A 57,671-nucleotide genomic window follows, 5' to 3' on the forward strand; every position below is an offset into this window, starting at 1 on the left:
AGACGGAAGTGAAGTAGGTAAAATCCAACTTCATGACATGTGGGCCTACGTTGCAGTTAAAAAAGAAGTTGCGAAAAAAGCCGTAAAGAAAATTGAAACTGGTAAGCTCAAGGGGCGTAAATTTAGAGCTTGGACAATTAGGTAGTTAGCTCCTTTGTTCTGGACACTTTCTTAGTTCTGAAATTAGATTTTCTATAGTATGAACCGGCGAGCTCATGCTATAGAAAATATTAATGAAATAAATTGGTTACACTGCATGTTTTATGTCCAAACATTTTGTTGACCAATTTATATACACCATTTATTGTGTGAATTCGTCAAAGATAAATGGACTTACTTATGAACTATAAAGTTAATTACTTTACCCTTTTATTAGCTGCTAGTATTTCATCCTCGGTACTGGCCCAAACATCTTTACCAGCTAAGACGGCCTCTTTTCAACTGACTAAAGACGATTGGCAATATTTACCATTCGCTGAAAACTTAACGGATTTATCGTTACTACTGCCAGGCACAATCCTCGCGGATACTAGGCTCGGTTACTTAACGTCTATTCAAGGTAAAGCGGCCACTGACAATCAATATTTTTTAGATGGTGTAGAAATTGGTAATAGCATTACAAGCTTACAGCCTTCTCTTATTCCAGTTAGCCTGCTTAACACTGTTAGTTTAAATAACTCTGCTTTACATAGCTCGTTTAGTGATAGTTCTGGCCCACGTATCGATATAACATCACGTGACTTTAGCGAAGGTATCACTTTATCTCTGAATGCGAGATATTCCGATAAATCAAACCACAAATATTTAAGAGTGTATGATCCTTATTTTACTGATTCGGCGAACAGTGTTGCATTTGATGTGTTTAATTCAGGTTCATTTTTTAACAATCAGCTTTCTTATAAGTTACATTATTCAGGCCAAAGCCAAAAAAACAACCAATCTGTTTATCGAAATGATACACAAGCTAGAATCGACACACTGGCAAATACCGAATTGAATTCTGACCCAGAGACTTTTTATGGCAGTGTTCGCGGAATACTATTTGATGATCATACAATCACGCTGACTGGCTTTAAGGACAAAAATAAATCTGAACTTTCTAGCAACGCGTTAGATGTTATTACTAATAAAGATATCAATAATATAGTTTCAAATCGTGGCGGGCATTGGGTTAACTTCGCTTATGAATGGCAAATTTCAGAGTCAATACAGTTGAGCGCCACTCACAAGACTCAGGAATTATCTCATGAAGACATAGACCCATCGGGTTGCGATTCTATCTTTGATTATACAGTTAGCCCATATCGTCAAATTGGTTGCGCATCCTTATATGAGTCCCCTTTGTACCAATCAAAAGAGAAAAGTAATACTATTCAAGCCGACATTAATTTAGGGCAACACCAAGTCACTATCGGTTTTAAAAGCTCTGAGCTCACCCATTCAAATTTTCAAAATAAAGAAAGTTATTTTAAAATTATTGACGCAGATGGCTTAAATGCTCGCTACCCTTTTGACGGACCGTTTGATCAAGACCTTAAGTTCGCCTCTCGCTTTCTTCTGGGTGGTAGTGTAATAAGAGAATACGCGAACGATAAAAAAACACTCTTTATTAATGACAACTGGCAAATTTCGAAAGCAATACAGGTTAATTTAGGCCTGAATGCGACACAAGAAACGTTTACTAACGAACGTTACACCGACGATGTCATACCGTTATTCACAGAATATGGTAACGCTGATAATGATTATAATATTAGTCCAACGCTTAGCGTCGATTGGCATTTAATGGATGACAAAAACACCTCTTTTAACGTCTCTGCATCCCGGCAGTATGATTCAATACCTACTTCATTGATTCAAGGAACCGCTAACCGTTATTTTAGTGATCTGAATATTAGCTCTCCTTATTGGAGAGTCACTAATGGCGTAGATAGCGATGGTAATCTTGATCTAGGTGACGTTGCCGCTTTTTCAATCGTGGATTATAACGGCAATTACCCGGTCGCTTTACACGCCTTCATGGATAAAATAGAGTCGCCATATTCAAACCAGCTTTCTGCAAGTATGAATCGAGTCGTTTTCTCCGATTGGAATTTAAATCTAACGTACACCTTCGATGACATTCAAAACCCTTTAGCTCTATTTAATATTGAAAATCAAGTGGAAGCAGGCACTGGGTGGTATAACAATATAATTGGCAATGCAGGGAACAGCGGATATCGGACGACGAGAGAGTTCGGTATTACAAAGATTAGTCTCCCAGAGCTTACTCGAACAAACCACGCGATAGTAGCGCAACTCACGAAGCGAACACCAACCTATTACATAAATGCCAGCTATCAATGGCTTCGTTCAAACGGTAATTACGAGGGCTTAACGGCTTCTCGTTCTAGTTTATCCGAGTATGGTCATCGCCTTGCCCCAAACTACTACACGAGTGAACCTTATGCTGAAGGATTGTTACCTAATAACCGAAGCCACGTTATAAAGTTCAATGGCTATTATCATTTGCAAGAAAACTTAACATTAGGCGCAAGTGCCAGATTCTACTCAGGTGTACCAACCACATCATCAAACATGGCTGATCCAATAGACCCGAGTGTAGTTTATGATGAAACTACAGATGCTTTTGGAGAGATAGACCTTAAAGTGACATACAAAATGCAATTTGATTTAGTAGATATAAATATCGACTTCAGTATTCTAAATGTACTAGATAGTAGTACAGCATTGCGAGATGATTTGCGATTTAGACCTGATAGACTTAACGGCTCTACCAGGTTTGGTTCCCCTAATGAAGCGTCGCAATTCCAATCTGAACGATCTGGACAGATCAAGGTCACCATTGATTTTTAATTATGTCTAATAAGCTTGTATCTAATTAAACATAAACTAATCAGATATAAAAAAGGCTCAACTAAAGTTGAGCCTTTTTTATCACTACATTAAAGCAAAACGATTAAATATCGTTAGGCTTTGAACGTGAAGCACGCTTACGTTCGTTTTCAGATAAGAATTTCTTACGAATACGAATGCTCTCTGGCGTTACTTCTACTAGTTCATCATCATCAATAAACTCAAGAGCTTGCTCTAGTGTCATTTGAATGTGAGGCGTTAGCGTTTGCGCTTCGTCTGTACCAGATGAACGTACGTTAGTTAATTGCTTACCTTTAAGTACGTTAACTGTTAAGTCATTGTCACGGCTATGAATACCAACAACCTGACCTTCATAGATGTCAGTTGCGTGTCCAATCATCATACGGCCACGAGACTGAAGGTTGAAGATTGCGTTTGTTAACGCTTTACCTGTCGCGTTTGCAATTAATACACCGTTCATACGCTGACCGATTTCGCCACCTTTATAAGGTCCGTACTCGTAGAATGTATGGTAAATAAGACCAGAACCTGACGTTAACGTCATGAACTCAGTTTGGAAACCAATTAAACCACGGCTTGGCATGATGAAGTCCATACGGATACGGCCTTTACCATCTGGTGCCATGTCAGTTAGTTCAGCTTTACGAAGACCCATTTTCTCCATGATTGCGCCTTGGTGCTGTTCTTCAACATCAATCGTAACCGTTTCGTATGGTTCTTGTTTTTCGCCATCAACTTCACGCATGATAACTTCTGGACGAGATACAGCTAATTCAAAGCCTTCACGACGCATGTTTTCAATTAAGATACCTAAGTGTAATTCACCACGGCCAGATACTTTGAATTTATCAGCATCGTCAAGTTGTTGAACACGTAGCGCTACGTTGTGAACTAACTCTTTGTCCAAACGCTCTTTGATGTTACGTGAAGTAACAAACTTACCTTCTTTACCAGCAAACGGAGACGTATTTACTTGGAACGTCATTGTTACTGTAGGCTCGTCAACTGAAAGTAAAGGAAGACCTTCAACTTCAGATGGACAACAAATAGTGTCAGAGATTTTTAATTCGCCAAGACCTGTAATTGCGATGATATCACCAGCACTTGCAGATTCTGCTTCATAACGGTCTAGACCTAAGTAACCGAATACCTTGCCTACTTTACCGTTATGAATTGGACCAGCAGCAGTTTGAACTGTTACTTGTTGGTTAGGCTTAACCGTACCACGAGTAATACGACCGATACCGATAACACCAAGGTATGAGCTGTAATCTAACTGAGAAATCTGCATTTGGAACGGACCATCAACGTCGGCTGCCGGAGGTGGCACTTGGTCAATGATAGTTTCGAATAATGGAGTCATGTCTGTACCAGTTTCGCCTTCTTCATGAGAAGCCCAACCGTTAAGTGCAGAAGCATAAACTACTTGGAAATCCAACTGTTCGTCAGTTGCACCAAGGTTATCGAATAGGTCAAATACTTGATCCATAACCCAATCAGGACGAGCGCCTGGCTTATCAATTTTGTTGATAACTAGGATTGGCTTAAGGCCTTGAGCAAACGCTTTTTGTGTTACGAAACGCGTTTGAGGCATAGGACCTTCTTGCGCATCAACAATAAGTAATACAGAGTCAACCATTGACATAACACGTTCAACTTCACCACCGAAGTCCGCGTGTCCTGGAGTATCAACGATATTTACACGATAATCGTTCCAGTTGATTGCCGTATTTTTTGCAAGAATGGTAATACCACGTTCTTTTTCGATGTCATTCGAGTCCATAACGCGTTCGTCATGGTCAGTACGCGCATCTAACGTACCTGATTGTGCTAGTAGTTTATCTACAAGCGTAGTTTTACCGTGGTCAACGTGGGCAATGATTGCAACGTTTCTCAGACCTTTACGGACATTTGAGCTCATCAATTCTTCCTCAAAAAGGGTATTTAGTCGACAACAAAATCAACTGGATTCTATCTGGCGCGGGATTATACACGAAAGATTAGCAGAATGAGTGTATTTAATAAAAATAGCTCATTTTTTTTACAGCTCAATATAGCAATTTGTTGAAATGTATTTAGAATAGAAATTCAACAACGGAGTGATAAATGAATACGGATTCGTTCAATTTTATGCAGGAAATATTCAGTACTGTTCTTCGGAATAGTCTTGATTTATTTGCATACGTAGACAAAAACTACAACTATCAATATGTTAGCGATAGCTACCTGCAGTTTTATGGGCAAGGTGGTGACTCATTAATCGGAAAAACACCGCTTGATGTTTTTGATTCTGAAACCTACCACGACTCAATACTACCCAACCTAGTTCAATGTTTTGACGATGGTAAACCGATAAATTATAAATCATGGTTAAAACCAAAAGGCCAAAACGAAGAGCACTTTTTATACGTTACTTACCTACCGCATTTCAGTGAAGAAAAGCAGCAAGTTGTTGGCGTTATTATTATTGCCAAAGACGTATCTGAATTTAAACGTGCAGAAACTCTGCTTGCTAAAACGGCAAATACAGATGCGTTAACAAATATCCCAAATCGTTTATTTTTAACCAATAAGCTAACTGCGCTAAGCCAACAGTCAAATCGTCATACCGACCGATATGCATTATTATTTTGCGACCTAGACGGCTTTAAACTAGTAAATGATAAATATGGTCATGCCGTGGGTGATCGAATACTTCATCAAGTAGCTCAACGCCTACAACAACAAATAAGACAAGAGGACGTTATCGCGCGATATGGAGGTGATGAGTTTGTGATATTAATCACTGACCGTGCTACCTCCGCAGCTTTAAATGCGGTCAGAAATAAGATTTTTAATTCTATTTCTCAACCATTTAATTTCTCTGGAGAGAAAATAAAAATTGGCATCAGCATAGGCGTTTCAATCTACCCGGATCACGGTTTAGAACCGGATGCTTTGCTTGAAAGGGCCGATGCAGAAATGTACTCTAGTAAAAATTCATACCGATAACAGTGGCTTTTTCTGCGTTGAAAGGCTAACTTTACAAGTGTGAATATCACCTAGCCTTTAATCAACCAAAAGAAATTTGATCACTATGAATGTAGAGTTTATTAATCCTTTTCTTAGCTCATTAATGAATGTACTAGAAACGATGGCAATGACAAAACTTGAGCCAGGCAAGCCTTCGTTAAAAAGAGAAGAAGTATCTAAAGGTGACGTCTCCGGTATCATAGGTATGGCTGGGCCACAGACTAAAGGCTCTTTGTCAGTTACATTTGAAGAGTCATTAGCCTTATCTATTATGGAAAAGATGCTAGGTGAAAGACCTGACTCAATTAACGAAGAAGTTACTGATATGGTTGGTGAAATAACTAATATGGTGACTGGTGGTGCGAAAAATATCCTAGGTGACAAAGGTTATGATTTTAACATGGCAACACCAACTGTCGTTTCTGGTAAAGCTCATACGATTAGCCATCAGTGTGAAAGCTCAACGTTAATTATTCCTTTCACTTCTGAGAGCGGTAAAGCTTACATAGAAGTTTCATTTGATGTTTTAGCGAAATGATCTTCCACCGTTAAATCATTGACATTTGGTGTAAAAAGGTGGAGCTCAGAGTTCTCACCTTTACCAAATGTAGAGTCGTAACTATTAAATACTTCTCGTACTGTCATAACCAAACGATTTCCAACCACATCAAACTTTTGTAATCGAGAACCTGCGGCTTTGACCGAAAAAACAACATAAGCTCTGCCACTTCCATTATAACTGCTACTCAATTGCAAAGGCGTTCCATCTTCATCTATTGTGATTACCATAGTGCCGTCAAAATCGTCGACATATTCGCGTGTTCTTTTATTAGTAATAATAGCTTCCATTGGTAATTTAAAGTGCAGTTTCTGCTGGCCTTCGCCATTATGAGCTACTTGCTCCACTCGAGTTAATTGTGCAAATTTTAATAAACGGTTTATTGAATCAACAGGTGACAAAAGGTTGTTTATATTTGTCATACTAAAATCGTTAATGGCATCTATTGTTGGCGTTGGTGCTTCTTCGTCTTCGAGTAGTAACGCTGATTCTTGTTTCATATTCTCAACTATATCTTTTGAATACGAAGTAGTTAAACCGTTTACACTCTCCTGAACAGTTAGATTAACTTGTCCGGACTTTTCTTTTAACTTTTTCCCCTCGCCTTGTTTGTCGTTAAAAGATACTACAATGTGGCCTCCAACGGGACGTTCGCCATTTAGTCGACTTAATGCGCCTGACAGTTTTTCCATCGCTAAGCTCGATGTATCACTTGAAGGATTTGCATTAACTTCAAAACTGCTAATGCTCAAAGCACTAAACATAATGGATGCGATAAAAAGTTTTGGTTGTGCAAATATCTTCATTTCGTAATTCCCGTTTACAAAAAATAACCTATTACTAACGACCAATTAATTTGTTATTCGTTCAATTAAATTTAAATCTAAGTCTAACAATATAAAGTTAGCTCGACTTCCTACCTTAATACCACCAATAGTAGCATTTTGATCAATGTACTCTGTTGGATAAGAAGTAGCCATTTTTAATGACTCTTTAATCGATATATCAAGATGTTGATGTGCGTTTTGCACTGCTGTTAACAAATTCAAATGAGCACCAGCTAGTGTGCCGGCTTCATTAGTCAAACGACCGCCTTGCACTACCACCGTTTGGTCAAAAAGTTGAAAACTTTCTATTTGAGATCCAATTGATGACATAGCGTCTGACACTAAATAAAGGCGACCTAACTTGCTTGATTTTGAGGATGGTATTGAATTATTTTTGATTTTCCACGCTAGCTTAGCGCTCGCGTAGTCGACATGAAAGCCATCAAGTATTAAACCTGCATAAGCACCTTCATTATTGAGTGCAGCACCTACAGCACCGGGTTCACGTCCTGTAAGCGGTGACATTGCGTTATATAGGTGAGTAAAACCTGATGCACCTAGCTTCAGTGCGGAACAGTGCTCTGCATATGTGGCATTGGTATGGCCGATTGACACAATACAGTCATTTTGAATTAGAAACTCTAAATCTTTATCAGACAATACTTCAGGGGCAATTGTAACGAGTTTTACTCCAAGATCTGAACGCGCATAAAGCGCTTTTTCTTGGTTAGATAAGGGTCTTATAAACTTATCTGGGTGAACGCCTTTTTTAGGTCCACTAATATGCGGCCCCTCGAAGTGAATACCAATAATACCGTTTAATTTTTGTCGGTGAGCCTCTGCGACAGAATTAGCGGCACGAGTCATGACATCAATATTGTCAGTTATTATGGTCGGTAATATATACTCGGTGCCAAATTGCTGGTGTGCCATTAATATTTTTTTCAAGCCCAGTAAATTTGGCTCATCGTTAAATAACACTCCACCGCCACCGTTCACTTGTAAATCGACAAAACCGGGGCTTAGAATACCGTCCAATTTCATAGCCTGAATATTTTCAGCCAGATCGTTGACCACCAAAATATCTGTTACTTTTCCGTCATCAACTCTAACTACTCTATTTTCTAATAGTTCATGGCCATCGAATAAAAAGCGTGGAGTGTAATAAAGTGTCATAAGTATTAATTAGTTGCCGAAAAAGAATAGAATATACGATTGTGCGTTTTTTAATAGTGGGAATATACAGAGACTTGATTGCGGCCATTAATTTTAGATTGATACAACGCTTTGTCTGCAAGTTTTATAAGTTCGTTCATTGAACGATCTGTTAAATCGCTCAGTACTAGACCAAAACTACAAGTCAACTTAAAGTCCATTTCTAAATTTAAAGAAAATGCACTTTCTTCAATAACTTGCCGTAGGTATTCTATTTTCTTAACCAAAATAGGCGGGGGTTCACCTTCTAATATAATGACAAACTCTTCACCTCCGATACGAGCAATAATGTCTCTCGCCCTTAAATTTTCTTTGAGTAAGTCTGCAAGTCGCTTTAATACTGTATCGCCCACATCATGACCAAAACTATCATTTATCGACTTAAAATGATCAATGTCCATCATAGCAACAATAAAGGATCGGTTAGTTTGATAGGATGAATTTATAGCTGATGTACCGTGCTCTAGCAGCCCTCTTCGATTGTAAACCTCTGTGAGAGTATCGGTTTTAGCGAGTTTTTCTAAATTAAGCGTTTTATCTTTTATTGCCGTGATGTCTCTTTCAATTGAAGCAAAATGTGTAACCACACCTTTATTATTTTTTAGTGGAACGATGTTTAAATCCACCCAATAGGGTGTACCGTCCTTTCGATAATTGATAACTTCTGCACGCACGGGTAAAGACTGAGTTAGATGGTCCATTATCCGCTTTGTTGTAATTGGGCTTGTTTTTTCACCACTGAGTATGGCGGGCGTTTTTCCAATGACTTCTTTGCATGTATAACCTGTTAACCGGCTAAAAGCTTGGTTTACATATACAATTTCTGGACCTTGTCCCTTTGTATCAATCGCTTGACTGACAATAACGGCGTCATCGGCATTAGACACAATGTCCTTAAAAGGTATCACTTCTTTTTCTGTGGAAATATCGGTAAAGGTAACAACATAACTAGCACCTTTATTGTGAGTGTTACTCTCGATAAAAGCATTACATAAAAACCAGGAGTACACTTGGGTGCTTAAATTTAGTACGCCGATCTCGTAGTTATATAGGGGCTTTTGTGTCCGAGCGACAATGACCGCGGGAAACTCTTCAACTGGTAACTGAGCACCATGTTTATCAACAATAGTCCAAAAAGGGTCGGTAATTAAGTTGTTTGTCTCAGAGTCGACATTAAGACCTAGCCATTCAATGCCAGTTTTATTTGCATAATCGATTTTAAATTCGTCATTAAAAACAATGATGCCTATAGTTAATGAGTCTAGAAGTTGCTCATGATTGATTAATAAATTCATTAGAACCGCGAGCGAAACGTTTCTCTACTCGCCCAGTCACTCCACATAACAATTCATAAGGTACAGTTTCAGCATAGTCCGCGATTGATTCGATTGGCAAGCTTTCACCCCAAAGAATCGCCTCGTCTCCTACCGAAACCGAGTCAGAATTGTTTATATCAATGGAAATCATATCCATTGATACTCTGCCTGCTAAAGGGTATTGCTGCCCATTCACTAGCACTGGAGTGCCATTGCGTGCATTTCTTGGATAACCATCACCGTAGCCAATTGCAATTACAGCTAACATAGTATCCTTAGTAGCAATCCACGTCGCACCATAACCAACGCTTTGTCCTTTTTTTACTTCTCTAATAGCAATAACACTTGATTTTAACGTCATTACTGGTCGAAGGTTATAATCAGCGGCTAGTGTGTTTAATACGGGTGATACTCCATAAAGCATAATCCCTGGGCGAACCCAATGGTGATGGCTTTGTGGAAACGACAAAATTGCCGCGGAATTGGCAAAAGAGAGCTCACCCAAATGCTGCTTTTTTAACTCATTAAAAACGCCAAATTGATAGTCGTTTAATGAATGTTCAACATCGTCGGCACAGCCAAAATGGCTCATTAAAATAGGTTGACCTAACACGTTTGGATGCTGGTCGAGCTTGTCTAAAGCAACCTTAAATAATGATGGAGGTAGACCCAATCGGTGCATACCTGTATCAACTTTTAGCCACACTGTGACCGAACGAGGCAACTTAGCCTCAATGAACTGTTGAAGCTGCTGCTCGGTATGTAAAACAGTATCTAGCCCTAAGTTTGAAATGATTTGTAATTCGTCAGCCTCAAAAAAGCCTTCCAATAATACAATAGGTTTTGTGATTCCAGCGGCTCTTAACGCAACGGCTTCACTCAACCTAGCAACCCCAAAAGCGTCAGCTCCACTTAAGCTTTTTGCAATTTGAGTTGTGCCATGGCCATAGGCATTTGCCTTTAACATGGCCAAAACTTTACTGTTTGGCGCACGTTTTCTAACGATCGTTAGATTGTGTTGTAGTGCACTTAAATCAATTTCTGCCACGGCAATTTTCATAACTAGCTATTAATCCTCAATGATGGCGTTGCCAGCGTAATTGTCAAAACGAGAGTAATGCAGCTGTGTTGTAAGTCGGATACGCCCAATTGGACCATTACGATGCTTACCTATTATTATTTCTGCCGTTCCTTTATCAGCCGAGTCTTCGTGATAAACCTCATCACGATATATGAACATAATTAAATCTGCATCTTGCTCTATTGAACCCGACTCCCTTAAGTCCGAGTTTACTGGTCGTTTGTCAGCGCGCTGCTCTAGTCCACGGTTAAGCTGAGCTAAGGCAATAATAGGAATATTCAGTTCTTTTGCTAACGCCTTTAACGAAGCTGATATATCGGCAATTTCAAGGGTACGGTTGTCTTTAAACTCTGGCGAGCGCATTAACTGAAGGTAGTCGATCATTATCATGGACAATCCGCCGTGTTCACGAGCAATACGCCTTGCACGCGAACGAACTTCCGTTGGTGTTAATCCAGACGAATCATCTATATAAAGCTTTCCGCTCTCTTGCATAATGCCAAGGGTACTTGCTAAGCGCGCCCAATCATCATCGTCTAGATTACCGGTTCTCACTTTAGTTTGATCAATTCTACCTAGCGACGCTAACATCCTCATCATAATTGAATCGGCCGGCATCTCTAAACTAAATACTAACGCTGGGTATTCTGATGTTAGTGCTGCCGTTTCTACTAGGTTCATCGCGAAGGTGGTTTTACCCATAGATGGACGTGCGGCAACAATAATTAGATCTGAGTTTTGAAAACCACTGGTCATTTTATCCAAGTCGGTAAATCCGCTTGTTAAACCTGTTATACCGTCGTTATCGCTGCGCATTAATTCTTCAATACGATCAACAGTCGAGCTTAGGATTGAGTTTAGATCTTTTGGACCATCGTTGGCATTTTCTCGCTGTTCGGCAATTTTGAAAACTTTTGATTCTGCGAAGTCGAGGAGCTCTTCGCTGCTTCTGCCTTCTGGGTTGTAACATGCGTCTGCAACTTCATTGGCAGTACCAATCAGCTCTCGAACGACAGCGCGTTCTCGGACGATTTCTGCATAAGCGACAATATTGGCAGCACTTGGTGTATTTTTAGCAATTTCACCTAAGTAAGCAAAACCACCAACCCCTTCTAGCAACTTCTCTTTTTCGAGGGCTTCAGAGACGGTAATTAAGTCTATCGGATTGTTTTGCAATACTAGGCCAGCCATCGCATTGAATATAGCTTTGTGCTGACGAAGATAAAAGTCGCCTTTTACTACTTTCTCAGCAACTCTATCCCAAGCGTTGTTGTCCAACATCAAACCACCAAGTACAGATTGTTCCGCCTCAATTGAATGGGGAGGTAACTTTAAGGAGTCAACTTGAGCTTGTTGTTCTCTACTTGGTTTGTATGAAGATTTTGCCATGTAATGCTAGACCTAATGATAAAAATGTAATGCACTTCAAGTGCTAGGATTCATCATTTTATGGTGAATAATGCCTTACCGCAATAACTATAAGCCACAAGATTTTTAATCCCGTGGCTTATTAGGTTTTCGACTATTTTTGTGGCTTGTATGAACAATTACCTTCTATTTCTTTAAAATACTTATGTCGCCATTAACCGTATTCATTTCAAATTTAACAAGGCCGCTTCCTGTTTCAAACTCCAATGATTCTCCAGGCCCGTATCGATTTTTAGTTGACTGCTGGTTTGTTAGCTTGTTGTTAATATCACCACCGGTATGAGTTTCAATACTAAACCTTGCAGAAATATCTGCTGGTACATACAAATCAATTTCGCCACTGACCGTTGAGACAACAACTTTACCTTTTTTATCGTAATCATAATCAAGTTTGATGTCGCCATTAACCGTACTAATTTCTAACTCTTCAACGCCACGTAGTGCAAGGTTGATGCTACCGTTTACATTTGTTATCGCTAAATCGCTAGAAACTATATTAGTATTAATCTCGCCATTTACTGTCGTAATTTCCGCTTCACCTTGGCTACCTTTGTCGTCTATTTCACCATTTACTGTAGTTATAGTTATTCGCCCTGATAACTCTCGACTGGTAATTTTGCCGTTAACGGTTTCTAGTTCAACTCGCTTTTCTAATTTAGTCGCCGTTATGTCGCCATTAACCGTATTGATTTTTGCGCCACCAACGATTTCTTGCGCATCAACGGAGACATTTACGCCTTCAAACCTCAAGTCACTCTGCTTAGGAACGTAAAACGTTAGCTCACCGCTTGTGTCTTTCCAGCTACCCCAAGTTTCTTTCGGCATCTTAACTTTAAATATAATTCGATTGCCATTACGCTCAAATATATACCCTTCAGCTTTGTCGTCTAATTCACCAACGACTTTTACTTCTGGTTTATCCCAACTTTTTATGGAAACAAGACCTGTCATGACCTCTAAAGAGACACGACCGTTTTGCTCTGTTGCTAACGTCTCATCTATTTTTTCGCCAGCGAATATAGTCGCAGAAAACGCGATACAGGCAGCAACCAAGCTAAACTTTAATAACGCTTTTTTTACATTTATCATTTTAATTTCCTACTATTTTAAATTTGCATATATTTAGGTTGATGACTTTTCGCAATAATTTCTAATTGTTGCTGGTAAATATTTGTAAGCATTTTCATCAACGCGGGATCTTCTGGCTGTGTTTTTAACGCTTTAATCAATGACTTCTCGGCAAGCTCTAAGTCCTTTAATGAATCTTGCCATTTCTGATTAACTAACGATTGGCCATCAACTCGTTTTATCAGTTGTTGCTTTTGCAGCTCAAAACTAGATGAAATTGGTTTTAGCCAAGGTAGATCGTGTTCCATTGGAGTCATGTTATTCACATAAACACCCGCTAAAAAGGCGATTGGCACGAAAGCAGCTGCAATGCTTTTCCAATTAAAATATGAAGTGTATTGCACTTTCTGACTATCTTGTTGCGTTTTTGCTACGGCTTGTTCTATACCTGCCCATAAGTCACGTTTGGGGGCTAGTTCTTTTGGCAAAGCTTGCAACGCGTCGTCCAGCGATTGGTTATTGTCTGTTTGGTTCATTAGGCAACAACTCCTTGGGTTTGATCTTCTAACAACAACGCTTGTTGTAATAATTTTTTGGCTCTGTGGTACTGTGCTTTGCTAGAGCCTACTGCGATGGCAAGTTCCTTAGATATTTCTTCATGGCGCCAACCTTCGATAGCAAATAGTACAAACACAACTCGAGCTTGTTCCGGTAAGTTGGTAATGTGTTTATCCAAGCCACTTCTAGATAAACAAAAGTCATGCTGCTCATCCGTAATGGGGATCGCATCAATCATGGCGTCACCAGACACACTATCTTTGTCTACAAACCAACTTTGCCACCAGCGCTTTTGTTTACGCATGTAATTAATTGCTTGAAAGCTTGTAACGGAATAAAGCCATGTACTAAATTGACTATCGCCATGAAAGTTGTTTATTTTTTTCCAAACCTGAACAAATACTTCTTGGCATATGTCTTCGGCAATTTCACTGTCACCAGAGAGCCTATAGCAAAGGGCATAAACTCGCTTCCCATACTTGTCATATATAGGCTTAAGTGCAGTTTGTTTACCCTGCTTTAATTGTTCAATCCAACTTTGCTCATCATCAACATTATTAACGTGTTGCTTAAAAGCTTCTGGCTGGATGACGTTCCCAGTCACAATATAGTGCTCACTGTTGTTCTTGTGTTTGTTATGTCTTTAGTAACCATAAAAACAAAAAAGGTTTAAACAGGCAAAAAAAAACACCGCACTAGGCGGTGTTTTTATTAAAAAGATAAATCTTTCTAATTATGCTTCAGCAATAACAACAACAGTTACGTTGGCCATTACTTCTGCGTGCAATTGAACTGCTAGTTCAAACTGACCGATTTCACGGATTGCACCTTCAGGCATTTTAACTTCAGCTTTAGCAACTTCAACACCAGCTTCAGTGATCGCAAGAGCGATATCACGTGTGCCGATTGAACCAAATAGCTTACCTTCGTCACCAGCTTTAGATGCGATAGTTACCGCTTCTAATGCATTTAGTTTCTCAGCGCGAGCTTGTGCTGCAGCTAGTTCTTCAGCAACTTTCGCTTCTAATTCAGCGCGACGTGCTTCGAACATTTCTAAGTTTGCTTTGTTTGCTGGAACTGCTTTACCTTGTGGGAAAAGGAAGTTACGAGCAAAACCCGCTTTAACGTTAACATTGTCACCAAGTGAACCTAAGTTGGCAACTTTGTCTAAAAGGATTACGTTCATAAGTATTAAACCTCTTAATTACCAATCTTATTGATGTAAGTCTGTGTATGGTAGCAATGCTAAGAAACGCGCGCGTTTGATTGCACGTGCTAATTGACGTTGATACTTTGCACTTGTGCCTGTAATACGGCTAGGTACGATTTTACCGCTCTCTGTAACATAGTTACGTAGAGTTGATAGATCTTTATAATCGATCTCTTTTACGCCATCTGCTTTGAAACGGCATACTTTACGACGTCTGAAATAACGTGCCATTAGTAGTCTCCTAATTGAGTCTTTCTATATGTTGGGCGTGAATTGCAATAATGGCTTGGCCGTTTTTGCTTTCATGTCGGTTCAAAAAACCAGACACTTGAACTTCATCACCTACAATAAAATTTTTGATTAACTGCTGCTGTTGCTCACCACAAGTTACTACATGAAGTCGGACATACGCATTGCGATTAAAACCGTCTTCCTGTTGTATTGATTTATGTTCAATTGAAAACTGACCATGAATCACACCTGCAGGGCTGGTTGTAAACTTGGGTGACTTGCAAACTTGGCCGGTTAAAACCAACTGATTAAACACCTAAGCTAACTCCCTAAATTAAGCAGCTTGTTCTTTTTTCTCTTCTTTTACTAAAGGAGAAGCTTCAGTAACAGCAGCGTCTTTACGGATAGTCAAGCTACGTAAAACAGCATCGTTGTAACGGAAAGTCTCTTCTAATTCAGCAATAACTTCGCTAGTTGCTTCAACGTTCATAAGAACATAGTGCGCTTTGTGAAGTTTCTCAATTGGATAAGCTAGTTGGCGACGACCCCAGTCTTCAAGACGGTGGATAGTACCATTTGCTTCAGTGATAGAACCAGTATAACGCTCGATCATACCAGTAACTTGTTCACTCTGGTCAGGGTGAACCATAAAAACGATTTCGTAATGACGCATCGTTAGATTCCTTATGGATTAGTAGCCTCATCGACAAGCTCAGCCAAACTTGAACAAAGGCAAGGAACAAAATTAGTAATAGCTGATTTGGGCGCGCAATTATAAGGATTTTTGCGCGTTACACAAGTTAATTGAAGGAAATTTGAACGGTTTTATTCATCAAGGTGACAAACGCTTATTTATCGCTATCTTCGCTGTCTGATTCAGCAGGTTTAGGTGGCGCTTCCATTTCTGTTTTAAGTTGCTCGTAAGCGACTCTAAGCTGCGGATCGTTTGGGTCAAAACCAGTATGGCGATAGTTAATTCCGCCCTCATGGTTTACGAACACAGTCGTTGGAGTTCCTATTACACCAAATGCTTTGGCCACTTGATCGCCATCAACTAACACCGGAAACATCAATCCTCTTTTTTCCATTTCCTTTACTGGCTTTGCACCTGGATTTTCCCACCAACTAACCGCGTAAGTGGGTATTCCTTTTTCGACGTAATCGACGGCAATATAATCTAAACCTGGTTGAAAACGCTTACAGTATGGGCACCATGTTGCCCAAAAATGCAACACATAAGGTTTTCCCGCCAGCATTGCAGACGATACCGTTTCTCCTTGGCCGTTCACCAACACCCATTCCGGCGCAGTTTCAAGCTTTACGATTGGATTTCCATCCTCGTCGAGCTCAACTTCGGGGTCATCTGCAAGCACACTTATACTAAAAAATAAGCAAAATATTGATAAATAAAGGACAACTTTACACAACTTCAAAAGACAACCTTTTACTTTGTTTGAATTAATAGTAATTATAGACCAGTCTATTTTTTTAATTAACTAGACTGTTAACTTCTTTGACGAACCGCTTCATATAAAATCACACCTGTTGCCACAGAAACATTTAAGCTTGATACGGAACCAGCCATTGGTATTTTAACTAACTCATCACAGTGTTCACGAGTCAATCGTCTCATGCCTGTACCTTCAGCACCCATTACGATAGCTAGTGGACCAGAGAACTTCATTTCAAACACATCGGCAGTAGCCTCCCCAGCCGTGCCGATAATCCAAACATTGTTGTCTTGCAAAGTTTTTAAACTTCGAGCTAGGTTGGTAACAACGTACAATGGCATCACTTCGGCGGCACCACAGGCAACCTTTCTCGCTGTACCGTTTAACTTAGCCGAACGGTCTTTAGGTACGATAACACCATCAATACCGGCAGCATCAGCTGTTCGTAACACAGCCCCTAAGTTATGAGGGTCGGTGATGCCGTCTAATACAAGCAAAAATGGTGGCTTGTCTCTGCCTTCTACACTTTGCAACCATTGCTTAAGATCACCTTCATCTCGTTGCTTCGCCGGTCTTACACGAGCGACTACGCCTTGATGTTGTTCACCATCACATTTATCATCTAACGTTTTTCTAGATGCGTATTGTACCGAGAAGCCCAATGCATAGGCTTGTTCTAAGATTGGTTTAACACGGTCATCTTCACGCCCTTTTAGGACGAATAACTCAATAACTCTTTCTGGCTCATGTTGAATAATGGCTGTTAAAGAGTGGATGCCATAGGCTATTTCAGAACTCATATTTATCTCTACTAATCACTTTTCTTTTTAGCAATGCGCTTGGCCGCTCTTGATTTTGGCTTTTTCTTAGGCTTTGTTTTGCCTTTTGTTGCGCTACTTTTCGACTTTCTTTTAGATTCACTTTTAGGCTTATCTTTAGCGTCCCGTTTTGGTCCACTTTTTGATTTAGGCTTTCTTTTTGAATCTTTGTTATCTTGCTGTCCAGGAATTTTACCTGTTTTCAGTTGCTCTCTAACACTTGGTTTTTTTGAACGATTCGAATCCGAGTTCGTTGAACGGCGACGTCCACCACTTACTCCTACCAATTCAAAATCAATTTGCTTGTCTTCAAGATTAACTGACACTACTTTGACTTCGAGCGTATCGCCTAAGCGGAACACTTGTCGACTATTCTCGCCAATAAGCGCATTACGTTCTGGGCTGTAGTTAAAGTAGTCTTTACCTAAGGCTGTGATATGAACTAAACCTTCAATATGCAAATCCACCAGTCGAACAAACAAGCCAAATGAAGTTACCGATGCGATAACACCTTCATACTCCATATCGATATGGTCTTGCATAAACTCGCACTTAAGCCAAGATTCAACATCACGAGTCGCGTCGTCTGCTCTTCGTTCTGTCATTGAACACTGTTCACCTAACTGCTCTAGTTCTTCTTCGTTATAGGCATGTTGCCCAGACGTCGTTTGCCCTTGTTTCTTGATAATCGCTTTGATAGCTCTATGAACGATTAAGTCCGGATAACGACGAATTGGTGATGTGAAGTGCGCATAACCCTCTAACGCAAGTCCAAAGTGACCAATATTGTCAGGCTGATAAACAGCTTGACGCATACTTCTGATCATCATTGTTTGAATTAATTCGCCGTCCGGTCTGTTTAAATATTTATTTACTTGGCTACTTAACTCTTTCGGGCTTGGTTCATCACTAAATTTAAGCTCGCCACCTAACTCCGCTAAAAACGCGCGAAACGTAGCTAGTTTGCTTGGATCTGGTTTGTCATGAACCCTAAATAAGGCATGACCATTATTACCTTCAATAAACTTAGCGGCGGCAACATTGGCCATTATCATGCATTCTTCAATGATTTTATGCGCATCGTTACGTTCAACAACTTCAACGTGATCTATTTTTTGTTGTGCATTAAAAATAAATTTAGGCTCAATCGTTTCAAATTCAAACGCGCCACGATCGGCTCGTATCAGCTTTAACGCTTTATACAATGCATTTAGGTCTTGAATGTGAGGCCAAACATGTTTGTATCTCTGCTGTAACTCCACGTCACCTTTTAGCATCGATGCCACTTTGGTGTAGGTTAAGCGAGCGTGTGAATACATAACCGCTTCATAAAACGTGTAGTCATTCAAACGACCAGTAGCGTCAATGTCCATTTCCGCCACCATACACAAACGATCTGTTTGTGGATTCAAAGAACACAATCCATTTGATAGTGCTTCTGGAAGCATGGGAATAACTTTAGAGGGGAAATATACCGAGTTACCGCGTTCTACCGCTTCTTTATCTAAATCAGAGTTATGTTTTACATAATGAGACACATCGGCAATAGCTACGTAAAGCGTCCAACCACCATCATCTTTCGGCTTACAATAAACGGCGTCATCAAAATCTCTAGAGTCTTCACCATCGATAGTAACAAGTGGCATTTGACGTAAATCTACACGGCCGTTTTTATCTTTTTCTAAAACTTCTGACGATAACGTGGAGACATATTTATCTATACTTGGCGACCACTCAAACGGAATATCGTGGTTTCGTAAAGCAATATCAACTTCCATGCCCGGAGCCATATGCTCACCAAGCACTTCAGAGACCTTCGCTACCGCACTACTACGTTTAGTGGGGCGTTGGAGCAACTCAACAATAACCATTTGGCCATGTCGGGCACCATTTTCTTGACCTTTTTCTATAAGGATTTCTTGCTTTATACGACTGTCGTCAGGTACCACAACAGCGACACCCATCTCTACAAAATAACGCCCAATAATTGGTGCTTCTCGACCTTGAATTACGCTAATAACTCTTGCTTCGGTTTTACCTTTAAACTCACCAATTGGTTGCGCTAGTACATAATCGCCTGGCAATAAACCACGCATTTGGCTGTGGCTAATATACCAATCGTTTTTACCCGTTATTTTGCCGTCTGGCTGAAGAAAGCCGAATCCGTCTTTATGACCTAACACTTTACCTTTGATTAATTCTTTTTCGTCAGGAATACCGTACTTCTTAAATTTATTGAAGATAAGCTGACCAGCATTTTCCATTGCTCGTAGTCTGCGTTTCAGCGCGACAATCAGTTCTTCGTCGGTAATATTACAAAGTTTTGTTAGTTCTTTAAATGTTAGGGGCTTATCGGCCTGCTTGATCGCATCGAGGATAAATTCGCGGCTGGCAATAGGGGTAGAATACTTTTCTTTTTCCCGAGCATAATTCGGGTCTTTTTTTGGCATTAATGTTCACTTTTTCAATTAATAAAATAAGCAACGCTGTTGCGCTACTTACTTTAGTATACCAACTGAACGAATTAATGTTCGATAGTTTTATTAAATATAATGCTTTTTATCGACTTTTCTTTAATAAGCCGACTGTTTTGCCGCTTGTAGCGTTTTGGGATGCATCAATTTTTCTAGTTTTTTCAATTGCTTTGACGCTTCATTATGCTGATTTTGGTCGGCAATAATGGCGTGGTGTAACCAACGATAGGCACTTTCATAATCGTATGGACTGCCAAGCCCAGCCAACTGCATATCGATGAGGCGAATCTGCGCTTGAACATTTCCTAATTCCGCAGCTCGGTAGATATAGGTATAAGCTTTTTCGTGATCCTTTTGAACAAAACGACCTACGTGATAATAACGACCTAATTGCTCTATGGCGGCAACTAGGCCTTGTTTTGCCGACTCTCTAATATAAAACATACCTAGTTCGGCGTTTTGGTCGACACAAACTCCCCACGCCAACATATCACCATACAAAAATTCATAAGCCGGAAGATGCAGCTTTACGGCCCTGTCTTCAATATCTCTTGTGAGTTGACAACGGTCCAGTTTAACTCGCTCTAAGTGCTTGTTTTGTTTTATTAAATCCAATAACTCATCTTGGGTATATATTTGCACAGCTTGTAATGGTTCACCATCGTCAGCAATGCTTTTCCCCGTTACTAGCGATAAAGCTGCGAGCATAATAATAATTAAAGAGTGCACTTTCATATTAAACCTTTCAGAAAAACCTTGGAACCGAATACTGTTACTCAATTCCAAAGCAAGTAATAGGCCATTATAAAAGCTTTTGTGCTTTTAAAGGACCCTTTGTCCAATCGATTTTTTTCGACGCTTTTGGTGTTTTAGCACCAAAGACATCGCTAAGATTTTGAGCCACAGAACTACAAGCACCTGTTTGTAGATAATTCAATCCTTCCGCTAACAAAGGATCTGAGTCAACTCCCCAATCACCGGTGACTACCTCATCAACTCGACAATCAACAGGTAGGCCATCAAAATATTCACCTTCACCTTCTGAGTTCACAGAGTCAAAGTTAATAGCAAAAATAACGTCATCACATATTTGGGTCGGACTCATTCCAACAGGCTTGCCACATGTTTTATTGCCAATGGTGACAACTTCAATATGAGGTTTTAACGAGTTAATCACTAATTCGCTTGATGAACAGCTACCTTCCGATGTTAAGACAACAACTCGGTCTAAGTTCATCTTCTCAATGCCTTCACCAAGATTAAATAGCAAAGTTTGATTACTATCACTTTGCTTGGAGTTATAGCGATATTGAACAAAGGTTTCACCATCGACGTTATCACCAGCAATTTGTGTACTTAGTTGATTTGCTACTCGAATTAAACCACCGCCGTTGTATCTAAGGTCTAATACAAGTTCATCAATAGAGTCGATTTTGAACATGTCAAAAGCATCATTTAGTTCTTGCTCTGAAACATTGTCAAATGAGTTAAAAACCAAGTAACCAACATTTTTGTCAACGTTATCAACTTCTAATTGTTTCACTTCTTTAGCTAATACAGTGTTTGCGGTAATGCTACCTTTTGTAATCTTAGCCGACTCTATTCTGCCATTTGGCTTTTCAAATTTGATGTCGATAGAATAACCACTGACATTTGGTCCAAAGTAATCGGCAAAACTCTTAGTACCCGCTTTAACTTCGGAGATTATCTGCGACATTGACGTACCGTCAATTTCTATAATTGTATCGCCACGGCGAAGACCGTTTTGGGCTGGTGTGCCGTCTTCATAAACATATCTAATTACGAGGCCATCTTCCCCAGCATTAACTTCATGAGAGAAGCCATACCCAAAGAATACCGATGCTTGATAGTCTTCATATTGTGCTGTTGTCATCGAAAAACTAAACCGATCTTGCACATCTCTTAAGGCATCTATTGCTGCAGGTATATTTGGGTATGCGCCTGGATTAAAAGTGCTAGGTAAATTTTCTTCCCAAAAATACCAATCTTGCATGTAACTATATAATTTTTCATTTGCATCGATCGCAGAACAATAACCGTTATCGGCTAGGCCATCGGAGTCGGATCCACCACAGGCTAACAACAAGCTTGATGTTAGAATAGCTATAGCGAGTTTGGTCGTTTTAAACATGAGTCATTCCGCTTTTGTAAAATTGGATAGGCCTCAGAATACAAAAAAAGCTGTCGAATGACAGCTTTTTGAAGGGTTTTTTACAGTTTATTCGTAAATATCTATTATGAGAAAGGGTTTCTCAGAATAAATGTTTCACTGCGATCAGGACCGGTAGAAATGATATCCATTGGTATACCAGTGATTTCTTCTAAACGCTTGATATAAGACTGTGCAGCTTGTGGTAATTTATCAAACTCAGTTACACCAAATGAGTTTTCAGACCAACCAGGAACAGTTTCATAAATAGGTTTTGCACTTGCATAACCTTCTGCTGCCATTGGTGGTACGTCAACGATTGAACCGTCTGCTAATTCGTAACCAGTACAAATCTTGATTTCTTCAAGACCGTCTAATACGTCTAGCTTCGTTAAGCAAAAACCAGTAATTGAGTTCAATTGTACAGCGCGTTTCATTGCTACTGCATCAAACCAACCACAACGACGCTCACGTCCAGTCGTCGCACCAAATTCGTGACCTTTAGTACCTAAGTGATTACCAACTTCATCTTTTAATTCAGTTGGGAACGGACCTGAACCAACACGAGTTGTGTAAGCTTTTACGATACCTAAAACATAATCAATATGACAAGGACCAAAACCAGCACCTGTCGCAACACCACCAGCAGTGGTATTAGAAGAAGTTACATAAGGGTAAGTACCGTGATCGATATCTAGTAACGTGCCCTGTGCGCCTTCAAATAAGATTGATTCACCAGCTAGACGTGTTTTGTCTAGTAAGTCAGTTACATCAACAACCATGGCTTTTAGCATATCTGCTACAGCCATTGCATCGTTATATGTCTTATCGAAATCTACCGCTTCAACACCATAGTAATTTACTAGTGCAAAGTTATGGAACTCTAGAACTTCTTTTAATTTTTCTGCGAATAATTCAGGATTGAATAAGTCACCTACACGTAAACCGCGACGAGCCACTTTATCTTCATACGCAGGACCTATACCACGTCCGGTAGTACCAATCGCTTTATTACCACGCTTGATTTCACGAGCCTGGTCTAATGCGATGTGGTAAGGAAGAATTAATGGACATGCTTCAGAAATTAATAAACGTTCTTTTACTGGAACGCCACGCTCTTCTAGCATTTTCATTTCTTTTAATAGTGCTTCTGGAGATAGAACAACACCATTACCAATAATGCATTTAACGCCATCGCGTAATACGCCAGACGGTATTAAGTGAAGAACGGTTTTTTCACCGTTGATAACTAGAGTATGGCCAGCATTGTGACCACCTTGATAACGGACTACATAAGAAGCCTTATCTGTCAGCAGGTCTACAACCTTACCTTTACCTTCGTCACCCCATTGGGTGCCTAAAACAACAACGTTTTTGCCCATATTTAATTCACTCAGAAAAAATTAGGCGGGGATTCTACCAAAAATCTGGTACAAAGATCACCCGCTTTTTAGAAAAATTAGAATAAAAACTACTAGACGACTGTTTTAACGATTAAAAAACCGTTATCGAAACCACAGCAAAAGAATACCAATAGTAAATAAAACTAGACCAACTTGCCGAATTACCCCAACCGGTTCTTGAGATAATTTTTTAATATAGTTACGCCAGGTTTTCGGAAATAATAATGGCATCATGCCTTCAATGATTAAAACCATCGCTATTACAACAAACCAATCTATGTCCATAACGCACCTTTAAAATAATAAAGGGCTCCGAAGAGCCCTTTTAATGATATCAATCAAAATATAGCTATTTGCCTGATGTGCTCTTCATGTAACGGAAGAAGTCACTATCCGGTTGGATAACTAAGATATCGCTTTTGCTGTCAAAGCTATTTTTGTATGCTTCTAAACTACGCACAAATGCGAAGAACTCTGGGTCCTTGTTAAACGCATCGGCATAAAATTTTGCAGCTAGCGCGTCACCTTCACCACGTAGTGTCTGAGCTTCACGTTCTGCTTCTGCTAGCATAACGGTAATACGAGCATCAACATCTGCACGAATGATTTCCGCCTTCTCACGACCTTCTGAGCGGTGAGCTTTCGCTACTTCTTGACGTTCAGTACGCATACGTTCGAAGATTGAATTACTTACCCTTACTGGTAAGTTAATTTGCTTCACTCGAACATCTAGTACTTCAATACCTAAGTCACTTGAGCTTTTCGCTGCTTGAATCGCCTGTTGCATTAGCTCTTGACGTTCACCAGAAACAATCTCTTTGATGGTTCTAGAACCAAAAGCAGTACGAAGACCGTTATTTACTTTTTGTTCTAAAAGCGTTTCTGCATTTAGCTTGTTGCCACCTGTTGAAAGATAAAATTTCGCAAAATCAGAGATGCGCCATTTAACAAAAGAATCAACTATTAAGTCTTTCTTCTCTACCGTTACAAAACGATCCGGCTCGCCGTCAAGCGTTTGAATACGTGCATCAAGTGTTTTTACTTTTTCTACAAATGGTAGTTTAAAGTGCAAACCTGGTTCGTTAACAACTGGCGCTCCAGCGTCATCACGCTTAACTTTACCAAATTGGATAACAATACTGCGTTGTCCTTCATTTACTACAAACAATGAAGAGAACGTCATGACCACAAATACTGCTACTAAAATTAGACTAAATGTTTTCATGATTAGTTTCTCCCATCATTAAAGCGGTCACCGCGGCTTGGGCGATTGCTTTGTGTAGGCTGCGTGGTTTTACCAGAACCTGTGTTGTAATCAGTTGCAGTACGGTTGTCTACTGAAGGCACTACACCTTGATGTTGCATGATTTTGTCCAATGGTAAGTACATCATATTACCATTACCTTTGGTATCAACAAGCACCTTAGAAGTATTTGATAATACTTGCTCCATTGTCTCTAAATACAGACGTTGGCGCGTAACTTCCGGTGCAGCATTGTATTCAGGTAATAACTGATCAAACTTCGCAACTTGACCTTGTGACGCTAAGATCTTGCCTTGTTTATAGGCTGTCGCTTCTTGAACCATACGGTTAACTTGACCACGAGCACGAGGCTCAACTTCACTTGCGTAGGCTTTGGCTTCGTTTACATAACGAACTTCATCTTCTCGAGCAGCAATAGCATCATCAAATGCGTCTTTAACTTGCTCAGGAGGACGTGCATCTTTGAAGTTAACGTCGACAATTGCTAAACCTAATTTGTAAGGTTCGATAATTGCTTCTAACTCTTCACGGGTACTTTGACGAACTATCTCACGACCAGATGTCAAAATGTCATCCATTTTTGAGTTACCGATCACAGAACGTAATGCACTATCAGTTGCCTGACGTAAGCTGTTTGTTGGATCTGGTACCGAGAATAAGAAGTTTTTAGGATCTAATACTCTGTACTGTACTTCCATTTCAACTTGAACAACGTTCTCATCTTGAGTAAGCATGAAACCTGATGCCGGTATCGTACGAACCGTTTGAATATCGACCGGTATAACTTTATCGATAAATGTTGGGTTAAAACGAAGACCTGGTTCTTTTAATTCAGTGTATTCACCAAATCTTAGCACTACGCCACTTTCTGCTTCGCGTAACGTATACCAACCAGATAAGAACCAAATAATAAAGGCAACAACTAGTACTATTGTAATACCAAAGCCGCCGGCCCCTTTATTTCCATCTTTGTTTGGTTTACCACCAAACAAACCATTAAATCGATTGCCTAAATCTTTAAATAACTCGTCTAAGTCAGGTGGTCCCTGATCTTTGCCGCCGCGATTTTTCCACGGATCGTTATTATTATTTCCCGGCTCATTCCAGGCCATAAGTTACTCCAGTTTCATTCAGAAAAGTTACTGTTTAATTTAGCAAAGTCGCTCACATAACTCTATGAAATTGAGTTAATAGTGTGAACAAACTGCACTGTCTGTATATTTAGTGACTGATTAGCCATTTTTCAATGTCGTAGCCCAACTGTTTGTTTAACTTTTGTTGGTCTATTTTAGTAATACGGACAGATAAAACGAAGTGACCATTTTCATCCACTCGCTCATCTAGAATACCGTTAAGTTGGTAAAGGTCAGCTCGTAATTTTCCTTCACTCGGTGGTAATACTAACTCCACATCCCACATTGCTAAACCTAATCGCTCAGACATAGCTTGCAACAATAGCTCTAATCCTTGGGCTTTTTGTGCAGTAAGCCATACAGAAACAGGCTTGCCTTCATCGTCTCGCTCAATGTGCGGTTCAGCATCTTTTAGCAAATCTATTTTATTAAATACTAAAAGTTGAGGAATATCATCTGCATCAATTTCTCTTAGTACTTCTTCAACCTGAAAAATATTATCACTTCGACGAGGGTCTGCAACATCAATAACATGAAGTTGCAAGTCAGCCTCGCGGGTCTCGGTCAATGTCGCTTTAAATGCTGCGACTAAGTCATGAGGCAGGTGTCTTATAAAACCAACGGTATCAGCTAGTATTGTCTCACCGACGTCTGCTAATTCGATTTTTCTTAACGTTGGGTCTAGAGTTGCGAAAAGTTGATCTGCCGCATACACATCTGAATCAGTTAACGCATTAAATAACGTTGATTTACCAGCGTTAGTGTAACCGACTAATGATACGGTTGGCACTTCTGCTTTTTTACGAGAACGACGCCCTTGTTCACGTTGTTTAGAGACTTTTTCTAACCTGGACAATATATGTGAAATTCTAGCTCGGAGTAATCGTCGATCGGTTTCTAGCTGAGTTTCACCTGGACCACGCAGGCCAATACCACCTTTTTGTCTTTCTAAATGCGTCCAGCCCCGAATAAGACGTGTGGATATGTGTCTCAGCTGAGCTAACTCAACTTGAAGTTTACCTTCATGGGTACGTGCTCGTTGTGCAAATATATCAAGTATCAAGCCGGTTCTATCTAATACACGGCATTGAAATAATGCTTCTAAATTGCGCTCTTGAGAGGGTGATAACGAGTGGTTGAAAATAACGATGTCTGCGCCTTCTGCACGCACTGTATCAGCAATTTCTTGGGCTTTACCCGTACCAACGTAATATTTAGCATCTGGAGAATGACGACTCGTCGTTACTACTGCAGAGGTAGACACACCTGCAGATGACACTAACAGGCCTAATTCTTCTAAGTCTTCTCGGTCGTTTTCCGCCGAAAAGTTTACATGGACTAAAACGGCTTGTTCGCCGCCTTCATATCTATCGAACAAATGAACTTCCTAATAGGTTGTGTTGCGTAAAATGCAAAAAAGGAAATACGTTAATACGTATTCCCTTTTAAAATCGGATTAATAATTATGTAAAATTATAAATATTATTCTGAATCGTCGTTGCCAGCATAATGAGGATTAGTCTGGAAAGGTCTGGCAGGCACGATTGTTGATATAGCATGCTTGTAAACCATTTGGCTTAACGTATTTTTTAGCAAAATGACAAACTGATCAAACGATTCAACCTGGCCTTGTAATTTTATACCGTTTACTAAATAGATCGAAACCGGAATTCGCTCACGACGTAATGCATTTAAAAACGGGTCTTGTAAGGACTGCCCCTTAGCCATTGTCAATGTTCCTTCTTATTAGTTTTATTATTTATTGTTGTTAGGTAAACCTTGCACATCAGCGATAATACAACTTTGCTTAAGCTTAGCTTAGCGAGTTTATTATGCGTTGCAAGTTTTCTTTTTGTTTTCCTACTTCTAGGTACATAACGTCAGGCCAACTACGTAACCAAGTGAGTTGCCTTTTGGCTAATTGCCTCGTCGCTACGACTCCACGGAAAACCATTTCATTCCAGTCAAGTTCACCTTTCAAATGTTGCCACATTTGACGATAACCAACGGCTCTTATCGCTGGTAAATCTAAGTGCAAGTCTGACCTTTTCATTAACGCTTCCACTTCTGCCTGAAAACCTTGCTCCAGCATAATATTGAAACGTTGTTCAATACGTTGATGAAGTTCAGTTTTGTCCTCACACATAAAAGCAAATTGCTTTATATTGTATGGTATCGGCTGTTTTTCCTTTGCCATTAGCTCAGTCATTGTTTTTCCACTTATCAAGTACACTTCGTATGCCCGATTAATTCTTTGTGGATCGTTTGGATGAATTCGCTTTGCGGCTACCGGATCAACCTCGGCCAACTGAGCATGAACATATTCCCAGCCATATTCCTGTGCCATTGCTTCAATCTTACTGCGAACTTCAGCGTTCGCTTCCGGCAAATCTGAGATCCCGTCGATTAAAGCCTTAAAATACATCATCGTACCGCCGACGAGTATAGGGGTTTTCCCGTTATTAAAGCTCTCTTCTATTGCTTTTAGGACGTCAGACCTAAAGTCAGCAGCAGAGTAAACTTGTGCAGGATCCAAAAAACTAATCAACTTGTGCGGATACTTTTCTAACTCTGCCTGCGTTGGTTTTGCCGTACCTATATCCATACCTCGATATATGAGTGCAGAGTCGACACTTATCAAGTCACCATTAATTATATCGGCTAACTGCATCGCTAAATCCGTCTTCCCCGATGCGGTTGGACCCATAATTGATATTACGGTGTTGTTAGAATTTTCGGTCATTAATATTTTAATCTCTGGTATTTATTTCTAGATAAGGCGATAGATATTAGATAAATCAATTGCCTTTGCCATTTTATTCCATTGCTTGTCAAAATCAGCCATTGCCTTAAGTATATGCAATTGTTTCAATATTTTCTGATTATCAGAAGGAATGTCGTTTGATTCACTAATGAGTTTGATTATTGAGTTTTTAGTCCAACCACCACAACTAAATAAAGCATTAAAGAAGTCTGGCAAAAAGCGACTGCAATCACGGCTGCGAATAATACTCGGTACTTGTTTAATAATAAGGAATGATTGATGTAACTTTATATCAAAGCCGCACATCGTGAGGAGTTCTTCGCCTGCCTGGATCTGTTTGACCTCTTCCGCATCAATTTTTATACGAATTGGCACTAACAGTGGCGTAGGTTGCAGTTGCATATCGGATATTTGCGCGATGTCGTTAACATCAAATAATTCCGCTAAACTTATTAACCAAGTTTTTGAATGATACTCCACCATCGCAATATTCGACTGAACTTTAATAATAGAGAATGCGTTATTTGTAACGCTTGATGCATTGTTGAATTCTGCGTTCACTGTTGGTGAACTAACTGGTGTCAATCCTGAAAATGATTTTGCAGGTTCGGTTCGGTTTTGCGGCTTTAATTCTGTTCGTTTAAAAGATGGATTGTCATTTGATGTTGGGACACTAGTACTATTCTGCGCTAACCACGCAGGTGGCGCTTGCTCAGCCAGTTGTGGTGTTTCTATCGATAAAGGTTTATTAAAGTCTGCAAGGCATTCCTGTATTGTGCCCACAATTAAATCATGTAGCAGTCGGGCATGATGAAACCTGACTTCATGTTTTGCAGGGTGAACATTAACATCAACATCCGTTGCTGGTAAGTCTACAAATAAAACGTACTCAGGCTGCTGCTCTGGGTGTAATGTGTCTGCATAGGCTTGACGAATGGCATGTTGAATGAGTTTGTCTCGCATCATTCGACCATTTACAAAAGAATATTGGGCCGGATTAACCGACTTGCATTCGTGAGGAGACTTAGCCCAGATAGAAACAGAAATATTGTCGTATTTTGCTGTTCTTACACTTGAATACTCGACAAATTGGCTATTAATTACTTCGGCTATTCTTGCTGACTGCTGCTCAATAACGTCAGTAACTGCGCTTTGTGAGCGAAAACGTTTAACCACTTTATTATTGTGCTGTAATACAAAGGTCACATCTGGTCGACTCATAGCAATACGACGAATCAAGCCTTCAATATGATTAAATTCGGTTTTTTCCGCACGTAAAAACTTTCTTCGTGCCGGCGTGTTAAAAAATAAATCTAATACTTCAACGCTCGTACCATTCGGGTGCGCAGCAGGTTTAACTTCTACCTGCATATCTAAGCCTTCAGCCATCGCAGACCAAGCTTCTGATTGTGAAGCAGGTTTAGAAGTCATAGTTAGTCGTGCAACCGAACTTATTGATGCAAGAGCTTCACCACGAAAACCTAAACTTACAATCGCTTCTAAGTCATCTATGTTGGTGATTTTACTCGTTGCATGTCGAGACAAGGCCAGCGCAAGTTCCTGTTTTGGAATTCCCTTACCGTTATCTTTGATGAGGATTTTTTTGTGGCCGCCTCGCTCAATGTCAATTTCAACTTTATCCGCGCCAGCATCTAGCGCATTTTCAACAAGCTCTTTAACAACCGATGCGGGTCTTTCAACTACTTCCCCGGCAGCTATTTGGTTAGCCAGCTGCGGTGGTAAAATTTTTATTGTCATAAACGTAATTACGACTGAGGTATCGAGAGAACTTGGCCAACTCTTATCACGTCGTTCTTTAAACTATTCGCTGACTTTAGAGAAGATACGGACACTTTATAATTTTGCGCTACCAAAGATAACGACTCGCCAGGCCTTACTTTGTGTTGCACAGACCTATGAAGTTTTGCATACAAGGTGCCTTCAGGCGGGCGCTTTTTAAAGTGCTTTTTAACTGCGTTAACAATAGCATTGGCTAAACGGTTTTGTTGCCACGCATTTGTTAACATCTTTTCTTCTTTGGGATTCGAAATGAAACCACCTTCTACTAAGATTGACGGTATATCCGGCGACTTTAATACCCCTAAGCTGGCTGATTGTGGTTTGCGCTGATGGAGTGATGTGACTTTTTTTAATTCATCTAATACCGCATAAGCGACAGTAAAACCTTGGTCTCGCGAGTGATCCATAGACAAATCGATAAAGGTTCTCATGAGATACTCTTCTGTAGTGGTATCTTTAATTGCTTCGGCAACACCGCCGAGTAATTGAGAGTGCTCTTCTTTTCTCTCTAACGAGCGACCCACTTCAGTTGTCGCTCGCTTGTTACTTTGTACCCAAACGGAGGCGCCGTGAGGACCAGGTGTAGTAAAGGCATCTGCATGTACGGAAATTAATAATTCAGCGCCAGATTCACGGGCTTTTTTTGTGCGCTTGTTTAGATCTAAATAATAATCACCTGTTCTGGTCAGAACCGCCTTTAGCCCTTTTTCTTTATTAATTAATGCTTCTATTTTTTTAGCTAGAGTTAATGTTACGTGTTTTTCAAAGGTTCCAGCTCGACCAATTGAACCAGGATCTTCACCGCCATGTCCAGCATCAATTGCAATAACTATATCTCTGTCTGTTTCAATAACACGTTTAGCCTTTTCAACCTTTTCTTCTTTGTCTAATAAATCGATAACCAAGCGATTTCCGTAAGGACCCGCAGGTGGGAGCGCAAACAACATAGGCTCTATTTTTTTAGCCAGATCCAACACTAGCCTTGTGGAGCCCTTTCTTTTTGGAGAGCTTTTTCTAATCTTAGTAATAATTTGAGCGTCTTTTGCCAATCCGTCTAGAGAGGTAGCTAGTTTTGTATTATTTAAATCAATAACTAATCGCTGTGGGTTACTTAATTCAAAGTAACTAAAATCAGCAGGACCCGATAAGTCCAAAACGACTCGAGTAGAATCTGGAGCGGGCCATATCCTTACTCCGTTAATTTTATCTGAAGCATACGATGTAGTGGCCGCTACTATCAGGCAGATTGTGATAATAGTTTTTATAAATCTAGACACTGCAGTATTAAACCTCATAAACACTATTAATAATTAGACTCTATTTTTATAACTGTTTCGTTACCTATATTAGATAACGGTTTAAAGCTTATTTCACGTTGTTCGCCAACATATGTCAAATATAACTCTAAATCGGCTTGAGGTAAAAAGTCCTGACCCTTTTCTGGCCACTCAATTAAACAAACAGCCTTGTCATTAAAATAATCTCGAAAGCCCATAAACTCAAGCTCTTCTGGGTCGGCTAAGCGGTATAAATCAAAGTGATAAGCAGTAATATCAGCTAACTCGTATGGCTCAACTAATGTGTATGTTGGACTTTTTACTCTGCCGTCATGACCTAAACCTTGAATAATGCCGCGACTAATCGTCGTTTTTCCGGCACCAAGATCACCATGCAAAAATATTGTCATACCGGGCGATAACGACTGAGCAATGAGCTTACCCATAGATACCGTTGCATCTTCATTTTCTAGTAGCGTGGTGAAAGTGTTCATTTTCTTAAATTACCTATTTACATCATAACAACGTCAAACTGGTCCTGATTATACATAGGTTCTGTTTTAACTTTAATTTGTTTGCCAATAAATACTTCAAGTTCAGCCAAGTTATGGTACTCATCATTTATCAGTGATTCAGCAACGGCTGGTGATGCATAAACAACAAATTGGTCCGCTTTATATGCTCGGTTGACTCTTACAATTTCTCTTAACAGTTCGGCACAGATTGTTTCTACTGTTTTAACATAACCTCGGCCTTTACACGCTGGACAAGCTCCACACAATACATGTTCTAAGCTTTCTCTGGTGCGTTTTCGAGTCATCTCAACTAAGCCTAGATTTGAAAAACCATTTATTTTGGTTTTCGCTTTATCTTTTCCTAATGCTAAATCTAAGCTGTGAAGCACTCTACGCTGATGGTCAACACTATCCATATCAATGAAATCGATGATGATAATACCACCTAAATTTCGTAACCTAAGTTGACGAGCAATAGCCTGGGTTGCTTCACTATTAGTATTAAAAATAGTGTCTTCTAAACTACGATGACCTACAAATGCACCCGTATTCACGTCAATTGTTGTCATTGCCTCAGTTTGATCGATAACGAGATAACCGCCTGACTTTAACTCAACCTTTTTATCTAAGGCCCGTTTAATCTCTGATTCAACATCAAATAAATCGAAAATTGGTCGCTCACCTGGGTAGTACTCAAGCTTGGCGGACATCTCTGGCATGAACTCTTCTGTAAAAGCTAATAGTTCACCGTACATCAATTTGGAATCTATTCGAACACGCTCTAACTCATCGGTAATAAAGTCTCTAATCACTCTAAATGCGAGACTTAAATCTTCATACAGAACCGCCTGATTACGAGTTTTTTTCTTTTTCTTTATTATCTTTTGCCACAATCTTTTCAAAAAAACAGCATCTTGCGCTAGCTCTTCGGTGCCAGCACCTTCGGCGGCTGTACGGACGATAAACCCGCCTTCACCTTCTTCATAATAAGCTTCAACAGCAGACTTTAAACGATAACGCTCTTTTTCATTTTCAATGCGCTGAGAGATGCCTACGTGTTTTGAGTCGGGCATAAAAACCAAATATCGCGACGGCAATGTAATGTCTGTGGTTAGACGAGCACCTTTAGTACCTAGTGGATCTTTGACGACTTGGACTATGATTTTTTGACCTTCACGCACGAGCTCTTTTATATCTCGCGCAGTATTACTATTTTGTGTGATTTGGTCTTTTTCGTCATCGTAAGTAATGATATCTGAGGCATGCAAAAACGCTGCTTTTTCCATACCAATATCGACAAACGCAGCTTGCATACCCGGAAGAACTCGGCTTACTTTGCCTAGATATATGTTGCCAACTATTCCGTGTGTACTTTGTCGCTCAACGTGGAGTTCTTGTAACATGCCATTTTCAACTGCGGCTACGCGAGTTTCGCTTGGCGTAATATTAATTAATAATTCGACACTCATACTACTAAGAACTCCTTTAACGTCGAGTCTAACTCAGCTAATGGCAAACCAACAACCGCACTCACACTACCGTTAATAGATTTTACGAACTTGCCACCAATACCCTGAATAGCGTAAGCACCAGCCTTATCTTGTGGTTCACCGGTATTCCAATACTCTACAACTTGTTGCTCTGAAATATTAGTAAATTGTACTTGCGTGGTTACTGTTTTAGTTACCGTTTTAGCTTTAGTGACAATACTGAATGCAGTTAAAACTTGATGCTCTTTTCCTGATAGGCCTAACAACATTGCCTTACAATCTTCGAGAGAATCTGGTTTACCTAATATCTCACCATCATTAACAACCGTAGTATCCGAACCAATGACTAAATAATTTTCCGGCCCAATAATCTTGTTAAAAATAACCATGGCTTTTTGATTTGCCAAACGCTCAACGTAATCTCTTGGCGATTCTTGCCCCAAAACTGACTCATCGATATCAGCGCTTCTCTGTTCAAAGTTTGAAACTAAGTAACCTAACAGTTGTTTTCGTCGTGGCGACTGACTTGCAAGTATTATATTCATAAGGCCTTATCGAATTTTAAAGCGACGACGGTAACCGCGAAGCACGGGGAACAGCCATAACCAAAAAAGACTGCTCGTTAAAGCTGGGTATAGATATTCTATGGAAAAGCTAACTTGTATTAAAAAGCGATTACTCCAAAAAATTACGAAGTGATACAAAATTAAAAATACAAAAATAATAGCCGCTTGTTGCCAGATAGAAAAGTTGCGTAATTTCTGAAAATTATTCGCAGATATATAAACCACTAACGACATAGCTAAGGCATGAACACCTAAGACCGTGCCTAACAGAATATCTAAAATAAATCCGAGTATCCAGGCAACCCCAACGTTGACTCTATGCGGTAAAGCCATTGTCCAGTAGATTAACACTAACGCCAGCCAGTCGGGACGAAATGCTTTTAACTCTAGTGGTAAAGGCATGATACTCAATATGAGCGCAACAAAAATAGTAATGCCAATAAACCACCAAGGTGAACCACCAACCTTCGCCATTATTCACTTTCCTTTTTTTCAGGCCATAACAACAATACATGTCTTAAGCGATTAACTTGCGCAATTGGCACAGCAGTAATCTTTAAAAAAGGCTGACTTAAATCAACTTTCACTTCGGTAACTTTTGCAACTGGGTAGCCATCTGGAAAAACCCCACCTAACCCCGAAGTAATTAGTTTATCGCCAACTTTAATATCGGTATCATGAGGGATATTATTTAAAACCATGCGATTGATAACGCCAGTCCCACTCACAATACCGCGTATATCATTTCTTAAATTTCGAATAGGTATAGCATGCGTTTGATCGGTTAATAGAATGACTCGTGCGGTGTTGTTGCCTGCTGATATCACCTGTCCAACCACACCTAATTCGTCAATGACGGGTTGTGATTGAAAAACCTCGTCACTTAAACCCTTATCAATTAATACATTATGAGAATATGGATGACTCGCTACGGCCATAATTTCTGCGACAACTTTACGAGCTTCAATGCGGGCGTTGGTATCAAGTAAAGCACGTAATTTGTTATTTTCATTTAACAACATTTGATAACGCTGAAGCTTTTCATTCTGAATAAGTTGTAGGTTTTTTAAGCGGGTATTTTCATCCAATATAAACTGTTTACGGGCAGCGTATTTTGAAACCGTATCAAAACTTTCCTGAGGCAAATCGGCAATGTACTGAATAGGCGCAACTAAGCTATTTAGGGTGCTACGAATTTGTTTAGAGCTTTCGGTATAAACGTCAACGGTCATGGCTACAATGCTAAGTACAAAGACAATAGCAAATCTTAATGAAAGTGCTGGCCCTGCGCCAAAAATGGGGTTCATACGTTACCTAAATTATATCGTTTGTTAGCAAAACGGCAGTCGAAACTGCCGTAATGGTTCATGGTATGACTAGCCTAACAAGACGTATTAGTCGTAACTAAATACATCTCCACCATGAACATCAATCATTTCTAATGCTTTACCACCACCACGGGCAACACAAGTTAGTGGATCGTCAGCAATGATCACTGGAATGCCAGTTTCTTCCATTAACAAGCGATCAAGGTCTTTAAGTAAAGCACCACCACCTGTTAATACCATACCGCGCTCTGAAATATCAGAAGCTAGTTCTGGTGGTGACTGTTCCAATGCAACCATAACCGCACTGACAATCCCTGATAACGGTTCTTGTAAGGCTTCTAGAATTTCATTGGAGTTTAATGTGAATGAACGTGGCACACCTTCCGCTAGATTTCGACCACGTACTTCTAATTCTTTTACATCTTGAGATGGATAAGCAAAACCAATCTCTTGTTTTATACGTTCGGCTGTAGCTTCACCAATTAAGCTACCAAAATTACGACGAACATAGTTAATGATTGCTTCGTCGAAACGGTCGCCACCTATACGTACAGAAGACGAATAAACAACACCGTTTAGAGAGATGATAGCAACTTCTGTTGTACCACCACCGATATCAACCACCATTGAACCAGTTGCTTCAGAAACAGGCAGACCTGCACCGATTGCTGCTGCCATAGGCTCTTCAATCAAAAACACTTCTCGTGCACCAGCACCCAATGCTGACTCACGAATTGCTCGTTGCTCAACTTGAGTGGCACCACAAGGAACACAAACCAGTACTCGTGGGCTTGGGCGCAAGAAGTTATTGCTATGAACTTGTTTTATAAAGTGTTGTAACATTTTTTCAGTAACATAAAAGTCGGCGATTACACCATCTTTCATCGGTCGAATTGCTTTTATGTTGCCTGGCGTTCTACCCAACATTCTTTTCGCTTCGCCACCTACTGAGGCTACACTTTTAGGGCCACCAGCTCGTTCTTGACGAATAGCAACTACTGAAGGTTCATTAAGAACAATTCCTTGGTCTTTAACATAAATAAGAGTGTTTGCCGTACCTAAGTCGATAGACAAATCGTTTGAAAACATGCCGCGCAGATTTTTGAACATGGCGCTTTAACTTCCTTTGGAAAACTTCATCAAGATAATAACCACTAACTTTACCTAACGGTTATTGACTGAGCAAGAGTGTATTGTAAACAAATGCACTTTTCAGTGATTTAATTACAAAAAGTGGCTTTAATTTACCCTTATCTAAAACCTAGCGCTCTCTTTTGTAAATAATTCGCTCATTCCCTCGGAATCGCCCGAAGGTAACTTTCGTTGTTGGTAAGTTTAAATCGAGTGCATCATCAATACCATCACCATCAGCATCGGTAAATGTGCCTGTACCGCTCGCGTCCCAATCCCATCTCAAGAATGAGTTATCTAAACTTAAGTCAACGTCTATATTTACACTACCTATGTTTAAATTACCCGGCGCAGCAAATGGTAATGATACAAAGCCGGCTACCGCCGTTACGCTTGTTTGATTTTCAAAGTTTACCAACTGCGTTTGTGCATTAGTCGTGTCCAATGTGTATTTCGGTGGGTTATTCACAACATCAAACTGATTTAAACCATCAATTGTTATTGCGTCTTGCGAGAAAACGGTACAACTATCATTTTCTTGTCGCTGCCATAATCGACTTGAGTTGAAAATTTGTAACTCCCCTCGCCATGGCAAATTTTGCAGCTCTGAGCCAAAGGCATTATCTACTTTCATGCGACCATAAGCTAATTCAGGCCCTGCAATATTATTAAAGACTACCGACTTGTAGCTTGTATCAGTATTGTCATTTTTTATACCGACACCAAAACTATCAATAAAGGTACTGGCTAAAATTGTTAAATTAACATCTGCATTAAATGGTATATCGGGTGTTCGAGTTTTCAAATATTGCAGTAATTGATTCGAAATTTGATAGCTTCGACTGCCATCAACTTTATCAAGGTCGATTTCTGCGATAGTAAGATTATTGTTATTTACCCCAATATCATTGTTTACGTTTGCTGTGTTCTCAACGTAGGAGTTCCCTATCATTCCAGTACTGATGTCAGTAATGTTTTGTTGCCAATAATTTAGGACGTCTGCAAATTGCGTCACTTGATTAATTGCGTTTCGCGCCGTTAAGGTTACTTCCGGTTTAGTACTCCAATCAATTTCTTGTCCAATGTAAGAGAACATGTTGCAAGAACCAGCTAGCGTTGGTGTATTGACTGATGCGCTGTAATGATTAATTGCAAAAAAACCGTCCAGTGCACTGTCCGTTGTAATGCTTTGACCTAAGTAGTCGGTGTCGGTAAATGTCAGTTGCAACCTTGCGGCCTCATCATAATTTAAATCTAGCACTTTAGTATTAGCACTAGCGCTAACATCAACTATGCCACCACTTGAGTTCGGTACTATATTAACGCTATTGGCGATGACTAAATTCTCTAAGTCATTGGGGGTGAGAGAGGAATTAACAGACAGAATTTCTGCATCTGACGGCATGCTTCTATTGGCTTGTACTAAATATTTGCCTGACGGTACATAATTTTGCAGCACAGTGCCGTCGGCACACTGACCTGAGATCACAACTTGCTCATCAAGAGCAGCTAAATTATTTGCATTACCATCCGCCCATTGAGCAGATAGTTTGCTTGGTATATACCCTAAAACCGCAGAAGTACTTGAAAGTTTACCATCAGCATCATTCACAACAATTGAAATCTGCCCGGCTTCCGCATAGGAAACATCGATTTGAGCTTGTGCATTGGCATCAAATGCTACGTTTACAGCAGACCCTGTTTGGCCTTCGGTATGCCCCTGTCCTTGAATGTTTGCGGAGGCTGTATTTAAAACTGCTGCCCCATCTGGGTTTACATAACTATAACTAAAAGTAAGTGGGAAGTTACCACTTGCATACGCAGGCACGCACGCACCAACGACACCCGTATCCGGAGATTTAACAGCCTGAATAACAAAGGAGTTTGTAGTACATGATTGCGCGGTATTATTGTTGCCGGACGTCACAATAAAACCACTAGCAGATACATTATAATCACATGAGTTGCTGCCTGAACTTGTATTTACACATTCGACATTAGTAGCTAAGGAAGCATCACCCGTGAAACTAAAGACACCGGTATTTGTCTCAACAAACTGCGCATTATTAAGTACACCTGTAGTACCATCAATAGTATAGGTTGCTAAATCCGTTATCACGCCGGCAACATCTTTTTGTAACGTAAAGTCTATATTTGAACCTGTATATAGCGCTGAACAGTCCGCATTGGCACAAGCTTTAAGGTTTACCGTATGCGCGGCGCAAGATACTCCGGTTCCACTGTGACTAATTTCAATATGATCTAAACCTGCAGCACAAGGTCGAGTTTGTCGCATCAGCTTGTTCACTTGACCTTGAGAGTATGCAAAAGGAATAACATTTACTTCATCAATACTACCGTCAAATACTTTTAAAATGCGTGTGCCGGTATATAGATTGCCTATGTAAAAATTAGAATTTGTGTTTGGGATCAGAGTACTTGATTCTGGGTACTTACCATCTAACACACCATCTACATAAACACTAACGCGTTCGTTGCTTGGCAAGGAGCCATCAAACACAACTGCAACGTGATACCACTGATCGGTGTTAAACCTAGTTTGTGTTGCAAAGCGATTATTTTGACTATCAATATCTATATAAAGCCTGTTATTACCGCCATTTAAGAAAAACATCCCGTATGACATATTGCTATTAAAGTCAGGTCGCTTCGATAGTATCCCTCTTGCATTAGTACCATTAGTTTGTGTCAAACTATCCGCTTTAAACCAGGCGGATAATGTTATCTGTGAAGTATTATCTAGACTGTCACGGTCTTCAACTTCAATGTAATCATCCACTCCATCAAATACCCCATATCGACAAGTGCCTGGGGATCCTGGAATTGCCGAATCAAGAAAAGACGTGTTGGCACCCGTCCCATTTCCAAAGCCTAAAGCTTTACCATGAAATTCCGAACCTGAACTATCTAAAACTTCACCATTCGAACCGTCCCAACTAAATTCATCAAGTCGCCATTGTCCAGACGCACAGTTTCCCTCTACTAAAGATAATTCTGCGGCGGCCGCGTCACTGGTACTGCCATGACTTGTCAAAGTATGCAGCCTTAAATACTTGGCATTAGTCGAATCGAAACTGAAGTCTTGAAGACGGGTCGTATTTTCACCTTTAAAAATATAACTTGGAGTAATCGCAGTGCCTAACATTCTTAATTCGGTAATACCTGTATACGTTCGGTCTCCATGATTATTAATGGTGATAAATCTAACACCCGTAGCGCCGGAAACCTTATCCTCATCATCTAAAACAATTTGGTGAGGGCCTTTTGATTGTGGCAAATAAAACGAGTGTGCCGGTGTTACAGATTGACCCAATAATTCAATTTCTCGTGCACCTATGTAACTTGGATCACCATGATTGTTTATGGTAATAAACTTAATATCTGTGACCTGGTTAGCAACATCTTCTGGGTCTAGTCTAAAGGACTGCGGCGTTAAAGCCATTTGCGCTTCAAAAGTCTTGTTTTCTGTAACAGACGCTCCTCTAACTTCAAACTCTCTAGCCCCAATATAACTGCGATCGCCATGGTTATTTATCGTCACGAGTCGAACGCCGGTAACATTATTTACAACATCATTGGCATCTAGCGTGAAGGTTTGACCGGCATCTATTTGCTGAGCTTCAAAAATTGTTGTCTCGGATACGGCAGGCCCAATAATTTCAAATTCTTTCGCGCCTGTATATGTTGGGTCACCATGATTACTAATTGTCCGCAGTCTAACGCCTATTACATCGGTTGGAACATCATCAGGATCTAATATAAATTCCTGTTTAGCATCCGATTGAAGCGCAGTAAATATAGTCGTTTCACTAATCGACGGCCCAAGTATTCTAAATTCAGCGGCACCTGTATAATTTGGATCACCATGATTTGTCACGGTTTCCAGTCTAAATGCGGTAATGTCGGTTGGCAGGTTACTATTGTCTAATTCAAAGTATTGGCCGGCTGTACTCATTTGAGCCTGGAATGAATAGATGGGTCCTACCGTAGCGCCTGTAAGTCTTATTTCTCTGACACCTGTATAGCTTGGATCGCCGTGATTGGTATAAGTTTTAAAGCGCACCGCTGTGACGTTAGTTAGAGGTGTAATTGACCATGTTTGTACATCATTACTCATGGCCGCATTTATTGTTTCAGTACCATCAAGTAGCTGTGCATTCTGCCAAGCACCACCCGCTTGCTGGTATTGAATAGAGAAAGTAGCAACTGAGCGATCGTCGATGCCGTAATTGATTAATTCTATCGTATCAAGATTGATACTATCTCCTAATACACCATCACGATTTGTATCAAACGTAAAGTCAATCTCATTATCTTGTTTACGACTTAACCAACGAGTTGAATAATTACCGTCATGTATATTTTGTGAGCCCCAACTTGTGTTGTTATATTCTGAATCAACCCGCGATATAGAACCACCATGCGCGGGCAATGCAAAGTTATAACCAGCGACACCGGCAACACTATTGGGTACTTGAATATATTGCCAATTACTATCGGTAAGCGTTTGGAAAGCTAATTGGAAATCTTTAATCGAACGGTCGTCATTGCCGTAGTTTTTTAAATAAACACGTTCCACGGTGAATCTATCTAGTGGATCGGCAGTAACGCCATTACCGTTAACATCAAAAACAAAGTCGAGCTTAGAGTTAGCTTTTCTAGAAAGCCATCGAGTACTTTGGTCACCATCGTGAATATTTTTTGCGGCAAGTGATGTTGTATTGTACTCAGACTCGATGTAGCTTAATTCACCACCATTATTATCTAGTGCGAAATTAAAATTAGCTTCATTTGTGGTCGCGCCTGGCGCAGGAAGAAGTTTCCATATACCCAACGAGCTGGCAGTAAGCACTTCTATTTGAAACTCATTTATCGAACGGTCGTCATCGCCATAATTCTGTAATACAAAGCGGTCAAACATAAATGGCGCTTCAGAAAAACCGAACTCCAGAACATTATTGCTTTTACGGCTAAGCCATCGAGTCTGAGCGTTACCATCATGTATATTTGCTGCCGCCCAGTTCGTAGTATTGAGTTCACTATCGATGGCATTCAAAGTCGTACCGTTGTTAACTAATGCAAAGTTAAAGTTAACATCACCAATAGCCGCGCCTGGCACGGGAACATTCTGCCAAGTATTATTTGATGCTGTTGTAACTTGGATTTGGAACTGCTTTATAGACCTGTCATCATTACCATAGTTAAATAAGTAAAACTCCTCAAAGGTAAATTGATCTTCTGGTTCCCCTGCAACACCGTCTTCATTTGCATCAAAACGAAAGGCTAATTTAGAGCTTTGGTTCTGCGATAGCCATCTCGTGTTTTGATCGCCGTCATGAATATTGTCGGCGCCCCAGTTTGTGGTGTTTACCTGACTGCTAATTTCGGATAATAAGCCGCCATGATATGACAGCGCAAAGTTATAATTAGCTTCGCCCACTTGTGCGCCAGGTACCGTAATTTTTTGCCAATTAGGGTTACTAACTGTCTTTACCGCTACCTGAAATTGTTTAATAGAACGATCGTCGTTTTCGCCGTAATTTATCAGCCTGATTTGGTCAAGGTTAAACAAGTCATTTAGGTCTCCGTTAGCGCCGGATATACCGTTTCTGTCAGGATCAAAAGTAAATTCAATGCTGTTATTACCTTTACGACTTAACCAAAGCGTATTTTGATCACCATCGTTAAGATGATCGCCTGTCCAGTTTGTATTGTTGTACGCACTATCAACAAGACCTAAGATTCCTCCGTCAATATCCCTCGAGAAAATATATTCAGGATCGCCAGCCATGGAGTTTGGCACTTCTAGTCTTTGCCATGTTACGCCGTCTCTTGTGTACTCTATTTGAAACTCTTTTACGGCAATATCATCTGTACCAAAATTAAATACTTCTAACTCGTCAATAGTGATACCGTCACCAGTTGAGCCGTTCCAGTCTGTATCAAAGTTATATTCAATAACGTTTCGAGCCGTCCTCGATATCCATCGAGAAGAGGTGTCACCATCATTAATATGTTCACCGGCCCATGTAGTTGCGTTGTATTCCCCATCAATGCTGACAATGCGCGCCCCTTGTGCCCAACTTAAATAATTGATCAGGCCAGTGGGGTTTTCTTCCGCTACAATTGGAATCCAACCAGCTGTTCCAAAGTCACCAGCAAGGGCATCGTCAGAGGTGGTCAGTAAGGCAAACTCTTTTATATTGCGGCCGCTATTCGTGTAGTTTTTTAATTTAAGCCCTTCAAAACATTTCGGATCGCCCGTTGAGCTTAAAAGAAAGTTAATATCGTTGGTTTGATCTCTGCTCAACCAGCGAGTTCTGTCATTGCCATCAATTAAGTTTGTCGCTGCCCATGTAGTATCGTTATATTGCGTTTTTACGCCGGTAACCACAGAGTCTTCAAAACCTTCGGCTTGCACCGGTTGAGCAAGCAGAATTGCAACCGTAGGTATAACTAACGTATGAGACATAATGGAAAAAAGCAATTTGTTATTCATTTGCAATTGCCTCAACTTCTATTGTTCTACTTACACAGAGCTCATTGGCTAAACACCTGGAATCTATTGATTGTTTATTTGCGTTAGATCCCTGCAAAAAGGCTTTGCAAATACCGGTACTAACAACCTGATAGTAGCTAACATCAGAAACCGTTTGCTCTTTACAACTTGTTAACACGTTGCAATGTAATAACCCATCTGTATAAAAATATGTTTGTTGTGTTGCCACACAATTAGGTGCTAGACCACTTATTGGAAATAATTGTTGTAGCGCAATTTCATTGCCACTCTCTGCCGCTAGCAAAGCTCGCGTGCCTAAAATTTCATTAATGTTCTGATCAGTACTAGACGAAATAGTTTGGGTGATCCCCAGACTTAAAATCGCAAAAACTACGATTAAAAATACAGCAACTATAAGACTACTGCCGCGTTGCAATTCTTTTTTATTTGAACAGACATTAAGGAACATTTGGAATATGCACCTCTTGATTAAAAAACATATTTTCACTTTGATTGGCAGAAAATTCAAAATACAGGTTCACTACAGAATTTCGATACAAGGCCCCAGGTCTATAATTAAAAGGAGGCTCTAGTGCTAAGTCATTCGTTAAACCTTCAGCCATTAAGTCTCCAATTGCCATCACTATGCTTGCTGGAAAGAAAAAACCAGATATAGACGGCTGCTCATATCGATAAATACTATTATTCGCTAAACAATAATAAACGGAAGTTCGCGCCGTATAAAAACGTTTATTAGGTGATGAAAATGGAAACGTATTGCTCCTAGTAAAAGTTATACGGTAGTTAGGGCTTGCAGGATTTGGTGTTGCTGTTGAAATAGACGCCCACTGAGTATCTGATAAATAAATATCACGAGATGTTTGCGGAAACACATAAAACCTATCATTTAGCGCGTAACTGCCTGACCAACTAACAATGTCAATTTCTGTTCCAGATTTTGGTGAAAATGGTGGTTGTATGGCATTTGCATCATCTCGGTAAGCTCCTGATGCCTTAATTGGTACAAAGTTTATACAGGCTCTATCTGGTGAAATCCTCACGCTATTTGGCACGCTGGCTCTTAACTCTCTAGTTAGTCGCTCGACAACAAAACGGCTTTTACTTAAAACATGCTGGCGATCGGTTGCTTGCAAATAGATTTGCGTTCCAAAAACAATAAACTTCGATGTAGCAATTGCCAATATGCCCAAAATCACGATGACTAACACTAGCTCTATCAAAGTAAAGCCTTGGTTCGACACCCGTCGTTCTAACTTCCTCATTAGTAGTTAGTCCTGTATGACGTGTAATTGATAACTTCACCTTTGGGTGGTGTTACTGAAACCGTAATTCGCTTCGCTAGTCTTGGGTTTAAACCAATGTCATTACCCGCATAAGTAACATATACATTGACCGTAAATGCTCTATATACTTCCAATAAACTGGTATTTTCTATGTTCGTGATTTGATCGCCCAAAAGACTTAAACAATGAAAGTCGTCAATGTCATCATAAACATCTCGACTGTTCTCCTCTACCCAATCCCGAGGTTGTCCCGGACTCGGGCAATCAGGGAGCGCATTTACGCATGCCGTTCCACCCGCCTCATCACAACGAATTAAGCTGCCTCCAGTTGGAGAATTCTCGTCATAGCGACGCGCATTTATTTCATTCATTATAGATTGGGCTAATTCTGCTGAGCGCACCTGAAACCAAGGATTAGTACTTTTTTCCGCCTGTGGGACCAACACTCCAGTAAGTAACAATAATGCCGCGGATAAGGCAACTATTCCGACAATAAGTTCAATTAATGTAAATCCCTTATTATTGACAAACATTGATATAACCTTGGTTGTTAATACACACAGCGTAATTAGTCTCTATTGTAATTTTGCAGCCTGGTTTTGTGCAATTCCCGACATTAGTAACCGCACGACCCCAACTATCAAAATCTATGGTAGAGATGGCGCTACCTTGACGGTTTGTCGCCGTATAACCTGATAGCTCTTCAATAACCAAAAAGTCTAGTGTTTGATTATTGCTTGTATCCACAACGCCTGTAGCGCAACCACCAATATTGGCGCCTGCCGTAATTTGGGCAGACAAGCCTATTTTATCCGCTAGAAATAAAACTCGGTGACATGTGAACGCATCATCTTGAGTGTTTTGCATTGCGCGTGATTGAACGGTTCTTAATAAAGACACCAGTTGGTCGCGCTGGGAAATGAGTTGATATTCAGAGGTACCTTGTAGTTTAGGCAATACGGTGATCCCTAATACTGAAATCAGGAGAATTACTACGATTAATTCAACAAGTGTAAAACCCGCTGACTTGATCAATTTGCTCCTCAATATCGGAACCTCTGATTAAAAAGAGGCAAAGATTTTGCCTCTATATATTTACAATCGTCTAACTTAACAGCCGCTTGTTGTTAATGTTACAGATGCTGGAGTTATTACTGATGGGTTACCTGACGCAGATGCTTCTGTAAACTCTACATAACATGCGGTATCGCCGCTAAAGGCTGCATCGCCATCATAAGAACCTGCTGGGTAGATTCGAGCCGCTGTGCCGCCAGAATTAACCGCAACTTCCCAATCGATGCCTTCAGCTATTGCCGAATTTGAAGCAGCTACTTGAGAAATGTCTAAAATAGCGGCCATAGATTCAGCGGCTGGGTAACCGTAAACAACAGAAATAGCTGGATTTGTTGTTGTTTCGGTTGCTGCGTTTGCTTTACCTTGCACTAACGCTTTTGAGTAAACGATGTTTGAAGCGCTTTTTAACGATGCAGATAAACCCTGAACCGTTGAGGCTTTAGCATCGCCCTGTAAATCTAAAAACTTAGGTGAAGCAGTAACGGCTAGAATACCTAAAATAACAATTACGATAATCAGCTCGATTAACGTGAAACCTTGTTGAGTGTTTTTCATCGTATACCCTTACTAGTTTTTGAATACTGTAATTTGACCGTTATCGGCATTATATTCAAAACCTTGACGATCAGCAGTTGTCGCTGCGTTATTTACATAAGTTGCAGATATTGTGTCACCGTTTTCTAAGCCTTGCGCTAAGACAAACTGACACTCATTATTTGCAGAAAAACGGACAATATAACGTTCGCCATCGTAAGTATTAGCACCATCCGCTATTACCGTTGTTGGCGCAGACTGGAACATGCTTTGGAATACAAACTCACAGCTTGCAGCTGTCATTGCTGACGCAGTTGCTTCATTTGAGTTACCTGCAGGGTAACCTGAATCTGTTACGTCTAAGGCAATACCATCGTAATTAATATTTGTATTACCGCTTGGACGTCCAGCTAGTTCCCATTCAGCACGAACAAGGCCAACTGCACTAGCAAATCCACCAGCAACACCCTCTACTGAAGCGTCACGAGCATCGTCTGTCACATCTAATAAACGAGGCACAGCGGCTGCACCTAAGAAACCAAGAATAATCACAACGATTACTAGCTCGATTAACGTAAAACCTTGTTGTCTTTTCATTTTTTAAAACCTCAGTAAAAATTTAAATTTAGTCTATATAAAAATTGTTGTTGTTAAAACATTTATCCTACTTTATCGGTAAATTTATCAGAAAATTAATGGTTCTGAGTCATTCGCCCGACATGTGTATCATATTCAAGTACTTTTTTATTCACGCCAGCACTTTGCCAAAAATAAGTGCAGGAAGTACGTTGTTGTACAATTTCAATTGTCGATGTATCACTTTCTATTAATTGCGTTTCAGCAAAATAAACCCAAAGTTGCTCGCAATTCAACAATGCTGTGCCTCCACCAATATTCAATGGCCAACCCGATTTGTTCATCTGAACTTCAATTTTTTTTGAGTTATTCGCTGTTTCATAATAATCCAGCGTCATAAGAGTTGGCTTGCCCGTTGTAATCCATTGCTGATGCATATGGCTAACCGACTTTACAAATCTATCCGCCATTAATGATGCTTTGTATTCGCCAACATCGTCATATACGTCGGACAAATAGCGACTAGCAGAAAAAAACAACACAGCAATTAACATAAGTCCTATTAACACTCTAAAAAACCAGTGTTCTGTTAATGACTCTTCTTTTTGCCGAAGGTTTTTCATCTACTAACCTTTGAATGCAGACATCATGTCCCACATAGGCGTAAATATACCAAGCGCTAACACACCAACCATAATCGCGACAAAACCTATTAATATTGGCTCTATCTTTGCTGTTAAGCTCTTTAAATCAAAATCAACTTCTCGTTCATAGTAATCAGCAGCCTCTTTCAAGAGCTCATCCACTCGTCCGGTTTCTTCACCAACAGCGACCATTTGTAAAACTAATGGAGAAAACAAATTACTACTTACAGATACTCTCAACAAAGAGTCGCCCTTTTCTATATTACGGCGCATTTCTTTGATTTGCGTTTCCATAAATTTGTTATCGACCGCCTCGGCAACTAGTGATAACCCAGAGGTCATAGGCACTCCAGACTCTAATATCATTGAGAAACTTCGAGCATATCGCCCTAATAGGCTTCGCTCGATAATTGAGCCAACAAAAGGTATCGATAATTTAATTTTATCCCAGCGTAATTGTCCTGATGCTGACTTTCGCCAACTATTGAATATCAAAATACTGCCAATAATAAATATAAACAGCCACTGCCAATAATTTACAAAGAAGTTTGATGTACCAATTAAAATCTTCGTTGCTAACGGCAAGTCGGCGCCCAATTTTGAGAACATGGTAGCGAACGTCGGTATAACTAATAAATTTAATACGAACATCGCAATCACTATCACGACTAAAACCGTGGTTGGATAACGCATTGCTGACTTGATGCGCTTCCTTGTTTCTTCGTCACGCTCAAAGTACTCAGCTAACTGTAAAAATGCATCTTCCAGTCGACCGGTATTTTCACCAACATGAACAATACTTATTGCTAAACGCGGAAAGATTTTAGGGTGACTTGCCATCGCGGCCGACAACGAACGACCTCGTTCTAATTGTTGAGCAACATCTGCAAGCGTACGACCTAATGCTTTATTGGTAGAGCTATCCGCTAAGCCTAAAATTGCTCTTATCATAGGAATACCCGCTTTCGTAAGCGAGTACATTTGTCTCGAAAAAACAACTAGATGCTGAGTCGTGACTCGATCAAAGAGGTTATCGAATAAACCGGAGCCTTCTTCCTTTTCCTCAGTCAACGTAATTTTAGTCGGGTACTCCTGACGCGCTAATAATACGTCAGCGGCTGCACCTTCATTCGTGGCTTCAATCTGGCCTCGAATACTCTTGCCTTTGGCATCTTTTGCTTCATACAAGAAAAATGGCATCGTTCAATCCAACCTTAGTACGTTGCAGTATCTGCAACTACTTCCGAAATTCGTAACACTTCTTTAATACTAGTTATGCCTTCTTGAGCATAATCTAAAGCGGCTTGACCAAGCGTTTGATAACCCGGTAACGCTTTTGCAGCGTTTGAGAATGCTTCTGTATCACCGTTACGCAACGCCGATATCAGAGTCTCATTAGTCATTTCTAATAATTCATAAATACCGACTCGCCCTTTATAGCCTGTACCGTTACAATTTTGACAACCAGTACCATGGCTAAACTTAGCGCCACTCATGTCTTTACGAGCTATATTTGAAACCCACGTTAGCTCTTGTGGATCAGGAGTATAATCCGTTTTGCACACATCACAGACTCGCCTAACTAGTCGCTGCGCAAGTACTGCGCGCAAAGAGCTTGCCACTAAGTATGGAGCTGCACCCATATCAATTAATCGTAATGCAGTAGAAATGGCATCGTTGGTATGCAAAGTAGATAAAACCATGTGTCCAGTTAGTGCGGCACGCAAACCAATTTCTGCGGTCTCTTGATCTCGAATCTCACCGACCATAATAACATCTGGATCTTGACGTAATGCCGTTCTTAATACAGAAGAAAATGACAAATTGATCTTGGTATTTATTTGAACTTGGTTAATGCGCGGTAGTTGATACTCAACTGGATCTTCTACCGTGATGATTTTACTCTCAGCATTATTCAGTTCACTCAAACAACCATATAGCGTCGTTGTTTTACCAGAACCTGTTGGTCCAGTAACTAAAAACATACCATTTGGACTTTTCACCAACTTTCTTACTTTCATAAGAATGTGAGGTGGCATACCCGTCGCTTCTAAACTCAGTAGACCGGCAGATTGGTCCAGTAGTCGCATTACTACTGATTCACCATGTTGAATTGGCATAGTCGAAATACGAACATCAATTTCATGTCCTTTGACCTTTATATGAAATCGACCATCTTGAGGTAAACGCTTTTCGGAAATATCTAAGCCAGCAACTAGCTTTAAACGCAGTACAAGTGCTGGTGCAATGTTTACTTCATTTAAGATGCTTTCCTGCAAAATGCCGTCAACACGTGTACGAATTCGAAGGCTATTTTTGTCTGGCTCAATATGAATATCGGATGCGCGGACCTGAACGGCATCCTCAAATAATGAGCGAAGTAACTTGGCAACAACTGTGTCACCCTCATCACCACCGTCCATTGCAGCAAAATCAAAATCAGCGCTTTCTTCATATTCCGCTTGCAGTTGGTGAGCAAATTGCTCAATTTCTTTTGTTCTGCGATACAGTGAGTCAAATGCAGATAGGAGCTGACTTTCACGAACCGCCACAATCTCAATGGATTTAGAGCCAAACTGGTTTGATAGCTGCTCAATAGCCGATAAGTCTGCTGGGTCTGACATACCAATCGTCACACTATCTTCTGTACTTTCTAGTACTAGCGCTCGAAGTCTGCGGGCATGAACCTCAGATAACTCTGAGGCGAGCTTAGGATCAATTTGTACGTTAGCGATATTAATGAAGCGAAGGTTTAACTGTTGCGCTAAAAAGCGTAACAACTGTTCTTCCGTTATGAAACCTGAGTCAATTAGTACTGAGCCAAGTTTTCGGCCAGATTCTTTTTGTGCCGACAGCGCCGACATCAGTTGATCATTGCTGATGATTTCCTCATCAACTAACAGGTCACCCAATCGTTTCTTTAATTTTGGAGCCGCCATGATTACCCTTGTAAAACGTCAATTCTGTTTTGCGAAAACGATATTGATTGCGAAGAAACTCCACCAACATCTAATACTTTTTTATAACTTGAGATAGCATCCGAAGCTTTACCCAAACTGTCTTGAGCTATTGCTAAGCCAAGCCACCAGTTGCCCACAAAAGGTTCTAGTTTGGTTAACTGTGCGTAAGCCGCCTCTGCTTTAGCATAATATTTTAGCTCTCGAGCTAAATTCCCTTTTAGGGTATAAAATTCTTTCGAAGCATTTTCTAGATTCACATCTAAATATGAAAAGGCGCCAGCCGCGTTATTATCTTTGAAAAATATTTTCGCGGCGGTAACTCGCCACTCTTCTATTAATGGATATCGTTGTAATCCATCATTAATAATTGAAACTGCTTTGTTACCTTCACCTCTGCCATACCAAGCAGCCGCCAATAAGTTTCTCGCTTCGACGTTGCTGTCTGATATCGATAAAATGCGAGTAAGCTGCTCAATAGCTTCTGTAACATAACCTCTATCGTAAGACTCTTTTGCTTTACTGAGTAGCTTAGCTATGCGCTCTTGTGGCGTTAATTCAGATGATGTTTTTTCAATAACAAATACTTGCGGTTTTTCTGAAGCTGATGGTTTTGATGAAGTTGTGACTTCAGCATTTTTAGCAGTGCTAGTTGAACTAGTGCTACGTGATGATTCAGTCGCGACGTTATTTGATGAGCTTTCAGTTAAATTAGTAACTGAGTTTGTCGTTAATGAATTCGCTTCCTTTTCCGTTAACTCGTCTAATTCAGGGGTTGGCTCAGGCGCTGATTGAGAGGACTGCTCCACCACCGGCTGCTGTTTGACAAGCTTGTCAGGGCTTACGTCTTGTATCACGGTCTGATTAGACTCTGGTTCTATAGGTAGTGCTTCTGAATACTCTACCGGTGCTTGTACTGCTATGTCAGCTGTCGCTGGCTCTGTTTCAGTTGAATCAACTTCTACAACAACGCCATCAATAACTTTTTGAGAATTTGATAACGTCGAGGGGGCTTGCGTATTAGCACCCGGTGTTCCATTAAAAATTTGCCAACTTATGGTTGCCAATAAGATCACAATCACGATAAGTAAAACGATTGACCCTTTGCCAATTAATGTTGCGCTTGCTGTTGATGGCGAATTCGCAGGCCCTGAATTAATGCTAGTCTCTGGCTGCTCTTGTCTATTATCTAAATCTTTAAGCATTTTATTAATCACACTCACTGCATCCACTCCTGAACAGCCGGTACATCAATTACAAATAATGTAATTACTGCAGTTAATACCATTAGCATCGCAACAATCGCTATTGTTGCTACATCCACTTTTTTTGCATCAATGGCATCTGTGTCTTGGGCGGCAAGCCGGATATGCTTTTTATTCACGGTTTGTTCCCCTTCGCCATAAACTAACATCAATGCTTTATGACACATCACATTCACTAACCTTGGTACGCCGTTACTGTATTTGTGCAATGCAGCAAGCGCCCTACTATCAAATAAATTACCTGAGTCAAATCCGGCCACTAAGAGTCTATGCTGAACATATTGGTTTAACTCACTTGGAGTCAAACCTCTAAGTTGATACGAAAAAGTAATCCTCTGACGGAGTTGACGGAGTCTGTGTGTCGCTAACATTTTATCTAACTCAGGCTGTCCAAAGAGAACGACCTGAATTAATTTTCTTGATTCGGTTTCAAGATTGGTAAACAGCCTTAATGCCTCAAACGTTTCCCAAGGTATGGTCTGCGCTTCATCAATTATTAAGACTACACCTTTACCTTGTTGATTATGTTCTAGTAGTTTTAACTGTATTTTTTGGCTTAACTGCTGTTGATTGATCCTGCTTAGGCCTTTAATACCTAATTCACTCGCCAAGGCATAACGCATTTCTTCAGGGCTTAAAGCCGGATTTGGGATATAAGCCACTTCAAAAGCATCAGGTATTTCATTTAATAACTTTCTACAAAGCAGCGTTTTTCCTGTACCAACTTCACCAGTTACTTTGATAAAGCCTTCACCGGTTTTTAGTGCCGTTAATAAAACCTGCATCGCTTCAGAGTGGCTTTGCAGCGGCAAATAAAAATTAGTGTTTGGGGTTAGAGAAAAAGGAAGCTCTCTAAGCCCAAAGTGGTACAAGTACATATTTACTCATCACCATACCAGCGTTTTAAAATATCTGCGCTGCGCTTCATTTGCTCTTGCCATGTACCTGTGCCTACTACTGTTGGCTTAATTAGTATAACTAACTCTTTTTTCTTCTCAGTATCCTGTTTGGATTTAAACAAGTTTCCAAGTACAGGAATGCTTCCTAAAAATGGTACTTTCGACTCTCCATTTGACGACATCGTCTGCATTAAGCCGCCAATTACAACAATTTCGCCACTCTTGGCACGGATCACTGTATCTGACTCGCGAATATTGCTTTGCGCCAATGGTAATATGTACTGCTCTTCGTTTAACGTTACAACTTTTTGCTGTTCGTCAATTTCTGTTACAGAAGGGTGAACATGTAAAATAACTTCGCCTTGATCGCTAATTTGTGGCGTGACGTCTAACGCAATACCAGAGAAAAACGGCTCTAAGTTAATTTCAGGTGTGGTTGATGTTGCCGTACCTGTCACAGTTGTTGTAGATACGTCTGTTACAAAGTATTCATCTTTACCCGCTTTTAATACCGCTTTTTGGTTATTTGTCGCCGTTACCCTTGGTGACGATAGAACTTGCACATTACCCTGGGTTTTTAATAAGTTAACTACGCCAGAAAAGTCTGTGTTAGAAAAACTTAAACTGGTTAAGCCCCCAAGTGCCGCACTTAATTCATTACCGAAGCTGCCACCGGTGGTATTAAAGGTGAAGTTAGTGCCACCATTATTTGCCATGACATTTTGCCAATTTATGCCTTGCTGGTAATCATCGTCCAAGGCTACTTCAACTATTTTTGCTTCTAGTATTACCTGGCGAGTTAAGCTTTGTTCTGAACGTTTCACAAAGTCTTTAACTGCTTGAATATCTGAGGTTAAACCGCGAACTGTAATTAATCCAGACTGAGGACTTACCACCACATTTGCTACCGAGTCATCCGTCGAACGCATGATCATTTTTAGAGTATCTTCTAACTCTTTCCAAAAGTCGCTTTCAGAACTGGTTTGGATATTTGAGCCATTTCCTTGCCCCATACCCATAGTATTACCGAAACCATTTTGACCATTTTGCTGATTGCCAAAGCCACTATTTTGTTGGTTACCAAACCCGCTGTTACCTTGACTGCCGTTTTGACCGTTTTGACCATTTTGCTGAACAATACCACCAGAGTTGATATTGGTGGATGTCATCCCAAAACGCTTAAGCATTAGGTAGTTAATTGCGATAGTTTCTGTTTTTATTGTTGCTGGATAAACCTGAATTACCTTGCCACGAAACTGAATGTCTAATGGATACAGGCTGGAAAGAACCTCAACAACCTCTTGAATTGTAACGTCTTTTAAATCAAGACTAATATTACCTTGAGCGCCAGGGTGGAAAGCAACACTGTACGGAGAGTCCGCCACCAAGCCTTGTAAGAACGGCTTAACCGGTACTCCGTTCGCCGCCACGTTGAACCTATCTTCGATTGCTCCCACATCAATAGGAGATGTCGTTGGCATCATTAAATCAGCGCTAACTGAGTCTGGAATCGCGAGTTCTTTTTGTTTAGCGACGGCTTGAGATTGCTCATTAAATACTTGATGAACTTCGTCTGATTTACGCGGTGAATCATTTAGGCTACAACCCGCTAAAACACTTGTTGCCAGGCATGAAATTAATAAAGGTTTGATTTTATTCATTTTACTTTTCATATACATATAATCTTTTTTGAGAGCCTGACTTCAGCAGAACAATATTATTATTATTTATTTGGCTAATTTTAAAACCATTAACAACATCACCAACGCGATGAAGTTGGCCAGATAAAATTGCCATTTTCGCGCCTTTTTTATTTACTATGCCTTGGAGCGATAAGGCTTCATTCGACATAGCTTGCACGGTGTTATTGTCTGCTACATTTAAATTGATTTTTGGTAATGTGGGGTCGTGAATCTTATCCGCCGAAACAGAAATTGACCCTAACGCTAAAAATAGCGCCCCTAATTTCGATAGAGCTTTATAATCGAATAACATTTTTGCTATCACTTATCGTTACTAAGGTTAATTTTAGTTGAGCTTTTGGATGTTCATTGACTTCATAACGTAAATCGTCAACGGCAAACTGCTTATTTCTAGCGACAACTGTTTTAACAAAATTCATTAAAGGAAAGTATTCACCATCCACAACTAGCTCAAATTTATGGCTGTACAATACAGGTAGCTCAATGGTGTCTTCACCTTCGACAAAATCCGCTTTAATAAGCTCAGGAGACATCGCTGACAATCCAGTTACTCGGATTTGTCTTTCAGTTTCAAGTAGGCGAGTTAACTCTTTTACCATTTTTTCCGGCGCGACATAGTCATCCATTACATGACTAAGGTCAGATTCAACCTTGGCTAGCTCTGTGTTTAATTGCTTAATCTGTTGTTTTAATTCTGCATTTGGGTCTTGAGTTAAGGCTTGCTTAATATTGGTAATTTGAGTGCTAATTGCATCAACCTGTTTGCTAATTTGCTGCTTCGATTTATAAAGCGCATTTTGACTGTCTAAAGCAGGCTTCACCGCAATAAAAAATAAACCATATGTTACTAAAAAGATTATAGCTAGCGCGACTATCACCTTCTCACGTTGTGTCAATGCGATAAACTTATCGTTCCATGCTTGCCATTGGCTCATAGTCCAACCTCCTGGGCATTATCACCAACGGTAGTAGCTGCATTAAACTCTAGTACTTCAGTATTAATAGCGTTTATTTTCAAAAGGCTAAACTCTCTACCGGTAAAGCTATTTGTTGCTTGAAGATAAGACATCCACTGAGTAACCGCTTTAGACTCTAAAGCGTAACCGTGAAAAGTGACGTTGTTTTTATTAAAACGAAAGTCTTTTAACCAAAGGTTATGATCGTGGTGTTGCGTCAGTTCTTCCATCACAACAGAATAGTCAATTGCATCGGCAGATGACTGCGCTGAAACTAATTTATACAGCGCCTTCTTGGCAGCTAACTCTCGCTCTAATCCATTTTTTGCATTTGTAAAACGCGTTGTATCATTGTGCTTAATCAATGCGGCTTGAAAATTTACTAACTGCTCTTCTTCTGAACTTAGTTCATTCTGCAGTGCCTGTTTTTGTTTTGCTAATTGATTATTAGATAATGAGATTTGAGCAACCCAAAACACCATTATTAAAAGAAAAATACCTGACACAATCGCAATGTTAGTCAAAGTTAAATAATAAACTTTTGGCCTTAAATCTTCGGTGTAAAAGTTAATATTAGTTTTCATTTTTGGCCTCCACCGCATTTTTAAGTGGCTGAGAATACAAAGCCGCACCTACAGCGGCAATATAACTTGAGTCCAAATCCGATTGCCCATCAAGATTATCTAATGGTATGAGTTTCGTTTTTACGGGTAAAACCTGATTAAGCGCATCAACTAATAAATCAGCATTGTTGCCTTCCATTGCAAGGAATGCATTTTTAATTGGCGGTTGTTTTAGCTGGCTTTCAAAATAGTCTATCGAACGCTGAATCTCTATTGCAATCATATCGCTACCACCCATTTGTAGTTGCTCTGGGGTCATATCGATTGTGGCCGCCGTATTTCGAATTTTTCTAGCAAAACAAATCTGCTGATTTTTCACAATAAGTAAAATGGCATCGGATTTGTGATGTTGTATAAAAATTAATTGCGCCGCATCTTGCGTTGTTTGTAATTTAGCAAGCGCAAATTGTTCTGTCGTTAATGCATGAATTGGTGCGCCAGCATCATGGAATGGCTTTATAACTCGTTCTAAATAGGTTCTAGATACCGCTAAAACCTGCGTTTTTGGCTGTTGTCCAGTTGGTTGTAATGGCATGTCAATATAGTCACAAACCATATCTTGTGGTGCTATGTTAATAAGCTCTTTAATTTTCCAAGGTAGTGTTGCTGTTACTTCTCTATCTGGAAGTTCCGAAGTATCTAATTGAGTGCTTTCAACTTTATTCGCTGGAAGAATAATTGTAGTTTCTGCAGAAACGAGTTGGTGTTTGTTAATTAGCGTCTCTAATGCTGTGATAGCTTGTTCATCGTTTGTTGTTGAGACTATATCGAAACCAACACACTGCAAAGAGCCGTTTACGCTCTCAACTTTAACCAATTGCACCTTATCGGGTAATATAGAAATGCCCGCACTAGAGTTCGTTTTTTTCTTTTGAAATATATTTAAAATTGAAGTTGGCAAAGTTAAACTCATTATTATTTTTGATACTCCCTGCTGATCGACTAATGTATCCTGATACACCTCAACAATTCAACTGCAAAACCCTATGAATATTGCTTTTTTTGACAAATATGTGCGAACCCAAATAGATTTGGTTGATTATAGGCTTAACACTGGTAAAAAAGTTCAGTTCTGGGTTAAGCGGGACGATCTCATAGATTCCACAATTTCCGGTAACAAATGGCGTAAGTTAAAGTTTAATATAAAATTTGCCGCCGACAACAAAAAGTCTGGCATTGCTACCTTTGGAGGCGCGTTCTCAAATCACATAGCTGCTACCTCCAGTGCCGGAGCTCGAGCTGGAATTAAGACGGTAGGCTTTATAAGAACTCATGAAATAGATAAAAATAACCCGACGTTAAACCTTGCTGCAAAGAATGGTATGGAACTAATAGCCGTAAGTCGCGAGCAATATAGAGCGCGACATACACCTGAATTTCTGACATCTCTAAAGTCACAGTATCCTAACTATCATTTCGTTCCCGAAGGGGGAACAAATGGCCTCAGCGATTTAGGAGTAAATGAACTTGCGACTGAGTGTTTAACAGAGGTCAATTATGATGTTATTGCTGTGCCATTAGGTTCGGGCGGCACTTTAAAAGGGCTCGCTAAAGCACAAGACAATAGAGCACTAAACAGTAATGCACCAAATAGTAAAAAGTTAATTGGCATAGCGTGTGTTAACGACCAAAGAGTCTTTGAGGAAGTTC

55 protein-coding genes (2 of these 55 only partly in view) are annotated in these 57,671 nt (G+C 40.1%); 5 read left to right on the forward strand and 50 right to left on the reverse strand.

All coding sequences use genetic code 11. The annotated features are described in order from the left end of the window. Positions 1–145: the end of an ATP-dependent RNA helicase DbpA gene (dbpA, locus tag ACZ1GV_RS11770; RefSeq protein ID WP_472674332.1), read on the forward strand. 1,241 nt of this gene lie to the left of the window's left edge; only the last 145 of its 1,386 coding nucleotides appear in the window; its start codon lies beyond the left edge, outside the window; its stop codon occupies positions 143–145. 194 nt (positions 146–339) lie between these two features. After that, positions 340–2,856, forward strand: a complete 2,517-nt coding sequence (locus ACZ1GV_RS11775) for a TonB-dependent receptor (RefSeq protein ID WP_472674333.1) — start codon at positions 340–342, stop codon at positions 2,854–2,856. A gap of 103 nt (positions 2,857–2,959) precedes the next feature. Here ACZ1GV_RS11775 and typA read toward each other — a convergent pair whose 3' ends face one another. Next, positions 2,960–4,798 carry a translational GTPase TypA gene (gene typA, locus ACZ1GV_RS11780; protein WP_210561032.1) on the reverse strand — a complete coding sequence of 613 codons (1,839 nt, stop codon included), beginning with the start codon at positions 4,796–4,798 and terminating at the stop codon, positions 2,960–2,962. Between the two features lie 185 nt (positions 4,799–4,983). Between typA and ACZ1GV_RS11785 the strand changes: the two genes are divergently transcribed. Beyond that, entirely contained in the window at positions 4,984–5,868 is an 885-nt protein-coding gene (locus tag ACZ1GV_RS11785) for a PAS domain-containing protein (protein ID WP_472674334.1), read from the forward strand. Between the two features lie 85 nt (positions 5,869–5,953). Then, positions 5,954–6,427 carry a chemotaxis protein CheX gene (locus tag ACZ1GV_RS11790; RefSeq protein WP_472674335.1) on the forward strand — a complete coding sequence of 158 codons (474 nt, stop codon included), beginning with the start codon at positions 5,954–5,956 and terminating at the stop codon, positions 6,425–6,427. Here ACZ1GV_RS11790 and ACZ1GV_RS11795 read toward each other — a convergent pair. The 49 genes from ACZ1GV_RS11795 to ACZ1GV_RS12035 all read right to left on the reverse strand — a co-directional run bounded on the left by ACZ1GV_RS11795 (position 6,391) and on the right by ACZ1GV_RS12035 (position 56,934). Continuing rightward, positions 6,391–7,254: a hypothetical protein gene (locus ACZ1GV_RS11795; protein WP_472674336.1), complete on the reverse strand. Its 864-nt coding sequence runs from the start codon at positions 7,252–7,254 to the stop codon at positions 6,391–6,393. The genes ACZ1GV_RS11790 and ACZ1GV_RS11795 overlap by 37 nt on opposite strands. A 45-nt stretch (positions 7,255–7,299) precedes the next feature. Next, positions 7,300–8,451, reverse strand: coding sequence for an N-acetylglucosamine-6-phosphate deacetylase (gene nagA, locus ACZ1GV_RS11800; RefSeq protein WP_472674337.1), 1,152 nt, complete (start codon positions 8,449–8,451; stop codon positions 7,300–7,302). A 50-nt stretch (positions 8,452–8,501) separates the two neighbouring features. Beyond that, the gene (locus ACZ1GV_RS11805) at positions 8,502–9,785 is read right to left on the reverse strand and encodes a sensor domain-containing diguanylate cyclase (protein WP_472674338.1); all 1,284 of its coding nucleotides are present in this window, start codon (positions 9,783–9,785) and stop codon (positions 8,502–8,504) included. Next, entirely contained in the window at positions 9,763–10,866 is a 1,104-nt protein-coding gene (gene alr, locus ACZ1GV_RS11810) for an alanine racemase (protein WP_472674339.1), read from the reverse strand. The genes ACZ1GV_RS11805 and alr overlap by 23 nt, the downstream gene beginning before the upstream one ends. Before the next feature lie 9 nt (positions 10,867–10,875). Continuing rightward, the gene (dnaB, locus tag ACZ1GV_RS11815; RefSeq protein WP_210561025.1) at positions 10,876–12,276 is read right to left on the reverse strand and encodes a replicative DNA helicase; all 1,401 of its coding nucleotides are present in this window, start codon (positions 12,274–12,276) and stop codon (positions 10,876–10,878) included. Positions 12,277–12,441: 165 nt separating this feature from the next. Continuing rightward, positions 12,442–13,404 (reverse strand): DUF4097 family beta strand repeat-containing protein, encoded by a 963-nt coding sequence (locus ACZ1GV_RS11820; RefSeq protein WP_472674340.1) that lies wholly within the window; start codon positions 13,402–13,404, stop codon positions 12,442–12,444. 17 nt (positions 13,405–13,421) lie between these two features. Beyond that, the gene (locus tag ACZ1GV_RS11825; RefSeq protein ID WP_472674341.1) at positions 13,422–13,919 is read right to left on the reverse strand and encodes a hypothetical protein; all 498 of its coding nucleotides are present in this window, start codon (positions 13,917–13,919) and stop codon (positions 13,422–13,424) included. Then, a complete protein-coding gene (locus ACZ1GV_RS11830) occupies positions 13,919–14,545 on the reverse strand; it encodes an RNA polymerase sigma factor (protein ID WP_472674342.1) in 627 nt (208 codons plus the stop codon). The genes ACZ1GV_RS11825 and ACZ1GV_RS11830 overlap by 1 nt, the downstream gene beginning before the upstream one ends. A gap of 129 nt (positions 14,546–14,674) precedes the next feature. Continuing rightward, a complete protein-coding gene (rplI, locus tag ACZ1GV_RS11835; protein WP_210561021.1) occupies positions 14,675–15,127 on the reverse strand; it encodes a 50S ribosomal protein L9 in 453 nt (150 codons plus the stop codon). Between the two features lie 27 nt (positions 15,128–15,154). Continuing rightward, positions 15,155–15,382, reverse strand: coding sequence for a 30S ribosomal protein S18 (rpsR, locus tag ACZ1GV_RS11840; RefSeq protein ID WP_208831217.1), 228 nt, complete (start codon positions 15,380–15,382; stop codon positions 15,155–15,157). A gap of 10 nt (positions 15,383–15,392) precedes the next feature. Continuing rightward, positions 15,393–15,698, reverse strand: coding sequence for a primosomal replication protein N (gene priB / locus ACZ1GV_RS11845; RefSeq protein ID WP_210561020.1), 306 nt, complete (start codon positions 15,696–15,698; stop codon positions 15,393–15,395). Between the two features lie 18 nt (positions 15,699–15,716). Beyond that, complete coding sequence (gene rpsF / locus ACZ1GV_RS11850; RefSeq protein WP_155695984.1) at positions 15,717–16,055, reverse strand: 30S ribosomal protein S6; 339 nt, start codon at positions 16,053–16,055, stop codon at positions 15,717–15,719. Positions 16,056–16,230: 175 nt separating this feature from the next. Continuing rightward, positions 16,231–16,755: a TlpA family protein disulfide reductase gene (locus tag ACZ1GV_RS11855; RefSeq protein ID WP_472674343.1), complete on the reverse strand. Its 525-nt coding sequence runs from the start codon at positions 16,753–16,755 to the stop codon at positions 16,231–16,233. 131 nt (positions 16,756–16,886) lie between these two features. Further along, a complete protein-coding gene (gene rlmB, locus ACZ1GV_RS11860; protein WP_472674344.1) occupies positions 16,887–17,633 on the reverse strand; it encodes a 23S rRNA (guanosine(2251)-2'-O)-methyltransferase RlmB in 747 nt (248 codons plus the stop codon). 11 nt (positions 17,634–17,644) lie between these two features. Then, on the reverse strand, positions 17,645–20,101 hold the full coding sequence (gene rnr, locus ACZ1GV_RS11865; protein ID WP_472674345.1) for a ribonuclease R: 2,457 nt from the start codon (positions 20,099–20,101) through the stop codon (positions 17,645–17,647). A 123-nt stretch (positions 20,102–20,224) separates the two neighbouring features. Beyond that, the gene (locus tag ACZ1GV_RS11870) at positions 20,225–20,860 is read right to left on the reverse strand and encodes a tetratricopeptide repeat protein (protein ID WP_472674346.1); all 636 of its coding nucleotides are present in this window, start codon (positions 20,858–20,860) and stop codon (positions 20,225–20,227) included. 67 nt (positions 20,861–20,927) lie between these two features. Then, the gene (locus ACZ1GV_RS11875) at positions 20,928–22,277 is read right to left on the reverse strand and encodes a S41 family peptidase (RefSeq protein WP_472674347.1); all 1,350 of its coding nucleotides are present in this window, start codon (positions 22,275–22,277) and stop codon (positions 20,928–20,930) included. A gap of 104 nt (positions 22,278–22,381) precedes the next feature. Continuing rightward, on the reverse strand, positions 22,382–23,677 hold the full coding sequence (locus tag ACZ1GV_RS11880) for an adenylosuccinate synthase (RefSeq protein ID WP_472674348.1): 1,296 nt from the start codon (positions 23,675–23,677) through the stop codon (positions 22,382–22,384). 123 nt (positions 23,678–23,800) lie between these two features. Then, the gene (locus ACZ1GV_RS11885) at positions 23,801–23,983 is read right to left on the reverse strand and encodes a DUF2065 domain-containing protein (RefSeq protein ID WP_244731826.1); all 183 of its coding nucleotides are present in this window, start codon (positions 23,981–23,983) and stop codon (positions 23,801–23,803) included. Between the two features lie 64 nt (positions 23,984–24,047). Beyond that, positions 24,048–24,923 carry a protease modulator HflC gene (gene hflC, locus ACZ1GV_RS11890; RefSeq protein WP_472674349.1) on the reverse strand — a complete coding sequence of 292 codons (876 nt, stop codon included), beginning with the start codon at positions 24,921–24,923 and terminating at the stop codon, positions 24,048–24,050. A gap of 2 nt (positions 24,924–24,925) precedes the next feature. Beyond that, positions 24,926–26,074 carry an FtsH protease activity modulator HflK gene (gene hflK / locus ACZ1GV_RS11895; protein WP_472674350.1) on the reverse strand — a complete coding sequence of 383 codons (1,149 nt, stop codon included), beginning with the start codon at positions 26,072–26,074 and terminating at the stop codon, positions 24,926–24,928. A gap of 109 nt (positions 26,075–26,183) precedes the next feature. Beyond that, entirely contained in the window at positions 26,184–27,473 is a 1,290-nt protein-coding gene (gene hflX, locus ACZ1GV_RS11900) for a ribosome rescue GTPase HflX (RefSeq protein WP_210561011.1), read from the reverse strand. 104 nt (positions 27,474–27,577) lie between these two features. After that, a complete protein-coding gene (gene hfq, locus ACZ1GV_RS11905) occupies positions 27,578–27,823 on the reverse strand; it encodes an RNA chaperone Hfq (protein WP_210561010.1) in 246 nt (81 codons plus the stop codon). An 85-nt stretch (positions 27,824–27,908) separates the two neighbouring features. Then, positions 27,909–28,838 carry a tRNA (adenosine(37)-N6)-dimethylallyltransferase MiaA gene (gene miaA, locus ACZ1GV_RS11910; RefSeq protein ID WP_472674351.1) on the reverse strand — a complete coding sequence of 310 codons (930 nt, stop codon included), beginning with the start codon at positions 28,836–28,838 and terminating at the stop codon, positions 27,909–27,911. Positions 28,839–28,865: 27 nt separating this feature from the next. Next, a complete protein-coding gene (gene mutL, locus ACZ1GV_RS11915; protein WP_472674352.1) occupies positions 28,866–30,617 on the reverse strand; it encodes a DNA mismatch repair endonuclease MutL in 1,752 nt (583 codons plus the stop codon). An 8-nt stretch (positions 30,618–30,625) separates the two neighbouring features. Then, positions 30,626–31,936, reverse strand: coding sequence for an N-acetylmuramoyl-L-alanine amidase (locus ACZ1GV_RS11920; RefSeq protein WP_472674353.1), 1,311 nt, complete (start codon positions 31,934–31,936; stop codon positions 30,626–30,628). 26 nt (positions 31,937–31,962) lie between these two features. Continuing rightward, the gene (gene tsaE, locus ACZ1GV_RS11925; protein ID WP_472674354.1) at positions 31,963–32,430 is read right to left on the reverse strand and encodes a tRNA (adenosine(37)-N6)-threonylcarbamoyltransferase complex ATPase subunit type 1 TsaE; all 468 of its coding nucleotides are present in this window, start codon (positions 32,428–32,430) and stop codon (positions 31,963–31,965) included. Positions 32,431–32,447: 17 nt separating this feature from the next. After that, a complete protein-coding gene (rng, locus tag ACZ1GV_RS11930; RefSeq protein WP_210561006.1) occupies positions 32,448–33,920 on the reverse strand; it encodes a ribonuclease G in 1,473 nt (490 codons plus the stop codon). Beyond that, entirely contained in the window at positions 33,917–34,486 is a 570-nt protein-coding gene (locus ACZ1GV_RS11935; RefSeq protein WP_472674355.1) for a Maf family protein, read from the reverse strand. Before ACZ1GV_RS11935 ends, rng begins: the two co-directional genes overlap by 4 nt. A 6-nt stretch (positions 34,487–34,492) precedes the next feature. Continuing rightward, complete coding sequence (gene mreD / locus ACZ1GV_RS11940; protein WP_472674356.1) at positions 34,493–34,981, reverse strand: rod shape-determining protein MreD; 489 nt, start codon at positions 34,979–34,981, stop codon at positions 34,493–34,495. Next, positions 34,981–35,814, reverse strand: a complete 834-nt coding sequence (gene mreC, locus ACZ1GV_RS11945) for a rod shape-determining protein MreC (protein ID WP_472674357.1) — start codon at positions 35,812–35,814, stop codon at positions 34,981–34,983. The genes mreD and mreC overlap by 1 nt, the downstream gene beginning before the upstream one ends. Before the next feature lie 87 nt (positions 35,815–35,901). After that, positions 35,902–36,945, reverse strand: coding sequence for a rod shape-determining protein (locus tag ACZ1GV_RS11950; protein WP_155696002.1), 1,044 nt, complete (start codon positions 36,943–36,945; stop codon positions 35,902–35,904). A 151-nt stretch (positions 36,946–37,096) separates the two neighbouring features. Then, positions 37,097–43,486, reverse strand: coding sequence for a DUF6701 domain-containing protein (locus ACZ1GV_RS11955; protein WP_472674358.1), 6,390 nt, complete (start codon positions 43,484–43,486; stop codon positions 37,097–37,099). Further along, on the reverse strand, positions 43,479–43,955 hold the full coding sequence (locus ACZ1GV_RS11960) for a hypothetical protein (protein WP_472674359.1): 477 nt from the start codon (positions 43,953–43,955) through the stop codon (positions 43,479–43,481). The genes ACZ1GV_RS11955 and ACZ1GV_RS11960 overlap by 8 nt, the downstream gene beginning before the upstream one ends. Next, positions 43,945–44,769 (reverse strand): PilW family protein, encoded by an 825-nt coding sequence (locus ACZ1GV_RS11965; protein ID WP_472674360.1) that lies wholly within the window; start codon positions 44,767–44,769, stop codon positions 43,945–43,947. The genes ACZ1GV_RS11960 and ACZ1GV_RS11965 overlap by 11 nt, the downstream gene beginning before the upstream one ends. Beyond that, positions 44,769–45,323, reverse strand: coding sequence for a type IV pilus modification PilV family protein (locus ACZ1GV_RS11970; RefSeq protein ID WP_472674361.1), 555 nt, complete (start codon positions 45,321–45,323; stop codon positions 44,769–44,771). Before ACZ1GV_RS11970 ends, ACZ1GV_RS11965 begins: the two co-directional genes overlap by 1 nt. Then, positions 45,310–45,825 carry a pilus assembly FimT family protein gene (locus ACZ1GV_RS11975; protein WP_472674362.1) on the reverse strand — a complete coding sequence of 172 codons (516 nt, stop codon included), beginning with the start codon at positions 45,823–45,825 and terminating at the stop codon, positions 45,310–45,312. The genes ACZ1GV_RS11970 and ACZ1GV_RS11975 overlap by 14 nt, the downstream gene beginning before the upstream one ends. A 75-nt stretch (positions 45,826–45,900) precedes the next feature. Then, positions 45,901–46,419: a prepilin-type N-terminal cleavage/methylation domain-containing protein gene (locus ACZ1GV_RS11980; RefSeq protein WP_472674363.1), complete on the reverse strand. Its 519-nt coding sequence runs from the start codon at positions 46,417–46,419 to the stop codon at positions 45,901–45,903. Between the two features lie 12 nt (positions 46,420–46,431). Further along, the gene (locus ACZ1GV_RS11985) at positions 46,432–46,995 is read right to left on the reverse strand and encodes a type II secretion system protein (protein ID WP_472674364.1); all 564 of its coding nucleotides are present in this window, start codon (positions 46,993–46,995) and stop codon (positions 46,432–46,434) included. Between the two features lie 95 nt (positions 46,996–47,090). Then, positions 47,091–47,597 (reverse strand): hypothetical protein, encoded by a 507-nt coding sequence (locus tag ACZ1GV_RS11990; protein WP_472674365.1) that lies wholly within the window; start codon positions 47,595–47,597, stop codon positions 47,091–47,093. A 3-nt stretch (positions 47,598–47,600) separates the two neighbouring features. After that, positions 47,601–48,818, reverse strand: coding sequence for a type II secretion system F family protein (locus tag ACZ1GV_RS11995; protein WP_210560994.1), 1,218 nt, complete (start codon positions 48,816–48,818; stop codon positions 47,601–47,603). Between the two features lie 14 nt (positions 48,819–48,832). Further along, on the reverse strand, positions 48,833–50,557 hold the full coding sequence (locus ACZ1GV_RS12000; RefSeq protein WP_472674366.1) for a GspE/PulE family protein: 1,725 nt from the start codon (positions 50,555–50,557) through the stop codon (positions 48,833–48,835). A 2-nt stretch (positions 50,558–50,559) separates the two neighbouring features. Then, the gene (locus ACZ1GV_RS12005) at positions 50,560–51,798 is read right to left on the reverse strand and encodes a tetratricopeptide repeat protein (RefSeq protein WP_472674367.1); all 1,239 of its coding nucleotides are present in this window, start codon (positions 51,796–51,798) and stop codon (positions 50,560–50,562) included. Further along, positions 51,795–52,718, reverse strand: coding sequence for an ExeA family protein (locus tag ACZ1GV_RS12010; RefSeq protein ID WP_472674368.1), 924 nt, complete (start codon positions 52,716–52,718; stop codon positions 51,795–51,797). The genes ACZ1GV_RS12005 and ACZ1GV_RS12010 overlap by 4 nt, the downstream gene beginning before the upstream one ends. Positions 52,719–52,720: 2 nt before the next feature. Beyond that, a complete protein-coding gene (gene mshL, locus ACZ1GV_RS12015; protein ID WP_472674369.1) occupies positions 52,721–54,400 on the reverse strand; it encodes a pilus (MSHA type) biogenesis protein MshL in 1,680 nt (559 codons plus the stop codon). Position 54,401: 1 nt separating this feature from the next. After that, entirely contained in the window at positions 54,402–54,734 is a 333-nt protein-coding gene (locus ACZ1GV_RS12020; protein WP_472674370.1) for a hypothetical protein, read from the reverse strand. Continuing rightward, a complete protein-coding gene (gspM, locus tag ACZ1GV_RS12025; RefSeq protein ID WP_472674371.1) occupies positions 54,718–55,377 on the reverse strand; it encodes a type II secretion system protein GspM in 660 nt (219 codons plus the stop codon). The genes ACZ1GV_RS12020 and gspM overlap by 17 nt, the downstream gene beginning before the upstream one ends. Next, the gene (locus ACZ1GV_RS12030; RefSeq protein ID WP_472674372.1) at positions 55,374–55,982 is read right to left on the reverse strand and encodes a PilN domain-containing protein; all 609 of its coding nucleotides are present in this window, start codon (positions 55,980–55,982) and stop codon (positions 55,374–55,376) included. Before ACZ1GV_RS12030 ends, gspM begins: the two co-directional genes overlap by 4 nt. Then, entirely contained in the window at positions 55,972–56,934 is a 963-nt protein-coding gene (locus ACZ1GV_RS12035; protein ID WP_472674373.1) for a hypothetical protein, read from the reverse strand. Before ACZ1GV_RS12035 ends, ACZ1GV_RS12030 begins: the two co-directional genes overlap by 11 nt. Before the next feature lie 73 nt (positions 56,935–57,007). Here ACZ1GV_RS12035 and ACZ1GV_RS12040 point away from each other — a divergent pair, with 73 nt between their 5' ends. Then, positions 57,008–57,671, forward strand: the 5' portion of a protein-coding gene (locus ACZ1GV_RS12040) for a 1-aminocyclopropane-1-carboxylate deaminase/D-cysteine desulfhydrase (RefSeq protein WP_472674374.1). 323 nt of this gene lie beyond the right edge of the window; 664 of the gene's 987 nt are visible here — the first part of the coding sequence; it begins with the start codon at positions 57,008–57,010; its stop codon lies off the right edge, out of view.

The organism is Psychrosphaera sp. HA2-10, assembly GCF_055693745.1.

Excerpts from the sequence above, each read along its gene's own strand:
- ACZ1GV_RS11985 (WP_472674364.1), bottom strand. The coding sequence starts at position 46,995 with ATGAAAAGACAACAAGGTTTTACGTTAATCGAGCTAGTAATCGTTGTG.
- ACZ1GV_RS11790 (WP_472674335.1), top strand. The coding sequence starts at position 5,954 with ATGAATGTAGAGTTTATTAATCCTTTTCTTAGCTCATTAATGAATGTA.
- dnaB (WP_210561025.1), bottom strand. The coding sequence starts at position 12,276 with ATGGCAAAATCTTCATACAAACCAAGTAGAGAACAACAAGCTCAAGTT.
- rnr (WP_472674345.1), bottom strand. The coding sequence starts at position 20,101 with ATGCCAAAAAAAGACCCGAATTATGCTCGGGAAAAAGAAAAGTATTCT.
- ACZ1GV_RS11980 (WP_472674363.1), bottom strand. The coding sequence starts at position 46,419 with ATGAAAAACACTCAACAAGGTTTCACGTTAATCGAGCTGATTATCGTA.
- ACZ1GV_RS11880 (WP_472674348.1), bottom strand. The coding sequence starts at position 23,677 with ATGGGCAAAAACGTTGTTGTTTTAGGCACCCAATGGGGTGACGAAGGT.
- hflC (WP_472674349.1), bottom strand. The coding sequence starts at position 24,923 with ATGAAAACATTTAGTCTAATTTTAGTAGCAGTATTTGTGGTCATGACG.
- rplI (WP_210561021.1), bottom strand. The coding sequence starts at position 15,127 with ATGAACGTAATCCTTTTAGACAAAGTTGCCAACTTAGGTTCACTTGGT.
- ACZ1GV_RS11875 (WP_472674347.1), bottom strand. The coding sequence starts at position 22,277 with ATGTTTAAAACGACCAAACTCGCTATAGCTATTCTAACATCAAGCTTG.
- rpsR (WP_208831217.1), bottom strand. The coding sequence starts at position 15,382 with ATGGCACGTTATTTCAGACGTCGTAAAGTATGCCGTTTCAAAGCAGAT.
- ACZ1GV_RS12035 (WP_472674373.1), bottom strand. The coding sequence starts at position 56,934 with ATGAGTTTAACTTTGCCAACTTCAATTTTAAATATATTTCAAAAGAAA.
- ACZ1GV_RS11960 (WP_472674359.1), bottom strand. The coding sequence starts at position 43,955 with ATGTTCCTTAATGTCTGTTCAAATAAAAAAGAATTGCAACGCGGCAGT.
- ACZ1GV_RS11775 (WP_472674333.1), top strand. The coding sequence starts at position 340 with ATGAACTATAAAGTTAATTACTTTACCCTTTTATTAGCTGCTAGTATT.
- ACZ1GV_RS11955 (WP_472674358.1), bottom strand. The coding sequence starts at position 43,486 with ATGAATAACAAATTGCTTTTTTCCATTATGTCTCATACGTTAGTTATA.
- rlmB (WP_472674344.1), bottom strand. The coding sequence starts at position 17,633 with ATGAGTTCTGAAATAGCCTATGGCATCCACTCTTTAACAGCCATTATT.
- hfq (WP_210561010.1), bottom strand. The coding sequence starts at position 27,823 with ATGGCTAAGGGGCAGTCCTTACAAGACCCGTTTTTAAATGCATTACGT.
- ACZ1GV_RS11970 (WP_472674361.1), bottom strand. The coding sequence starts at position 45,323 with ATGTTTGTCAATAATAAGGGATTTACATTAATTGAACTTATTGTCGGA.
- mreD (WP_472674356.1), bottom strand. The coding sequence starts at position 34,981 with ATGGCGAAGGTTGGTGGTTCACCTTGGTGGTTTATTGGCATTACTATT.
- ACZ1GV_RS11785 (WP_472674334.1), top strand. The coding sequence starts at position 4,984 with ATGAATACGGATTCGTTCAATTTTATGCAGGAAATATTCAGTACTGTT.
- ACZ1GV_RS11950 (WP_155696002.1), bottom strand. The coding sequence starts at position 36,945 with ATGTTCAAAAATCTGCGCGGCATGTTTTCAAACGATTTGTCTATCGAC.
- ACZ1GV_RS11965 (WP_472674360.1), bottom strand. The coding sequence starts at position 44,769 with ATGAGGAAGTTAGAACGACGGGTGTCGAACCAAGGCTTTACTTTGATA.
- ACZ1GV_RS12030 (WP_472674372.1), bottom strand. The coding sequence starts at position 55,982 with ATGAAAACTAATATTAACTTTTACACCGAAGATTTAAGGCCAAAAGTT.
- ACZ1GV_RS11795 (WP_472674336.1), bottom strand. The coding sequence starts at position 7,254 with ATGAAGATATTTGCACAACCAAAACTTTTTATCGCATCCATTATGTTT.
- rng (WP_210561006.1), bottom strand. The coding sequence starts at position 33,920 with ATGAGTGTCGAATTATTAATTAATATTACGCCAAGCGAAACTCGCGTA.
- hflK (WP_472674350.1), bottom strand. The coding sequence starts at position 26,074 with ATGGCCTGGAATGAGCCGGGAAATAATAATAACGATCCGTGGAAAAAT.
- ACZ1GV_RS11990 (WP_472674365.1), bottom strand. The coding sequence starts at position 47,597 with ATGAAAAACCTTCGGCAAAAAGAAGAGTCATTAACAGAACACTGGTTT.
- nagA (WP_472674337.1), bottom strand. The coding sequence starts at position 8,451 with ATGACACTTTATTACACTCCACGCTTTTTATTCGATGGCCATGAACTA.
- mshL (WP_472674369.1), bottom strand. The coding sequence starts at position 54,400 with ATGAATAAAATCAAACCTTTATTAATTTCATGCCTGGCAACAAGTGTT.
- ACZ1GV_RS12010 (WP_472674368.1), bottom strand. The coding sequence starts at position 52,718 with ATGTACTTGTACCACTTTGGGCTTAGAGAGCTTCCTTTTTCTCTAACC.
- ACZ1GV_RS11935 (WP_472674355.1), bottom strand. The coding sequence starts at position 34,486 with ATGAATATAATACTTGCAAGTCAGTCGCCACGACGAAAACAACTGTTA.
- typA (WP_210561032.1), bottom strand. The coding sequence starts at position 4,798 with ATGAGCTCAAATGTCCGTAAAGGTCTGAGAAACGTTGCAATCATTGCC.
- ACZ1GV_RS11825 (WP_472674341.1), bottom strand. The coding sequence starts at position 13,919 with ATGAACCAAACAGACAATAACCAATCGCTGGACGACGCGTTGCAAGCT.
- alr (WP_472674339.1), bottom strand. The coding sequence starts at position 10,866 with ATGAAAATTGCCGTGGCAGAAATTGATTTAAGTGCACTACAACACAAT.
- gspM (WP_472674371.1), bottom strand. The coding sequence starts at position 55,377 with ATGAGCCAATGGCAAGCATGGAACGATAAGTTTATCGCATTGACACAA.
- ACZ1GV_RS11995 (WP_210560994.1), bottom strand. The coding sequence starts at position 48,818 with ATGCCATTTTTCTTGTATGAAGCAAAAGATGCCAAAGGCAAGAGTATT.
- ACZ1GV_RS11885 (WP_244731826.1), bottom strand. The coding sequence starts at position 23,983 with ATGGACATAGATTGGTTTGTTGTAATAGCGATGGTTTTAATCATTGAA.
- ACZ1GV_RS12020 (WP_472674370.1), bottom strand. The coding sequence starts at position 54,734 with ATGTTATTCGATTATAAAGCTCTATCGAAATTAGGGGCGCTATTTTTA.
- ACZ1GV_RS11805 (WP_472674338.1), bottom strand. The coding sequence starts at position 9,785 with ATGAATTTATTAATCAATCATGAGCAACTTCTAGACTCATTAACTATA.
- ACZ1GV_RS11870 (WP_472674346.1), bottom strand. The coding sequence starts at position 20,860 with ATGAAAGTGCACTCTTTAATTATTATTATGCTCGCAGCTTTATCGCTA.
- tsaE (WP_472674354.1), bottom strand. The coding sequence starts at position 32,430 with ATGAACACTTTCACCACGCTACTAGAAAATGAAGATGCAACGGTATCT.
- ACZ1GV_RS11820 (WP_472674340.1), bottom strand. The coding sequence starts at position 13,404 with ATGATAAATGTAAAAAAAGCGTTATTAAAGTTTAGCTTGGTTGCTGCC.
- mutL (WP_472674352.1), bottom strand. The coding sequence starts at position 30,617 with ATGACAATAAAAATTTTACCACCGCAGCTGGCTAACCAAATAGCTGCC.
- ACZ1GV_RS12000 (WP_472674366.1), bottom strand. The coding sequence starts at position 50,557 with ATGGCGGCTCCAAAATTAAAGAAACGATTGGGTGACCTGTTAGTTGAT.
- mreC (WP_472674357.1), bottom strand. The coding sequence starts at position 35,814 with ATGAACCCCATTTTTGGCGCAGGGCCAGCACTTTCATTAAGATTTGCT.
- rpsF (WP_155695984.1), bottom strand. The coding sequence starts at position 16,055 with ATGCGTCATTACGAAATCGTTTTTATGGTTCACCCTGACCAGAGTGAA.
- miaA (WP_472674351.1), bottom strand. The coding sequence starts at position 28,838 with ATGACCGAAAATTCTAACAACACCGTAATATCAATTATGGGTCCAACC.